This window comes from Halomonas ventosae (assembly GCF_004363555.1).
Classification (GTDB): domain Bacteria; phylum Pseudomonadota; class Gammaproteobacteria; order Pseudomonadales; family Halomonadaceae; genus Halomonas; species Halomonas ventosae.
Window position 1 is genome coordinate 112,674 of record NZ_SNZJ01000002.1, and the last position, 54,612, is coordinate 167,285.

A 54,612-nucleotide genomic window follows, 5' to 3' on the forward strand; every position below is an offset into this window, starting at 1 on the left:
AACAGGAACTTCCCGCCGGCGCCGGCCAGGTGGCCGAGCAGTATCCCGAAATCTGGGAGGCCTATTCCGAGCTGGGTCGGGCCTGTGCCGAGTCCGGCCCGCTGGACGCGCGCACACGGCGCCTGGTCAAGCTGGCGCTGGCCGTGGGCGCGCGCTCCGAGGGCGCCGTGCACTCCCATGTGCGTCGCGGCCTGGAGGAGGGCGAATCCGCCGCGGCCCTCAAGCAGGTGGCCATGCTGGCCATCCCCACCCTGGGCCTGCCCAGCGGCGTTGCGGCCCTGACCTGGATCGAGGACATCACCGACTCCTGACCCCGGCGGCCCCGGGGCCGCTGGGACAAGCGTTTAATCGCCGGCTGGCGACGAGGCTCCGAGGTCTGCTAGTTTCGAGTCTGCTGCATCAGCAACACTCGACATATCAGACCCTGGAGTCTTTTCATGCGGTACAACAACAAGACACTGCTCTCCCTTTCCGCCGCTGCCCTCTGCGTCGGCATGGTCTCGTCCGCCTCGGCGGCCACCCTGGACGAGGTGCAGGAGCGGGGCGAACTGCGCTGTGGCGTCAACGTCGGCCTCTCGGGCTTCTCCTCGCCCGATCAGGATGGCACCTGGCAAGGGCTGGACGTGGAGACCTGCCGCGGTATCGCCGCCGCCATCTTCGATGATCCCGAGGCGGTCTCCTTCACGCCGCTGACCGCCAAGGAGCGATTCACCGCCCTGCAGTCCGGCGAGATCGACGTCCTCTCGCGCAACACCACCTGGACCGCGACCCGCGACAACTCGCTGGGCCTGAACTTCACCGCCACCACCTTCTACGATGGCCAGGGCTTCATGGTCGCCAAGGACCTGGGCATCGAGGGCCCCGACCAGTTCGACGGCGCCTCGATCTGCATCCAGTCCGGCACCACCCACGAGCTCAACCTGGCCGACTACTTCCCCTCCCGCGGCATCGAGATCCAGACCGTCACCTTCGACACCCCCGACCAGACCGCCCAGGGCTTCGCCAGCGGCCGCTGCGACATCCTGACCTCCGACACTTCCCAGCTCAGCGCCCTGCGCCTGCAGCTGCCGGAGCCGGACAGCGTCGAGATCCTCGAGACGCTGATCTCCAAGGAGCCGCTCGGGCCCGTGGTGCGCCAGGGCGATGACCAGTGGCTGGACATCGTCCAGTGGTCGATCTTCGCCATGGTCAATGCCGAAGAGCTCGGGGTGAACAGCGACAACGTCGACGAGATGAAGGCCGATCCGCCCAATCCCCAAGTGGCCCGCCTGCTGGGCGTGGATGGCGACTACGGCGAGCAGCTGGGCCTCGATAACGATTGGGCCTACAACCTGATCAGCCATGTCGGCAACTACGGCGAGGTGTTCGCCAGCACCGTGGGTGAGGACTCCCCCATGCAGATCAGCCGTGGCGTGAACGCGCTGTGGAATGAGGGCGGCATCCTCTACGCACCGCCTATCCGCTGACCCATCCTGAACGTCCAATGACCGGGCACCACGCATGGCGACATGCGTGGTGCCGTTTCGGGTACGTCTGCGAGGCTCGTTATGCTGCGTTCTTCCTCACGGGAGCGGGGGCCGCTGTGGCGTGACCCCACATTCCGCGCCCTGCTGGTGCAGGGCATCCTGCTGCTGGCGCTGGGGGCATTCATCGCCATGGTGGTGTCCAACACCCTGGCCAACCTCGAGGCCCGGGGGATCACCACCGGCTTCGGCTTCCTCCAGGAGCGTGCCGGCTTCTCCATTCCCCAGACGCTGATCGAGTACTCCGGCGACAGCACCTATGCCCGCACTTTCGTGGTGGGGCTGCTCAATACCCTGCTGGTCTCCGCCATGGGCATCGTGGCGGCGACCCTGATCGGCTTCGCCGTGGGCATCGCCCGGCTGTCGCCCAACTGGCTGCTGGCCCGGCTGGCCAGCGCCTACGTGGAGATCTTCCGCAACATCCCGCTGCTGGTGCAGATCCTGTTCTGGTACTTCGCCGTGCTGCAGGCCCTGCCCAGCCCGCGCAACAGCCACTCGCTGTTCGAGGCGATCTTCCTCAACGTGCGCGGCGTGGTCCTGCCCGACCCCCAGGCGCTTCCGGGCTTCGCCGCCACCCCCTGGGCGCTGCTGGTGGCGGTGGTCGCCACCTGGTGGCTGGTGCGCTTCGCGAGGCGCCGCCAGGCAGAAACCGGCCGGCCGCTGCCGGTGTTCAAGCTGGGCGCCCTGCTGCTGGTCGGCCTGCCGCTCGCCACCTTCCTTGCCACCGGCATGCCCCTGGAGTGGTCCATCCCGGCGCTCAAGGGCTTCAACTTCCAGGGCGGCGTGACGATCCTGCCCGAGCTGATGGCGCTGTGGCTTGCGCTCTCCATCTACACCGCCTCCTTCATCGCCGAGATCGTGCGCTCGGGCATCCAGTCGGTGCCCCAGGGGCAGGTGGAGGCGGCCAAGGCGCTGAGCCTGCCCGCCGGCATCATCCTGCGCAAGGTGGTGATTCCCCAGGCGATGCGGGTGATCGTGCCGCAGCTGACCAGCCAGCACCTCAACCTGATCAAGAACTCCTCGCTGGCCACGGCGATCGGCTACCCGGACCTGGTGGCGGTGTTCTCCGGCACGGCGCTGAACCAGACCGGGCAGGCCATCGAGATCGTCGCCATGACCATGGCCGTCTACCTGCTGATCAACCTGGTGGTGTCCGCGCTGATGAACCTCTACAACGCGCGCACCCTGCTCAAGGAGCGGTGACATGGAAGCGACCTCGACCCGAACCGAGATGATTCCCGAGCGCCGAGCACCCGACATGCGCCGGGGGGCGATGGGCTGGCTGAGGGCCAATCTCTTCAATACGCCGCTCAACGGGGCGGTGACCCTGGTCACCGCCGCCCTGCTGGCCTGGCTGCTGTGGCCGGCGCTGCAGTGGGCGGTATTCCAGGCCGACTGGCTCGGCGACTCCCGGGAGGCGTGCAGCGGCGAGGGGGCCTGCTGGGTCTTCATCAGCGCCCGCTTCGAATCCCTCGTCTATGGCTTCTACCCCGCGGCCGAGCGCTGGCGGGTGGACCTGGTCTTCCTGCTGATGGCCGCGCTGGTGGCCTGGCTGGCCATCCCGCGCCTGCCCGCCAAGCGCTGGGTGGGGCTGTTCGCGCTGGTGGGCTTCCCCGTGGTGGCCTTCTTCCTGCTGGTGGGCGGTAGCTTCGGCCTCGAACACGTACCGACCCGCGACTGGGGCGGGCTGATGCTGACCCTGACCATCGCCACCGTGGGGATCGTCGGCTCGCTGCCCATCGGCGTGGTGCTGGCACTGGGACGCCGTTCGCAGATGCCGCTGGTGCGTGGCTTCTGCGTGGTGTTCATCGAGTTCTGGCGCGGCGTGCCGCTGATCACCGTGCTGTTCATGGCCTCGGTGATGCTGCCGCTCTTCGTGCCGACCCAGGTGGAGTTCGACAAGCTGCTGCGCGCCCTGGTGGGCATCATGCTGTTCTGGAGCGCCTACATGGCCGAGGTGGTGCGCGGGGGGCTCCAGGCCATTCCCGGCGGGCAGGAAGAGGCCGCCAAGGCGCTGGGCATGGGCTACTGGCAGCGCATGGCGCTGATCGTGCTGCCCCAGGCGCTCAAGCTGGTCATCCCCGGCATCGTCAACACCTTCATCGCGCTGTTCAAGGACACCTCCCTGGTGCTGATCATCGGGCTCTTCGACCTGCTGGCGATCATCCGCGCAGGGCTGACCGACAGCGACTGGCTGGGGTTCGCCACCGAGGGCTATGTCTTCGCGGCCCTGGTGTTCTGGGTGTTCTGCTTCAGCATGTCGCGCTACAGCCAGTACATCGAACGGCGCCTGCACACCGGCCACCGCAACTGACAACCACGAACGGGACTCTCTCATGAACCAGGCAAACGCCGCCCGCGCCGACTCGCCGATGATCGAGATCGCCGGGCTCAACAAGTGGTACGGCGACTTCCATGTGCTGCGCGACATCGACCTGACGGTGGCGCGGGGCGAGCGCATCGTCATCTGCGGCCCCTCGGGCTCGGGCAAGTCGACCCTGATCCGCTGCATCAACCACCTCGAGGAACACCAGGAGGGGCGCATCGTGGTCAATGGCATGCCCATGACCCGCGACGTGAAGCGCATCGAGCAGATCCGCCGCAATGTCGGCATGGTGTTCCAGCACTTCAACCTCTTTCCCCACCTGAGCGTGCTGGATAACTGCTGCATCTCCCAGACCTGGGTGCAGAAGAAGCCGCGCGCCGAGGCCGAGCGCACGGCGATGGAGATCCTCGAGCGGGTGCAGATCGCCGACCAGGCCCGAAAGTACCCGGGCCAGCTCTCCGGTGGCCAGCAGCAGCGGGTGGCCATCGCCCGGGCGCTGTGCATGCAGCCGGAGGTGATGCTCTTCGACGAGCCGACCTCGGCGCTGGACCCCGAGATGATCAAGGAGGTGCTCGATGTCATGGTCGAGCTGGCCCGCGACGGCATGACCATGCTCTGCGTGACCCACGAGATGGGCTTCGCCAAGACCGTGGCCGACCGGGTGATCTTCATGGACCAGGGACAGATCATCGAAGAGGCGCCTCCCGAGACCTTCTTCAACCACCCGAAGTCCGAGCGCACCCAGCTGTTCCTCGGCCAGATCCTCGGTCACTGAGCCCCTCCCGGGCGGCACCCCGTTCGGCTGTCGCCCACCTTCCTTCCCCGGAAATTGACCGGCGTCAAAGCCCCACCCCGTGCTCTGCTGCTACGCTTAACATGTATCTGCGATACATCTTAAAAGGGGCGCAGGGCTGCATGCCGCAAAGGGCGGCGGCACTGCCACACGAGCAAGGGGGTATGGTCCATGGCCGACGGTCTCACCAAGTCGGCGGCCCGCAACATCTTCTACGGCGGGTCGCTGTTCTTCTTTCTGCTGTTTGCCGCACTGACGGCTCACAGCCACTGGTACATGGTCAACACGTCCACCGACAGCGAGGGGCTCACCGAGTCCGTCAAGCACGGCAAGGAAGTGTGGGAAAAGAACATGTGCATCAACTGCCACAGCATCATGGGCGAGGGCGCCTACTTCGCGCCGGAGCTGGGCAACGTCTGGGAGCGCTACGGAGGACACCAGAACCCGGAGGCGGCCCGCGCGGGTCTCGCCGCCTGGATCCGGGCCCAGCCGCTGGGGGCCGAGGGGCGCCGCCAGATGCCGGCCTACGACTTCAGCGAGGAGGAGATGCAGGCGCTGATCGACTTCCTGGAGTGGACCGACGGTATCGACGACCAGGACTGGCCGCCGCATCCCGCCGGCTGAGCCGCCTGAACGCCGGATCGCCGGATCGCGGATAAATCAAGGAGAACGATACCGATGAAATACGAAACCCAGAAGGTGGCGCTGCCATTCTTCATGGTGGCCATGGCGCTCTTCGCGCTGCAGGTCGTCTTCGGGCTGCTGGCCGCCACCGTCTATGCCTGGCCCAACTTCATGGCCGAGCTGATGCCCTTCAACATCATGCGCGTCAGCCATACCAACCTGCTGATCGTCTGGCTGCTGCTCGGCTTCATGGGCTGCACCTACTACCTGATGCCGGAAGAGGCCGAGCAGGAGATCCACAGCCCCACCATCGCCTACATCCAGCTGGCGATCTTCGCCTTCGCCGGGGCCGCGGCGCTGGTCGGCTACCAGTTCGGGATCCACGAGGGGCGCGAGTTCCTGGAGCAGCCGTTCTGGGTCAAGGTGCTGATCACCATCTCCTTCCTGATGTTCCTGTTCAACACCAGCATGACCCTGCTCAAGGGCCGCCGAACCGCCATCAACCTGGTGCTGATGCTGGGCCTGTGGCTGGCCGCGGTGTTCTGGCTGTTCGCCTTCTACAACCCCACCAACCTCGCCGTGGACAAGCTCTACTGGTGGTGGGTGGTGCACCTCTGGGTCGAGGGGGTCTGGGAGCTGATCATGGCGGCGCTGCTGGGCTACCTGCTGATCAAGATGACCGGCGTCGACCGCGAGGTGATCGAGAAGTGGCTCTACATCATCGTCGGCCTGTCGCTCTTCTCGGGCCTGCTGGGCACCGGCCACCACTACTACTGGATCGGCGCGCCGAGCTACTGGCAGCCCATCGGCAGCATCTTCTCCACCCTGGAGGTGATCCCCTTCTTCGCCATGGTGGTGTTCGCCTTCACCATGTTCTGGAAGGGCAGCCGTAACCACCCCAACAAGGCCGCCATGCTGTGGGCCCTGGGGTGCCCGACCGTGGCCTTCTTCGGCGCCGGCGTGTGGGGCTTCATGCACACCCTGCACTGGATCAACTACTACAGCCATGGTACCCAGGTCACCGCCGCCCACGGCCACCTGGCCTTCTACGGGGCCTACGTGATGCTGATCCTCGGCGTCATCACCTTCGCCATGCCGCAGCTGCGCCGCGTCCAGCCCTACAATCAGGTGCTGAACATGTGGGGCTTCTGGGTCATGACCGGTGCCATGTGCTTCATGACCTTCACGCTGACCTTCGCCGGTGTCGTCCAGACCCACCTGCAGCGCGTGCTGGGCATGAACTACATGGAGGTGCAGGACCAGCTCGGCCTCTTCTACATGATGCGCCTGGGCGCCGGTATCGCGGTGGCCGTGGGGGCGGTGATGCTGATCTACGCCTTCTTCGGCCCGGCCCGCGAGCAGGTGCCGGCCGGTGGCACCCAGCTGACCGCAGGCCCCGAGCGCGCCTGACACCCGAGGGCCCCGCTCGGGGCCCTCTTTCGTTCACCCTGACGGGAGTGACCCCATGCCCCTTTCCCCCGTGGCCGCCAACGCCAGCGAGCAAGAGATTCCCTACTACCAGAGCGTCGGCAACGAGTGCGCCATGTTCGAGCAGGCGTTCCAGCAGCGCCTGCCGCTGCTGCTCAAGGGGCCGACCGGCTGTGGCAAGACCCGCTTCGTCAGCCACATGGCGGCCAAGCTCGGCAAGCCGCTGTTCACCGTCTCCTGCCACGATGATCTGACCGCCGCCGACCTCACCGGGCGCTACCTGCTGCAGGGCGGCGAGACCCGCTGGGTCGACGGCCCCCTGACGCGCGCCGTGCGTGAGGGCGGCATCTGCTATCTCGACGAGGTGGTGGAAGCCCGCAAGGACGTCACCGTGGTGATGCACCCCCTGACCGACGACCGGCGGCTGCTGCCGCTGGAGCGCACCGGCGAGCTGCTCGAGGCGCCGGAAGACTTCATGCTGGTGGTCTCCTACAACCCCGGCTACCAGCACATCCTCAAGTCCCTGAAACCGAGCACCCGCCAGCGCTTCGTGGCGATGTCCTTCGACTTCCCGCCCCCCCAGGTGGAGCGTGACATCGTCGCCCGCGAGAGCGGCCTCGCGCCGGAGCGCTGTGCGGCACTCGTCAACCTGGCGGCCAGCCTGCGCGACATGAAGGGCCAGGACCTGGAGGAGGGCGTCTCCACGCGCCTGCTGGTCTACTGCGCGACCCTGATCCAGGCCGGCATGCCGATCCTCGCTGCCGCCCGCGCCACCCTGGTGGAGCCGCTCTCCGACGATGCGGACGTCCAGGAGGGGCTCATGGAAGCCATTCACGCCACCTTTGGCTGAACGACGGCAAGGCGGCAGGCTCTCTTCACATGTGGGAGCGGTGCTCGCACCGCGAAGGGTGGAGGGTAAACATCGCCGTGCAATTCGAGGCGTCGAACCGACTGCTCCCGCAATAGCCACCATTACCATCCAGGAGCGCATACATGCTGGACTTTCTTGAGGTCGAGGAGACCGTCGGCCGCTTCTGGCACCGCTGGGCCTCCGGCGCGGCGAGCTATCCGGACCATCCCGAGGCGGCGGTCAGCCTCGAGAGCCTGCGTCCCATGCTCGGCGTCTTCTTCCGTGCCGGCGGCGGCGAGGCCGGGGTCGAGGTGGCCGCCATCGCCCGTCGCGGTTCCGCCCACCGGCTAAGCCTGCGCCAGCGGCTGGGGCTCGACGAGGAGGCCCTCGACCAGGCCCGTCGCGACGAGGAGAACCTGCTGCTGCCGCCGCGCCTGGCGCTCTTCCCCGAGGCCGCCCTCAATCGCGACCTCTACCTGTGGCTGACCGCCTACCTGGCCGAGGCACGGCCACTGACGTATCCCGCGGATCCCCTGCAGGCTGACCTGGCGCGCCTGCGCGAGGCGCGTCGTACCGCCCGTGCCGCCCTGGCGCGCTTCCCCGGGCTGACGGATCGCTACGTGCGCCTTTGTGGCGAGCTGCTGGCCATCCGCCCACAGCGCAGGCGCCTGCCGCCCATGGAGGCGGCACTGGAGGCTGCAATATGCGCCGAGCTGGGTGCTCCCGACCCCGAGGAAGGCTGGGCCCTGGCCATGCAGCGCGCCATCCGTGAGCCGGACTTCCCGCTGGAGGAGTTCCGCGCGCCGCGCGGCTACCGCCCGCCGCTGCCGGTGCCGCTGTGGGGCCAGGCGGTCACCCTGGGCACCCGCGACGGCGCTCGCGAGCAGAGCGTGGACGACGACGAGGAACTGGCCAGCGCCGCCGCCTCGCCCGACGATGACCACGGCAAGCGCAAGGCCGACCGCCGCGAGCAGGACCAGGCCGACCGTGACGACCCGCTGATGCTCAACAACATGGAGAAGATGCTCTCCTGGGCGGAGATGGTGAACCTCAATCGCCACGTGGAGGACGAGGAGGAGGACGAGGCGCGCCAGGCGGCCGACCAGATGGACGAGATCGTGCTCAGCTCCAACCGCAAGAAGGCGGCCTCCCGGCTCAAGCTTGACCTCGACCTGGCCCCCGACGAGGTCGCTGGCGGCCGTCTCAAGGGAAGGCACCTCTATCCCGAATGGAACCACCGCAAGCAGGCCTACCTACCCGACCACTGCGTGGTACTCAGCGACATGCAGAGCGAGGAGGGAGAGGCGTGGGAGCCCGACGAGGCGACCCGCCGTCGCATCCGCCGGGTGCGTCGCGAGTTCGAGGCGCTGCGCCCGCGGCGCGAGATCCTGCGCGGCCAGCTGGATGGCAGCGAGCTCGACATGGACGCGGTGATCCGCTCACGCTGCGACCTGGCCGCCACCGGCGAGGCCAGCGACCGCCTCTACCTGGCCAGCCGCACCCAGGCCCGTGACCTGGCGGTATCGATCCTGGTGGATGTCTCGCTCTCCACCGAGGCCTGGCTGCAGGACCGCCGCGTACTCGATGTGGCCAAGGAGGCGCTGCTGGTGCTTGGCCATGGCCTGGCCGGCTGTGGCGACGACTACTCGATCCACAGCTTCACCTCCCAGCGCCGCCACAAGGTGTGGGTCAACACCCTGAAGGAGTTCGACGAGCCCATGGGGGAGCGGGTGTCGCGGCGCATCTCGGCGCTCAAGCCTGGCTCTTATACCCGCATGGGGCCCGCCATTCGTCACCTGACCAGGCAGTTGAGCGAGCGCCCCAACCGGCATCGGCTGCTGCTGATGCTCACCGACGGCAAGCCCAACGACAACGACTACTACGAGGGGCGCTACGGCATCGAGGACACCCGCAAGGCGGTGCTCGAGGCGCGGCGCCAGGAGGTGCGGGTGTTCGGGGTGACCATCGACCGCGAGGCGGGGCAGTATATCCCCCACCTGTTCGGTCGCGGCGGCTACGCCATCGTGCAGCGCCCGGAGCACCTGTCGCTGGCCCTGCCGGGCATCTACCGCCAGATCATCGCCACCTGAGCCTATTGTCCGTCGAACCATCGCCGAGGAGCGCACCATGACCGTTCAAACCCGACTGATCCTTGCCGTGGCGGCCTGGTGCCTGGTCGCCGTGGCGGTGGTGTTGCCGCTGGTATGGTTGATCAACAACCGCGACTGGGGCATCGGCCTGATGCTGCTGACGCCGTTCCTGGTCTATGCCCTGATGCGCCTGGGTCGCGCCCTGGAAGGCTGGGCAAGGGCGACGCCGCCGCCGAGGGGCGCTCGGGACTGAGGCGCCCGCGGCGCTACGGCGAGTCGTCCCTGGAATGGACGCGATTCCCTGCCACGAAGGTCTGCTGCGGCTGGAGATCGTCGTCGAGCAGGGTCACGTCGGCGTCGAAACCTTCGGCCAGGCGACCCTTCTGGCCATCGAGTCCCAGCACCCGCGCCACGTTTCCCGAGATCAGGCCCAGGGCCTGGTCGAGTGGCAGCACCTCCTCGCGCACCAGGCGCTGCCAGTCCGCGATCAGGGCGGTGTTGCGCGCCACCCGCATGCCGATGTAGTTACCCTGAGCATCGAACTCGGGCAGGCTGCCGTTGCAGTCCGAGCTCATGGTGATGTGCTCGACCGGCACGCCGCGCGCGAGCAGCCGGGAGACGGCATCGAAGCCGGAGAGGCCCTCCTCGCCGGGGTCCTCGAAGGCGGTCACATCCACGCTGGCGGCAAAGGCCAGCGCATAGTCGGCGGCCTCCTCTAGCAGCACGCGGTGGCGGTTGACGTGGGTGGGGATCAGCTGCTCGGCGGGAATCTCGGTCTCCGCGAGCAGCCGGCGCAGCGGCTCGAGCCCCCGTTGGCCGTCCCCGACATGGAAGTGGCAGATGCCGAGCTTGCCGGCCAGCATGGCACCGACGCGCACCTCGCTGACCAGCCGCGCGATCTCGTCCTGGCGGGGCTGGCTGGAGCGGTGGTCCGAGATCGCCAGTTCGCCCAGGCCGATGACCTCGGGGATCCAGGCCAGGTCGCGCTGCAGGTCGCCGGTGAGGGTCGGTGGCGGCACGCGATACGACCCCGTGTACATGTAGGCCGCGATGCCCTCGGCCCTGAGTCCCCGGACCTTGGCCAGCAGGTCCGCCGGGGAACGGCTGATGCCGTCGGTGCCCAGCACCCCCACCACGGTGCCGATGCCCATGGCGGCGATCTCCCGGGCGGTGATCTCCGGGCAGCGGGTGCCGCAGCCGCCTTCGCCGCCGCCACCGGTCACATGCACATGCTGGTCGATGAAGGCGGGAACGGCGACGAGGTCGCGAGCCTCCACCAGGCGCACGGGCCAACCTTCCGGCACGGCGAGATCTCGCCCCAGCGCGGCGATCCGGCCGTCGGCGATCAGCAGGTCGGTCGCCTCGAGGGGTTGTGGCGCGAAGATGCCACCGACGCGCAGCAGGGTCAGCAGGGGGGCGTCCCGCTCATCCAGGGGCATCATGGTGACTCACCGCTGGGGTCAGTCGCCGCCGGCGGCGAGAAGCGACGACCCTTCAGGCGCTCGATGGCGCCCTCGACATCGTCGATCAGCAGCACCAGCAGGTCACCTTCGCAGGCCTCGTCGAAGGCCCGATCGACGGCCTGGTGCTCCTCCAGGACGATCTCGACCCGGCAGCCCCCCATCGCTTCGGCACCGTCGCGCAGCAGGCCGGCGGCTTCACCGACGGCGCGACCGCGGGCGTCGGTCTCGTAGATGACGACGACGTCGTGCATCCGGGCGAGCAGGGTGCCTAGGCTGACGAGGTCCTCGTCACGGCGATTCCCCGGGGCGCTGGCCACGCTGATGCGTCGTCGGGCCGGAATGCAGCCGACCAGTTCGCTCAAGGCCTCGAGCGCCGGCACGTTGTGCCCGTAGTCGATCAGCACCTTCATGCCGTTGGCGTCGATGAGGTTGGTGCGTCCGGGATTCTGTCCGGGGGTGGGGTGGAAGGTCTGCAGGCCCATCTGGATATCGGCGATGGAGAGCCCCAGGGCATAGGCGGCCGCGCTGGCGGCCAGGGCATTGGCGACATTGAAGCGGGCATGGCCCTCGAAGGTGATCGGCACGTCCACCACCGGGATCACCTCGGCCTCGACCTGGCCCTGACGCATCACGATGCGTTCCTGGTGGACCGTGAAGGCCACCCCGTGATCGCGGACATGCTGGCGGATGGAGGCAGCCTCCGGGTCCAGGGTGAAGAAGGTGACATCGCCCCGCGCCCACTCCCGGCCGGCCATCACCCGCGGGTCATCGGCATTGAGCACGGCCGTCCCGCCCTGGCGCACGGCATCGATGACCACGGTCTTGCAGCGTGCCAGCTCGTCGAGGGTGTGGATGTCATGCTCCCCCAGGTGGTCGCTGGCGATGTTGAGCAGCACCCCCACGTCGCACTCGTCGAACCCGAGGCCGCGGCGCATGATGCCGCCACGGGCCACTTCGAGCACGGCGTATTCGACCGTGGGTTCGCGCAGCACGATGGCCGCCGCCTGAGGGCCACTGTAGTCGCCGCGCATGATGACATGGTTGTCGATCTCGATGGCGCCGGTACAGGCCATGCCGACGTTGCGTCCCGCCTGGCGGAGCAGGTGCGAGAGCAGGCGTACCGTGGTCGTCTTGCCGTTGGTCCCGGTCACCGCCACGATGGGAAGGCGGGCGTCGGTCTCGCTGTCCGGGAACAGCATGTCGATCACAGGCTGGCCGACATCGCGTCCCTCGCCGTGAGTGGGCGACAGGTGCATGCGAAAGCCGGGCCCGGCATTGACCTCGACCACCGCGGCGGCCTGCTCCTCCAGGGGCCGGGTCAGGGTCTCGGTCAGCAGGTCGATGCCGATGATGTCGAGCCCGACCAGCCGCGCGATCCGCTCCGCCGCGTAGCGTACTTCCGGGTGGACGTCGTCGGTCACGTCCGTGGCCGTGCCGCCGGTGCTGAGATTTGCCGTGGGCTTCAGGTAGACGAGCACGCCGGCCGGGATGACGCTCTGCAGGCTCAGGTCCTGCTGGCCGATCAGCCTCAGCGACTGCTCGTCGAGCTGGATCTGGGTGAGCAGGTTCTCGTGGCCGACGCCGCGACGCGGGTCCCGGTTCTCCCTGTCGACCAGGGCCTGCAGGGTGGCGACGCCATCGCCGATCACATGTGCCGGGCGGCGCCTGGCCGTGGCCACCAGCTTGCTGTCGATGACCAGCAGGCGATGGTCCTCGCCCTCGATGTACTGCTCGACGATCACCGAGGGGTTGTGGCGGGAGGCGATGCCGAAGGCCTCGCGCAGGGCCTTGTCATCGTCGACGTTGGTGCTCACGCCGCGGCCATGGTTGCCGATCAGCGGCTTCACCGCGACGGGGTAGCCGATGGCGTGCGCGGCCTCGAGGGCGTCATCGAGGCAGTCGCAGACACGGCCCTCGGGAACCGGAATGCCGGCATCGCCGAGCACCTGCTTCGTCCAGGCCTTGTCGCCGGCGATGCCGTAGCCGATCAGGTCCGTATGGCCGGTCACCGTCGCCTGGATCCGCTGCTGGCGGTGGCCGTGACCCAGCTGGATGTAGCTGTTTTCCTCGCTCAGGCGGATGTGGGGAATGCCACGACGCTCGGCGGCCGCAATGATCGAGGCGGTGGAGGGCCCCAGCATGTGGGCGTCGCGCACCTGCTTGAGGCGGTCGATGATCGCCGGCATGTCGATCGCCTCGCCGGCGAAAAGTCGCTCGACGAGATCGACGGCCTCGATCCCGGCCGCCAGGCCGCAGGCCTCGTCACGGTAGCGGTAGACGACGTTGTAGATACCGCGCTCGTAGCTGTCGACGGTCTTGCCGTAGCCCACCGAGAAGCCGATCCGGTTCTGCAGCTCGATCGCCACATGCTCGACGACATGGCCGGCCCAGGTGCCACGCTCCAGTCGCTCCAGGAAGCCGCCGGGCCGGCCCACCGAGCAGCGGTGCTCCTGCAGGGTCGGCAGCAGGGCGGTAAGCCGCTCGACGATACCGGGGACGAGATCGCTTGGCTTCTCCTCGAGGTCGCCGATGTCCAGGCGCATGAAGATCGCCGGGTAGCGGCTGTAGTAGTTCGGGCCGCGCAGTGCCCGGTGCTCGAGAATGTTCATCGACGCTCCGCGAGAATGGCGCCGAGTTCGTGGGGGACGAGATAGCGCCACGCCTCGATGTCGAACCCGTGGCCGCTGACCATCGCATGGAGGATCATGTGCTCGACGGCCACCGGTTCGCCCATGGAGAGGTCGGCGATGTTCGAGCTCGCCAGGTCCCGGCTGTCGATGAGGATGACATGGCCCGGCCCGATGGCCTCGAGGATGCCGTTGGGGTGGATGATCACGCCGGCATCCTCGCCCAGGCCCACCCCGAGGTGCTCGGGATTGCTCGCGCCGACCTCCATCAGGCGCGTGAAGCGCCCGCGCTCGAGGAAGTGGCTGTCGATGATGAGGCCATCGACGAAGCCGAGGCCGAAGGTCATGTTGACGGCGCCCTTGCGCAGGGCATCGGCGGCGGCGCCGTTGTAGATCATGGTGCCCGGCATGGCCGCCGCACCGGCACTGGTCCCGGCCACCACTGCGCCGCTGTCGAGGCGTTCGCGGATGGCACTCAGCACCGGGGATCCCCCCAGGACATTGGTCAGGCGCAGCTGATCACCGCCGGTGAAGAAGATGACGCCGCTCTGTTCGATCAGGCGAACGGTGTCATCCTCGGCCGCCTGCTGGCGGTCCCGGATCCCCAGCAGATGGACGCGGCTGGCGCCCAGGCGAGAGAAGGCCGCCTCGTAGTCGGGCAGCACCTCGTCGGGAATGCCGCTCGCGGTGGCGATGACGGCGACCTCGTCATGACCCTCGGGGGCCAGGGCAAAGACCTGTCGCAGGATCTCGAGATCGGAGGTCCTGTCCTCGGCGCCGCCGATGGCCACGATGCGGCCGGGTGCCACGGGGTGTTGGGAAGCCATACGCTGTTCGTCACCGAGCGACGCTCTTGAGCCAACGCAGCAGCCACGTTCGCGTGAGTCACTTGCCGGATGGCAGGATGCTTGCCGCCTGCACTTTCACTTATAACAGGCATCCCGGCGCGGGGCACGTTCTCGCTGGTCGGGAGTCACGGCAAGCGGCGACGCTATCCCGCGGCCTGCCAAGCAGGCCGGGGGGACTCTCGCCTTCGAACCTCGGGAGGGGAGGCGGCCGGAGTCGGCGTCAGCTGGTCAGCCGTGCCGCCAGGTAGCCGCCGGCGATCAGCGCCAGCGTCAGCACCACCAGGCCCACGAAGGTGCCCTTCCAGGCCGGCGTGGCGGCGCGCAGGTTGAGGTAGACCATCAGCAGCCGCTGGGCCTTGAAGCCGGTGGCGGCGACCACCAGACCTGCCGACCACAGCGGCAGTGCCTGCCAGCTGTCCTGGTCCAGCTGCGCCGAGACCATCGAGAGCAGCGTCAGGGCCATCAGCGTGGCCCAGGTAATGAGCAGGCGGCGGGTGCCGGGCAGGGCGGTCATGGTCACCTCAGCAGATAGAGCAGCGGGTAGAGCAGGATCCAGATCAGGTCGACCATGTGCCAGAAGGCGGCGGCGGTCTCCACGTTCTCGGTGGAGGTGCGCCAGGTCACCAGCGCCAGCAGCGCCAGGCCGAACAGCACATGGGCGAAGTGGAAGGCGGTGAGTCCGTAGTAGAAGCCGAAGAAGGCGTTGGTCTCCGGGGTGATGCCGGCGGCGAACTTGCCGGCATACTCGACCCCCTTGATCACCCCGAACAGCACCCCCAGCGCCATGGCGGCGCCCAGCCACTGGCGAGCCCGGCGGATCCGTTCGCCGCTCACGGCCTCCACGGCCAGCGCCACGCAGAGTCCGCTGGTCAGCAGCACCAGGGTGTTGAGCCCGCCCATCAGCGGGTCGAGCTCCTGCTGGGAGGCGTCGAAGAGGGCCGTCGCCGCCACCCGTTCCGCGGCATAGAGGGCGAAGAAGGCGCTGAAGACCAGCATCTCGCTGAGGATCAGCACCCACATCAGCGGGTTGCCGGGCAGTGCCGAGAGCGGCCCCCAGCCGGGGTTGGGAAGCGCCCGCTCCTTCATCTGTCCGCCAGGGTCACCCGGGCGCTGCCGAAGGCCAGGCTGCGCGGGTTGGCCACCGGCTGGTTGGAGGTCAGGCGGCTGATGCCCACGCCGCAGCGCGCCACCATCCAGATCAGGCAGGCGGTGAAATAGATATAGCCCAGCGCCCAGGGGGCCACGGCAGGGGCACCCACCAGCCCCAGCAGCTGCCAGGTGGTGACGAAGAGCCCACCCCCCAGCATGCCCAGCCAGAAGGTGCGGATCTGGAACTGCAGGTGGCTCTGCACCCAGGGCTCGGCGCGACGGCGCTTGAGGTGGGCGACCAGCACGCCGATGGGCGCAGTGACCACGGCGAGCACGCTGCCCAGGAAGAGCATGTAGACGACGATGGCCGCTCCGCGGCCTCGGGCGGCCTTCTCGGGGTTGATGGAATCGTCGTGGGCCAGGGTGTGGGACATGGGGACACCTCGTATCCGGTAGCCGGCCGGGGCCCGTAGCGGGGTTCCGGCCAATTGATGTATTTCAGATACCACTATAGCGCGAGGCGCGGCAGATTTTCCTGGCCTGGATCAAGTCTCGACCGGCTTGCCCGGGTGCTTTTCGTCACGGGTGAGCATCGGCGCGCGGCGCTCGGTCCACCACATCCAGATGATCGAGACCAGGGTCACGCCGAAGCAGAGCATCCACACGGTGGTGGCCACGCCGGTGATATCCACCAGGGCGCCGAACATGATCGGCAGCAGGAAGCCTCCCACCCCGCCGGCCAGGCCGACGATCCCGGAGACGAGGCCCAGATTCTCGTGGTACTCGTTGGAGAGGTACTTGAACACCGAGGCCTTGCCGATGCCCCAGGCGATGCCGACCACGAACAGCGCGGAGGTGAACAGCCATACCGGGATGCCGAAGCCGAACTCCACCACCCCTTCGCCGCCGGCGCCGGCCACGCGGTACTGGGTCTCGGGGTAGGACATGATGAAGAGGGCGACCAGGCTGGCCCACATGCAGGCCCAGGTGACGGTGTGGGCGCCGAAGCGGTCGGAGAGCCAGCCGCCGAAGGCGCGGATCACCCCGGAGGGCAGCACGAAGATGGTGGCGATCAGCGCCGCGACCTGGATGCCCAGACCGTACTCGCCCATGTAGTAGCGGGTCAGCCACAGGGAGACGCCGACATAGCCGCCGAATACCACGGAGTAGTACTGGCAGTACTTCCACACCTTGGGGTCGTTGAGCACCTTGAGCTGGTCGCGCAGCGAGACGCTGCTGGCGCTGCGGTGGGCCGGGTTGGAGTAGGTGAAGAACCAGAACAGCACCGCGGTGACCAGCATGATGCCCGCGTAGATGTTGGGCACGGCCTGCCAGCCCAGCACCACGATCACCGTGGGAGCGATGAACTTGGTCACCGCGGCGCCGGCATTGCCGGCGCCGAAGATGCCCATGGCCAGGCCCTGGCGATCCTTCTCGAACCACTTGGCGGTATAGGTGATGCCTACCGAGAAGGAGCCGCCGGCCAGGCCGACGAAGGCGCCCAGCACCAGCAGCTGCCAGTATTCGGTGGCGAACTGCACCAGCCAGATGGCCGGGACGATGAACAGCAGGATGATGAAGAACACCGGCCGGCCGCCGTAACGGTCGGTCAGCGAGCCCAGCGGCAGCCGCGACAGGGCGCCGGTGAGGATGGGCACCGCCGTGAGGATGCCGAACTGGGTGCCGTTGAGGTCGAGCTGCTCGGCAATCGGCACGCCGATCTCGCCGAACATCGTCCACACCATGAAGCACATGGTGAAGGCGAAGGTGTTGGCGATCAGTACCGAATACTGCTTGAAGCGTTGCGAGGCCATAGTGCGTCTCCCCTCCTGACTTCCTGCGGCTTTCGGGTGGCCCGGGCGGCTGTCTTGCCGCCCGGGTTGGGTGTGGGCTTCAGCGAGCGGCCTGTCCGGCCTTCAGCGCCGCCTGCTGCTCGATCATGCGATCCACCGAGGAGACGTGATACTCCTCGTCGAAGGCGCCCTCGGGCTCCTTCAGCCAGATGAGGCAGATCAGCCAGCTGAGGAAGGCCCCGGTGGCAATGATGTAGAAGAACTGGGTCGGCGTGACGAAGGTGAAGAGGGTCAGGTAGACCACCGCCCCCACGTTGCCGTAGGCGCCGGCCATGCCGGAGATCTGGCCGGTGATGCGGCGCTTGATCGACGGGATGATGCCGAAGGTGGCGCCCTCCGCCCCCTGCACGAAGAAGGAGGTGAAGATGGTGATGGCGATGGCCACGATCAGCGGCCAGCTGGCGTCGAGCATGGCCATCAGCACGAAGCCGATGCCGATGCCGAACATGTAGCTGAGCATCACGAAGCGTCGGTTGCCCATGCGGTCGGAGACCAGCCCGCCCATGGGGCGTGCCACCAGGTTGACGAAGGCGAAGGAGGCCGCGATCAGGCCGGCGGTGGCCGCGTTCAGCCCCCAGGTCTCCTCGAAGAACATCGGCAGCATGGAGACCACTGCCAGCTCGGCGCCGAAGTTGGCGAAGTAGGTACTGTTCAGCGCCGCCACGCTGCTGAAGGGATACTTGTCGTCCTCGGGGACCCCCTGCTTGAGGATCGGCACGTTGACGCGCAGGATCTGCACGATCTGGTAGATGACCACCGCCACGATCGCCAGGTAGGCGATGACGGCACCGGTGGTGGAGAGGTAGCCCATGTTCTGGATGCGCCACACCAGGATGCCCAGCACGCCGACCAGCGGGATGGTCCAGAGGATCAGCTTGATCATGTCGGCCCAGCTGCTGACCTCCATGGCGGCGGCCTTGCGCGGCTTGCGGTGGGCCTTGGCGTCCGGGCCATCGGTGATGGCGAACCAGTAGTAGACGCCGTAGGCGGCCATCACGATGGCGCTCTGGGCGATGGCCCAGCGCCAGCCGTCGGCGCCCCCGTACATGGTGATGGCGATGGTCGGCAGCGACATGGCGGCGGCCGCGGAGCCGAAGTTGCCCCAGCCGGCATAGAAGCCCTCGGCGAAGCCGATGTCCCTGGGCTTGAACCACAGCGCGGTCATGTGGATCCCGACCACGAAGCTGGCGCCGATGGAGCTGAGCACCAGTCGCGAGACCAGCAGCTGGGTCATGGTATCGCCGAAGGCGAAGGCCAGCGCCGGTACCGACATGGTGACCATCAGTACCGAGAACACCCGCCGCGGGCCGAAGCGATCCAAGGCCATGCCGACGATGATGCGGGCCGGAATGGTCAGGGCCACGTTGCAGATGGCGAACAGCTTGAGGTCGTCCGGGGTCAGCCAGTCGACGCTCTTGAGCATGCTCGAGGCCAGCGGCGCCATGTTGAACCAGACGTAGAAGGTGATGAAGAAGGCGATCCAGGTCAGGTGCAGGGCCCGGATCTCGGGGCTCTTCACCTTGAAGACGGAGGAGACTTTCATGGTCGTTTATTCCTGTGCTGCCGAATCCCCGGTGGGGAGAATCAGCAAGGGGCACTCGGCCCGGCGGGTCAGGAAGGAGCTGACGCTGCCGAAGGTCATGTAGTCGAATTCATCAAAGAGGGCATTCAGCGACTTGGCGATGAAGCTGGGATCGGGCTGGTGGCTGTGACGGGCAATCACCAGCAGGTCGGGCTTCTCCTTGTGCGTGGCCTGGAGCAGCAGCTTGCGGGCATCGCCTTCGGCGATCAGGAGTTCCGCATCGAAGCCCCCCTTCACCGCGATCTCGACGCCCTCCTGCAACTGCGCCTTGAGCTCCCGATACTCCTCCTGGAAAAGGTCCTCGTTGGCATCCGTGGCATCCCGCGGATTCTCGGCGACCCCGACCAGCACCAGGGTAGGCGCGTTGTTGTGGAACATCTGCATGGTCTGTTCCAGGGCCAGCCTGGCATTCCGCGAACCATCGTAGGCAAGCATGATCTTCATGGCGGATCTCGATATCTCGGGTAGGGGCGCCCGAGGTCTTCCCGGGCGCTACCGGCTTGATGGATCAGGGGTTCTTCACGTAGGCGTTCTTGCGCAGGTAGAACCACCAGTTGACGACCAGGCAGATGGCGTAGAAGACCGCGAAGCCGTACATGGCCATCTCCGGGGTGCCGGCCTTGATCTGCTCGCCCATCACCCGCGGGGCGATGAAGGCGCCGTAGGCCGCCACGGCGGATGTCCAGCCCAGCACCGGGCCCTTCTGCTGCAGATCGAAGATGAAGCCGATACTGCGGAAGGTGGAGCCGTTGCCGATGCCGCTGGCGGCGAACAGCACGATGAACAGCAGCAGGAACATCCAGAAGTACTGGTTGGGATCGGTGGCGTTGTAGGCCAGCATCATCACGTAGCCCACGGCGGCGGAGGCCAGGACCATCACCACGGAGATCGCCTGGGTGACGATGGCACCGCCCACCTTGTCGGAGATCCAGCCGCCCACCGGGCGGATCAGCGCGCCGACGAAGGGACCCATCCAGGCCCAGGTGAGGGCGCTGGGGGCATCCGGGTTGGCGATGCGAGAGACGCTGCCGTCGGCGGCCACCTCCATCATGTTGCCGAAGATGACGCTGATGGAGAGCGGCAGCGCCGCGGAGAAGCCGATGAAGGAGCCGAAGGTGGCGATGTAGAGCACCGTCATCGCCCAGGTGTGCTTGTTGGAGAAGATCGCGAACTGCTTCTGGATGTTCGGTTTGATATCACCCGGGATCAGGCGCAGCAGGAACAGGGTCAGCACGATGGTCAGCGGCAGGGCGAGCCACATGTTGAGCCAGCCCAGCGCCACCACGCCGATGATCGAGGTCAGGATGCCCACCGCATAGAGGCCCAGGATCTTGCCGAAGGCCTGCACGGGCGAGCCGGGATTGGGCGTGATGGCACGAATGTTGTTCATGCCGAACCAGCCGGCGAAGGCCAGCGGGATCAGGAACACCAGCCAGATGAAGCCGGCGTTCTGGATCCAGGTATCGGTGCCCGCCTCGATGCGCCCGATCAGGGTGCCGCTGGCCTTCTGCAGCTCCATGGCATCGCCGCCCAGCGCGCCGAAGATGCCCACGGTCATCACCAGCGGGATCAGGATCTGCATGGTGGTGACGCCGAAGTTGCCGAGGCCGGCGTTCATGCCCAGGGCGTAGCCCTGCTGCTTCTTGGGGAAGAAGCTGGAGATGTTGCTCATCGAGTTGGCGAAGTTGCCGCCGCCGATGCCGGAGAGCAGCGCCAGCGCCTGGAACACCCAGAAGGGCGTGCCCGGGTTCATCAGCGCGATGCCGGTGCCCAGGGCGGGTACCATCAGCAGGGCGGTGGTCAGGAAGATGGTGTTGCGCCCGCCGGCGATGCGGATCATGAACGAGGCCGGGATGCGCAGGGTGGCGCCGGCGAGGCCGGCAATGGCGGTCAGGGTGAACAGCTGGTCCACCGTGAACGGGAAGCCGAGGTTGCGCATCTGGGTGGTGATCATGCCCCACATCAGCCAGACGGCGAAGCCCATCAGCAGGCTGGGAATGGAGATCCAGAGGTTGCGGCTGGCAACCTTCTTGCCCTCCTTCTCCCAGAACTCCTCGTTCTCGACATCCCAGTGTTCGATGTCGGCATTCTTTCTGGTCATGGCATTTCCCCTCAGAGCGCTTGCGTGGGCCCCCGGCCCGCGGTCACGGTTGACCGATATCAAGGCCTTGGGCTTTGCCGCGAAAGATACGCCTCGTCGAGAAGCGGCGAAACGGGGGGAAAATGCCGGAAGATCCGCAGGATACCTCCAGGGAGGTAGGAGGTATCCGGCTATAGTTCATTGATCTTTAAGGATTTAATTGTGGCGGACGGGGTGGTGGGAGCGGCGGCGGACGCCTCGGGAGTCTTTGGAGGTATCCACACAGGATCTACTTGTCCACACCCTCCTGGACGGCCCATACCGCGGCCTCCACCCGCGAACGCAGGTTGAGCTTCTTGAGCAGGTGCTTGACGTGCACCTTCACCGTGCCTTCGGTGATGTCGAGCTTGCGGGCGATCAGCTTGTTGGAGAGGCCGGCGGCCAGCTCGCGCAGGATCTCGCGCTCGCGCTGGGTCAGGCTGTGGATATCCGGGGCCGACGGCTGGTTGCGCTGACTGCGCAGGGCCTCGGCCAGCAGGGCGGTGAGGCTCTCGCTGATCACCATGCGCCCCAGGGCCGCCTGGCGCAGCTGGCGCACCATCTCGTCGGGGTCCATGTCCTTGAGCAGGTAGCCGTCGGCGCCGCTGCGCAGGGCGGCGACCACGTCCTCCTCGTGATCCGAGACGGTGAACATCACGATGCGTCCGGCATAGCCCTGTTCGCGCAGCGCCTTCAGGGTGGCGATGCCGTCCATGCCGGGCATGTTGAGGTCGAGCAGGATCATGTCGGGGTCGAGTTCGCCGGCGAGCCGGAGTCCGACCTCCGGTTCGCCCGCCTCGCCGGCCAGGTCCAGGTCGTCTTCCAGCTCGAGCAGCTGCGCCACGCCGCGGCGCAGCAGCGGATGGTCGTCGATGAGCAGGATCGTGGCAGGGGTGTCGTGATCGGTCCGGGTCATCCTGGCTAGTCCCTGTGTCCGTGTTGAAAGGCGGTGGTCTCGGGCCCGCTGGCCGGCTGCTGGGCGATCAGCCGCGCGGTCTGGGGAGAGAAAGCGAGCTCGACCAGGGTGCCGCCGGCCTGGCGGTTGCGTACCTCGAACTCGCCGCCCAGGGTATCGGCACGGTCGCGCATGATCACCAGGCCGTAGTGCATGGGCGGCGAGCCGTCCGCCGGCAGGCCGATGCCGTCATCCTCGACCATGACATGCAGCCGGGCCTGCTGGAAGCGCACCGTGACCGCCGCCCAGTGGGCCTGGGCATGCTTGTGGATGTTGGCCAGCGCCTCGCGGACCACCTGCAGCACATGGATCTCCTCGTTGGGATTGAGCAGGTGGGGCGGCACGTCGAAGAACAGCTCGACCTTGAAGCCCAGCCGCTCGGCGAACTCCTCGGTGGTCTGGCGCATGGCGCTCTGCAGGCCGGGGCCCTCTAGCTTGAGGCGGAAGGTGGTGAGCAGCTCGCGCAGCTGACGATAGGCACTGTCGAGCCCGGTGCGCAGCTCGCCGAAGACCGCGGTCTGGGCCTCGCGGGGCATCTCCCGGGCCTGCATGCGCTCGAGCCTGGCGACCTGCATCTTGAGGTAGGAGAGCGACTGGGCCAGGGAGTCGTGGAGCTCCCGGGCGATGATGGTGCGCTCGTTCATCAGCGTCACCTGCTGCTGCTCCTCGATGCGCCGCTGAAGGTAGACCGCCGTGGCCAGCTGGTCGGTGAGGGCATTGAGCAGCCGGCGGGTGCTGTCGGTGAGTTCGCTTCCCTCGGCATACCAGACCTCCAGGGTGCCGAGCAGGGTCGCGCCGACGCTCACCGGGAGCAGCAGGCACTCCGCATCGCCGTGCTCCGAGAGCTCCAGGGGCTCCGGGTCGAGCAGGCAGGCGTGGCAGTCGTGGTCGCGGCAGTAGGTCGGGCGGCTGCGCGAATGGGTCGCGAGGATCGGCACCTCGCGGTCGTCGAAGGGGTCATGCAGCGAGAGCCGGATCGGGCCGATCTCGAGCAGTTCCTCGATGCGGCGCAGCATCGGAGCGGCGCTGGTGCAGAGGTCGTTGCCGCCGCCATAGAGGGCCCGGCTGCCGTCGTGGAGCACCTGCATGACCCGGTTGCTGCGCTCGAGCTCCTGCTTCTTGCGTGAGACGCGCGCCTCCAGCTCGGCGTAGCTGGTGGCAAGCTCGCCGGACATGGTATCCAGGGTCCGCCCCAGCAGGGCCAGCTCGTCGCTGCCCTTGAGCCGGGTGCGATAGTGGAAGTTGCGGCGGCCGGCCTCCCGGGCGAGTACCACCAGCTGGTGCAGCGGGGCCACCAGGTTGTGGCGGATGTCGTAGAGGGCGATTGCCACCACCACGGCTGTGAGTACCAGGAAGAGGATCTGCAGCACGCTGAGCAGGTGGATCTTGGCCTCGCTGTTCTTCTCCAGCCGGGTGACCAGCTGATCGATGTCGCCCACCAGGCCGTCCAGGGTCTGGCGCAGGGCGTCGACCTCCAGGCCGCCGCCGGCAATGGAGCGGGTCACCTGGGGCGCCAGCGCCTCGTCCCAGCGCGCCTGCAGCAGCCGGTACTGCTCCCGCAGGGGGTGGTCCTCGGCCTCGGGCAGGGCCTGGGTCAGCCGGGGGCTGGCCAGGCGCTCTCGGAAGCGCTCGGCCAGTGCCTGGACCCGTTCGCGCTGCGCCGCCTCGGGCTGGCGTTCGTAGCGCTGCAGGGCCGCGACGATCTGGTAGGTGTTCATGCGCAGCGAGCCGGCCACGTTGATGGCGGCGGCATCGCCGCGGCTGCCGTTGGCCACCACCATGGTCACCACGATGCTGACCAGTGCCAGGGCGCTGATCGCCAGCAGCGAGGCGCTGATGCGGGCCACCAGGGAGCGTTGCAGCAGTTTCATCGGCGGCAGGGCCCTCCGCACGCGTCACACGTGTATGGATTCAGGGTGCCACTATACCCTAGTGGGTAGTGGTTGCTCCCTCAAAGGTGTACCTCCCTTGCCCTTTTGACCCGGCCCCCGGGGCTTCCGAGAATTCAGCCATACCTCTCGAGCCCCGGCCCATGTCCCGCGACCCCGATGTCCTCAAGAACGAGCCCCGCGATGTGCCGGTCGATGGCGAATCGGCGCCCCCGGGCTATCGCTCGCTGGTGGTGGTCGTGCTCTCGCCGCTGGCCTTCGCCCTGGTCTTCGCCTGCTGGACCCTGTTCGCCGTGCTCGGCGTGGAGCTACGCCGGGACCTGGCCCTGGGCAGCGTCGGCTTCGCGGTGCTGCTGGCCATGCCGATGCTCGCCGGGGCCCTGGCCAGCCTGCCCATGGCGCTGTTGGCCCGTCGCCTCGGCGGGCGTCGGGTGATGCTCGGCTGCCTGCTGCTGACCTGTCCCTTCCTGTGGTGGGTGAGCCAGGCGCATCACTACCTGGAGTTCCTGCTGGCCGGCCTGGGGCTGGGGCTGGGCGCCGGGGCACTGGCCGCCGGCCTGGTCTATGTGGCGGAACTGGGGCCACCGCGGCATGCCGGCCTGGCGCTGGGCCTCTACGGGGCCGGCATGCTGGGGGCGGGGCTGAGCTACCTGCTGCTGCCGCTGGTCAGCCAGGCCTACGGCTGGCGCATGGCACCGCTGCTCTACCTGCTGCCGGTGCTGCTGGTGGCGGCGCTGCTGTGGTTGTTCGCCGATGACGCCGATGCGCCTGCGCCCGTGGGCGAGACGGAGGAGGACGAGGCGCCGCCGGCGCGGGTTTCGCCAAGGACGCGCGTCGTCCGCTTCGCCTGCCTCCTCGCCGACTGGCAGCTGTGGCGGTTGGCGATCACCTACAGCTTCTTCTTCGGCGCCTTCGTGGCCCTGGCGCTGTGGCTGCCCGGCCACCTGGCGGTGCGCTATGGCCTCTCGCTGCAGGCCGCGGCCCTCTGGGCCCTGCCCTTCACGCTCGCCGTCGGGGCGGGCCAGGTGATCGGCGGCGCGCTGGCCGATTGGCGCGACTTCCGCAGCCTGCGCTGGTGGGTCAGCGCCTTCGTGCTGGCCTGCCTCTTCCTGCTCTCCTATCCCCCCTTCTCGATGCGCATCGAGGGCGTGCATGGCGAACTGACGCTGCACTATGCGGCTCCGCTGTGGGGCTTCATGGGGCTGCTGGTGGCCATGGGCGTCGCCATGGGCATGGGGCAGGGCAGCCTGATGCGGCTGATCCACCGCGATCATGGCGGCGACATGGCCCTGGTGGGCGGACTGGCGCTGACCCTGGGCGGGCTCTTCGCCGCCCTGCTGCCGCCGGTCTTCGTGCTGGGCGGCGAGTGGCTCGGGGTAGGCACCGCAGGCTTCATGTTCCTCTATGCCGCCCTGGTGGCGTGCATGCTGGTGATGCTCGCCGACCATGCGCGAGGCCGGGGGCGTGCCCGCTGAATGCTCCGTCTAACCCTTCCTTCACCGCCGCCTATCCCCTTGGAGGTAGGGGGCATGTATATGGAGGTAACCGGGCAGTATTCCGCCTGCCAATCCCCCAGAATTCCCCCCATGGAAGCTGCCTGAGCCCTGCGAGGGAGCGGCAGTCCGAGTGGCCCGGGGTGGCCACGCATCTTTTCAGGAGCCTGGAGAGCGACCATGAGTCACTTCATCGATCGGCTGAACTTCTTCCGCAAGGCCCGCGAACCCTTCGCCAACGAGCACGGCGAGGTGCGCCAGGAGTCCCGCGAGTGGGAGAACGGCTACCGGCAGCGCTGGCAGCACGACAAGGTGGTGCGGTCCACCCACGGGGTGAACTGCACCGGTTCGTGCAGCTGGAAGATCTACGTCAAGAATGGCCTGGTCACCTGGGAGACCCAGCAGACCGACTACCCGCGCACCCGGCCCGACCTGCCCAACCACGAGCCGCGGGGCTGCCCGCGTGGCGCCAGCTACTCCTGGTACATCTACAGCGCCAATCGCCTCAAGCACCCGCTGATCAGGAAGCCGCTGCTCAAGCTGTGGCGCGAGGCCCTCGAGGCGAAGCGCGACCCGGTGGACGCCTGGGCCTCCATCGTCGAGGACCCGGCCCGGGCCAAGCAGTACAAGCGTGCCCGCGGCATGGGCGGCTTCGTGCGCGCCGACTGGGACGAGCTCAACGAGCTGATCGCCGCCTCCAACGTCTACACCGCCAAGCAGTTCGGCCCGGACCGCATCATCGGCTTCTCGCCGATCCCTGCCATGTCCATGGTCAGCTATGCCGCGGGCAGCCGCTACCTGTCGCTGATCGGCGGCGTCTGCATGAGCTTCTATGACTGGTACTGCGACCTGCCGCCGGCCTCGCCGATGACCTGGGGCGAGCAGACCGACGTGCCCGAGTCCGCCGACTGGTACAACTCCGGCTACATCATCGCCTGGGGCTCCAACGTCCCGCAGACCCGTACCCCGGATGCCCACTTCTTCACCGAGGTGCGCTACAAGGGCACCAAGACCGTCTCGGTCACCCCGGACTACGCCGAGGTCTCCAAGCTCACCGACGAGTGGCTCTCCGCCACGCAGGGCACCGATGCCGCCCTGGCCATGGCCATGGGGCACGTCATCCTCAAGGAGTTCCACCTCGACAAGCCCAGCGCCTACTTCACCGACTACGTGAGGCGCTACAGCGACATGCCCTTCCTGGTCGAGCTCGAAGCCCGCGAGGACGGCAGCTATGCGCCGGGCCGCCAGATGCGCGCCAGCGACTTCGAGGCGAGCCTGGACCAGGCCAACAACCCTGAGTGGAAAACCGTCGCCTGGGACGAGACCCGTGACCAGCTGGTGGTGCCGCGCGGCTCCATCGGCTTCCGCTGGGGCGAGACCGGCGACGAGGTGGGCAAGTGGAACCTCGAGCCGCTGGATGCCGAAGGCACCGAGATCAAGCCGCTGCTGACCCTGGCCGACAAGCATGACGAGGTGGCGAAGGTCGCCTTCCCCTACTTCGGTGGCATCGCCCACGAGCACTTCGACCACGTCAAGAGCGGCGGCGCCAGCGACGAGCTGCTGTTCCACAGCCTGCCCGCCAAGCGCCTCAAGCGGGCCGATGGCTCGGACGTGCTGGCGGTGACCGTGTTCGACCTGATGTGCGCCAACTACGGCATCGACCGCGGCTTCGGCGAGGACGACGGCGCCACCTCCTACGACCAGGTCAAGCCCTACACCCCGGCCTGGCAGGAGAAGATCACCGGCGTGCCGGCCGAGCAGGCCACCCGCATCGCCCGCGAGTTCGCCGACAACGCCGACAAGACCCAGGGGCGCAGCATGATCATCGTCGGTGCCGGCATGAACCACTGGTACCACATGGACATGAACTACCGCGGCCTGATCAACATGCTGGTCATGTGCGGCTGCATCGGCCAGAGCGGCGGCGGCTGGTCCCACTACGTGGGCCAGGAGAAGCTGCGCCCGCAGACCGGCTGGACCCCGCTGGCCTTCGGCCTCGACTGGCAGCGCCCGCCGCGCCACATGAACTCCACCTCCTTCTTCTACAACCACTCCTCCCAGTGGCGCTACGAGAAGCTGGAGATCAAGGAGATCCTCTCGCCGCTGGCCAAGGCCGAGGACTACCCCGGCAGCCTGATCGACTTCAACGTGCGATCAGAGCGCATGGGCTGGCTACCCTCCGCGCCCCAGCTTGGCACCAACCCGCTGCGCCTGGCCGAGGCCGCCAAGGCCGCGGGCCTCTCCACCGCCGACTACGCCGTGGACCAGCTGAAGAGCGGCAAGCTCGCCTTCGCCGCGGAGGATCCGGACAACCCCCAGAACTTCCCGCGCAACATGTTCATCTGGCGCTCCAACCTGCTGGGCAGCTCCGGCAAGGGCCACGAGTACATGCTCAAGTACCTGCTGGGCACCCGCCACGGCATCCAGGGCAAGGACCTGGGCGAGTTCGGCGGCCAGAAGCCCGAGGAGGTCAAGTGGCATGACGAGGCGCCCGAGGGCAAGCTCGACCTGCTGGTGACCCTGGACTTCCGCATGTCCACCACCTGCCTCTACTCGGACGTCGTGCTGCCCACGGCGACCTGGTACGAGAAGGACGACCTCAACACCTCCGACATGCATCCCTTCATCCACCCGCTCACCGCGGCGACGGACCCGGCCTGGGAGTCGCGCAGCGACTGGGACATCTACAAGGGCATCGCCAAGGCCTTCTCGAAGGTCTGCGTGGGGCACCTGGGCGAGGAGACCGACCTGGTCACCCTGCCGCACCAGCACGACTCCCCCGCCGAGCTGGCCCAGGTCGAGGTCAGGGACTGGAAGAAGGGCGAGTGCGAGCCGATCCCCGGCAAGACCATGCCGGCGCTGATCGAGGTCAAGCGCAACTACCCCGAGACCTACGAGCGCTTCACCTCCATCGGCCCGCTGCTGGAGAGCATCGGCAACGGCGGCAAGGGCATCAGCTGGAACACCGAGAAGGAGGTGGACCTGCTCGGCAAGCTCAACCACCGCAAGCTGGACGGGCCCCACAAGGGGCGCCCGCAGATCGACAGCGCGGTGGACGCGGCCGAGATGATCCTGACCCTGGCGCCGGAGACCAACGGCCAGGTGGCCGTCAAGGCCTGGGGCGCGCTCTCCAAGATCACCGGGCGGGACCATACCCACCTGGCGCATCCCAAGGAGGAGGAGAAGATCCGCTTCCGCGACATCGTCGCCCAGCCGCGCAAGATCATCTCCAGCCCGACCTGGTCCGGCCTCGAGGACGAGCACGTCTCCTACAACGCCGGCTACACCAACGTCCACGAGCTGATCCCGTGGCGCACCGTCAGCGGCCGCCAGCAGTTCTACCAGGACCACCCCTGGATGCGCGCCTTCGGCGAGAGCCTGCTGGTCTACCGTCCGCCCATCGACACCAAGGCGGCGGTCAGCCTGGCCGAGACCAAGGGCAACGGCAACCCGGAGATCGCTCTGAACTGGATCACCCCGCACCAGAAGTGGGGCATCCACTCCACCTACAGCGACAACCTGCTGATGCAGACCCTGTCGCGGGGCGGCCCGATCGTCTGGATGTCCGAGGATGATGCCAGGTCCATCGGCGTCGAGGACAACGACTGGATCGAGCTGTACAACGCCAACGGCGCCATCGCGGCCCGCGCGGTGGTCAGCCAGCGGGTCAAGAACGGCATGGCGATGATGTACCACGCCCAGGAGCGGATCCTGAACATGCCGGGCTCCGAGATCACCGGCACCCGGGGCGGCATCCACAACTCGGTGACCCGCGTGTGCCCCAAGCCGACCCACATGATCGGCGGCTACGCCCAGCTGTCCTACAGCTTCAACTACTACGGCACCGTCGGCTCCAACCGCGACGAGTTCGTCATCGTGCGCAAGATGAAGAATATCGACTGGCTGGATGGCGAAGGCAATGACTACGAGCAGGAGGCCGTGAAATGAAGATTCGTTCCCAGGTAGGCATGGTCCTCAACCTCGACAAGTGCATCGGCTGCCACACCTGCTCGGTGACCTGCAAGAACGTCTGGACCAGCCGCGAGGGCGTCGAGTACGCCTGGTTCAACAACGTCGAGACCAAGCCCGGCATCGGCTATCCCAAGGAGTGGGAGAACCAGCACAAGTGGAAGGGCGGCTGGCTGCGCCGCAAGGACGGCCGCATCGAGCCGCGCATCGGCGGCAAGTGGCGGGTGCTGGCGAACATCTTCGCCAATCCCGACCTGCCGGAGATCGACGACTACTACGAGCCGTTCACCTTCGACTACCAGCACCTGCACACCGCCAAGCAGGGCGAGCACCAGCCCACCGCGCGGCCGCGTTCGCTGATCTCCGGCGAGCGCCTGAACAAGATCGAGTGGGGCCCGAACTGGGAGGAGATCCTCGGCACGGAGTTCGCCAAGCGACGCAAGGACGCGAACTTCGAGAAGATCCAGGCCGACATCTACGGCCAGTTCGAGAACACCTTCATGATGTACCTGCCGAGGCTGTGCGAGCACTGCCTGAACCCGACCTGCGTGGCGTCGTGCCCCTCCGGCGCGATCTACAAGCGCGAGGAGGACGGCATCGTCCTGATCGACCAGGACAAGTGCCGCGGCTGGCGGATGTGCATCTCCGGCTGCCCCTACAAGAAGATCTACTACAACTGGAAGACCGGGAAGTCCGAGAAGTGCATCTTCTGCTATCCGCGCATCGAGGCCGGGCAGCCGACCGTCTGCTCAGAGACCTGCGTGGGCCGGATCCGCTACCTCGGCGTGCTGCTCTACGATGCCGACCGCATCGAGGAAGTGGCGAGCTCGCCAGACGAGCGTGACCTCTACCATCGCCAGTGCGAGATCTTCCTGGATCCCAACGACCCGGAGGTGATCGCCCAGGCGAAGAAGGACGGCATCACCGACAACGTGATCGCCGCCGCCCAGGCCTCGCCGGTCTACAAGCTGGCCATGGACTGGGGACTGGCGCTGCCGCTGCACCCGGAGTATCGCACCCTGCCGATGGTCTGGTACGTGCCGCCGCTGTCGCCGATCCAGTCCGCCGCCGAGGCCGGCAACGTCGAGTTCGACGGCGTGATGCCGAAGATCGAGTCGCTGCGCATCCCGGTGAAGTACCTGGCCAACATGCTCACCGCCGGCGAGGAGGAGCCCGTGGTGCTGGCGCTCAAGCGCCTGATGGCGATGCGCCTCTACATGCGCGGCAAGCACGTCGAGGGCAAGGCCGAGACCGAGGTGCTGGAGAGCGTGGGGCTTACCGAGGCCCAGGTGGAATCCATGTACCGCTACCTGGCCATCGCCAACTACGAGGATCGCTTCGTGATCCCCACCAGCCACCGCGAGATGGCCACCGAGGCCTTCCCGGAACGCGGCGGCTGCGGCTTCACCTTCGGTGACGGCTGCCACGGTGACAGCAGTCAGAGCCTGTTCGGTGGACGCAAGACCACCACCACCCTGGTCCAGCCGGTCGAGACCTTCGACCCCGCTGCACAGGACAAGACCCGGAGCGAGGAGGTGCGTCATGGCTGAGGCCGCAATGCAACACCCCGTGGCGGAGCCGGACATGCTGAGCCTGCGCGTGCTGGCCCGGCTGCTCGACTACCCCTCCGCGGAGCTCCAGGCCGCCGCGCCGGAGATGATCGAGCTCCTCGACGCCGAGCGCCGCTGGGAGGCGGCGCTGCGCACCCGCCTGATGGACTGGTGCCAGCGCCTGCTGGAGGCCGACCTGATGGAGCTGCAGGCCGAGTACGTGGCGCTGTTCGACAGGGGGCGCAGCACCTCGCTGCTGCTCTTCGAGCACGTCCACGGCGAGTCCCGCGATCGCGGCCAGGCGATGGTCGACCTGATGGCCGAATACAGCGCCGCAGGCTTCGAGCTCGATGCCCGTGAACTGCCCGACTACCTGCCGCTGTTCCTGGAGTACCTCTCGACCCGCCCGGAGGCCGACATCGGCCGCTGGCTGGGCGAGATTCGCCATATCCTGGCGCTGCTCGCCGCCCGACTGGAGGAGCGCGACGCCGACCATGCCCTGGTGCCGCTGGCGCTGCTGGCGCTGATCGGCGCCGAAGGGGACGTCGACGCCCACCGCGAGACGGTGAAGGAGGAGGCGCCCGATGACACCCCGGAAGCGCTGGACGAGGTGTGGGAGGAGGAAGCGGTGCGTTTCAGTGCCGCCTCGGACGAGGACTGCGCCCTGCAGTCCGCCGAGGGCCGTCGGCTCGCCGAGCGCAAGCAGGCCGTGCCCAGCGACCCCGTCAGGATCATGCCCAGCAGCGGGTCGACCGACCGCGCCGTGACCGATCGCTAAAGGAGAACCGTCATGTTTAGCGAATACCTGCAACACCTGATCTATGGCTACTACCCGTATCTGGCCGGCACGGTGTTCCTGGTCGGCAGCCTGCTGCGTTTCGACCATGGCCAGTACACCTGGAAGACCGGCTCCAGCCAGATGCTCTCGTCGAAGAACATGCGCCTGGCCAGCAACCTCTTCCATATCGGCATCATCGTGATCTTCTTCGGCCACCTGTTCGGCATGCTGACGCCGCACTGGGTCTATGCGCCCTTCCTGAGCGCCGGAACCAAGCAGGTGCTGGCGATCGTCATCGGCGGTATCGCCGGGGTGCTGTGCTTGGCCGGCGGTGCCATGCTGCTCTACCGTCGCCTGACCAACCCGCGTGTCAAGGCTTCGTCGAGCATGATGGATACCGCTATCCTCGGCTTGATCGTCTTGCAGGCCGGCTTGGGCGTGATCACCGTGTTCTTCTCGCTGGGCCACCTGGACGGCGCGATGATGCTGACCCTGGCGGGCTGGGCCCAGTCCATCGTCTTCTTCAGCGGCGGGGCGGCCGACTACATGGCCGAGGTCTCCTGGATCTACAAGGTGCATGTCTTCCTCGGCCTGACCATCATCCTGCTGTTTCCCTTCACCCGCCTGGTGCACGTCTGGAGCGTGCCCTTCGGCTACGTCACCCGCCGCTACCAGATCGTTCGCAAGCGGGGCTGAGGAGTTATCACCATGCAGAAGATCGATATCGAGATGATCCCGGGGGGCGCCGCCACGCCCCCGCCCATCCGGGTCGGCGAGGCCACCATCGCGGAGGCCGCCATCGCCGAGGAGATGCAGTACCATCCGGCGGACAGCGCCGGCACGGCCCAGCTCAAGGCGGCCCGCGCCCTGGTGGTGCGCGAGCTGCTGCGCCAGCGGGCGGCGGCCCTGTGCGTGGCCGAGGCCGCCGGCGAGGCGGTCGATGAGGCGGATGCCGCCATTGCCGAGCTGCTGGAGCGGGAGCTGGAGGTACCCGAGCCCGCCGAGGCGGACTGCCGCCGCTTCCACGCCGCCCATCCCGAGCGTTTCAGCGAGCCGACGCGGCTGCAGGTGCGCCACGTGCTGCTGGCCGCGGCGCCCGACGACGCCCCGGCCCGCGACGCCGGCTATCGCCTGGGCGAGAAGCTGATCCGTGAGCTGCAGGCAGTGCCCGAGCGCTTCACCGAGTTCGCCCAGCGCCACTCCGCCTGCCCCTCGAAGGAGGAGGGCGGCGCGCTGGGCTGGCTGGCCCCCGGCCAGACCGTGGCCGAGCTGGACCGTGCCCTGCAGCACCTGCCCGAGGGGCTCCACGATCGCCCGCTGGCCTCGCGCTACGGCTGGCACGTCGTCACCATCGATCAGCGCGTCGAGGGTCGCGAGCTGCCCTACGAGCAGGTCGCCGAACACGTCCGCCACAGCCTGCGCGAGCAGGCCACCCGCCGGGCCCTCCGCCACTACCTGCTGGCGCTGGAGGCCGAGATCGGGGTCGAGGGCATCGCGCTCGACGACGACAGCGCCAGTGCCCTGATGCAGTAGCCACATGAAGTAGACACATGAAAGGGGGCCGGCCTGGCCCCCTCGACGTATCCGACTCTCCTTTTCATGACGCCGCTCGCGCCGCGGGCGGCGAGGAGGACCCCATGGCCCACGTTCATGCCAATACTCCCTTCGCCCCGCTGGGCATCGCCGTGCTCACCGTCTCCGACACCCGCGGCTTCGACGAGGATGGCAGCGGCGACCTGCTCGCCGAGCGCCTCACCGAGGCCGGCCACGCCCTGGTGGAGCGGCGCATCGTACCCGACGACGTCTACCGCATCCGCGCAGTGGTCTCGGCCTGGGTGGTGCGCGAGGACATCCAGGTGATCCTGGTCAACGGCGGCACCGGCTTCACCGCCCGCGATACCACCCCCGAGGCGCTCTCGCCGCTGTTCGACAAGGCGGTCGACGGCTACGGCGAGCTGTTCCGCCAGCTCTCGCTGGAGACCATCGGCACCTCCACCATTCAGTCCCGGGCGGTGGCCGGGCTGATCGACCGCACCCTGGTGTTCGCCATGCCGGGCTCGCCCAAGGCGTGCGCCACCGCCTGGGACGGCATCCTGGCCGCCCAGCTCGATGCCCGCACCCGGCCCTGCAACTTCGTCGCCATGGTGCTGCCCGAGGCGAGCTGCTGTGCCTCCCGGCAGGAGAACGCCGACGAGGAGATGGCGGAAGGGGCCGGGGCATGAACTGCGGCTGCGCGGAGGTCGTCACGCCCGGCCTGCTGGACCTCTTCGATGCCCGCGCCCTGATGATGGCGTCCGGCGTGGCGGTGGCCGGCCGCGAGCGGGTCGCCCTGGCCGATGCCGCCGGCCGGGTGCTGGCCGAGGATGCCCGGGCCGCCCTCGACCTGCCCGGGGTCGACAACAGCGCCATGGACGGCTATGCCCTGCGTCGCGGTGAACTCGCCGCGAGCCCGGCCGGCCTGCCGGTGATGCTGCGCGTACCGGCCGGTGCCGGCGTGCTCAGGCTGCCCGAAGGGGGGTGTGCGCGCATCTTCACCGGCGCCCCGTTGCCGCTGGGCGCCGATGCCGTGGTGCCCCAGGAGCGGGTGAGCCTGGACGCCGCGGGGCGGGTGCATGTCGCGGGGGAACTGGCCGAGGGCGCCAATATCCGCCGCCGCGGCGAGGAGAGCCGCGCCGGTGACGTGGTGCTGGTCGCGGGCACCCGGCTGAACGCCGCGGCCATCGCCCTGCTGGCCAGCCAGGGCATCGATGCCGTAACGGTGCGCCGGCGGGTCCGCGTGGCTCTGGTCAGCACCGGTGACGAGCTGATCGAGCCCGGCCAGGCCTGGGTGCCCGGCCAGGTCTACAACAGCAACGGCGCCATGCTGCGTGCCCTGCTCGCCCAGCAGGGCTGCGAGATCCTCGATCTGGGCGTGGTTGCCGACACCGCAGCTGACCTGGGTCAATGTCTTGCCCGGGCGGGCGAACAGGCCGATCTGGTAGTGTGTACGGGTGGGGTCTCGGTGGGGGAGGAGGACCATGTGCGTCCGGTGCTGGAGCGCCTGGGTGGCGTTGCCTTCCATGGCGTGGCGATCAAGCCCGGCAAGCCCTTCGCCCTCGGCTGGCTCGGCCCCTCGCTGCGCGACGGCACCCCGCTGATCGGCCTGCCCGGCAACCCGGTGGCCTCGCTGGTAGGCTGGCAGTGGCTGGCACTGCCCTTCGTGCAGGGGCGCCAGGGGCGCACCCCGCCCGCGTTGCAGCGCTTCCCGGTCACCGCCGGCTTCTCCCGTCGGGCGCCGAAGGGCCGGCGAGAGCTGCTGCGGGTGGTGCTGGACTGGACCGGCGGCGCCCCCGTGGCACGCCTGGCCGGCGGGCAGGGCTCTCACATGCTTGGGGCCGCCAGCCAGGCCCATGGCTACCTGATCATCGATGCCGATACCCCTGTGGAGGAAGGCCATGTCTACGGATACTGCCCCGGTACCCAGTTCCTCGACTGAGCTGCTGTTCCGGCCCCGACAGCTGCGCGAGCTGGTGCGCGGGGTGCCCTGGCTGGGCGACCTCGACGACGACCAGCTCGAGGCCCTGCTGGAAGACACCGAGGTACGCACCCTCAAGACCCGCGAGTGGCTGTTCCGCCAGGATGCCCCGGCCGAGTGGCTCTACGTGGTGATCAGCGGGGCGGTGCGCCTGGTGCGCAGCGCCGGCGACGGTCGCCTGGCGACCATCCGCTGCGTGGAGCGCGGCGGCACCCTGGGCGAGCTGAGCATGGTGTCCAGCGCCGGGGTCTACCTCTACTCCGCCGAGGCCCTGCGCCGCACCCATGTGCTGACCATCCCCGCGGCGCGCTGTCGCGAGATCATGGACCGCCAGCCGGCCTGCCGGGCAGAGTTCATGAGCCGCCTGGCCCTGGAGCTCACCGAGCGCCTCGAGGACATGGCGCTGCTGACCCAGGCCGACGCCATGGCACGCCTGGTCAGCTACATCCTGCGCCAGCTGCCGGCGGGGCGCGCCAGGGGCCCCCGGGTGGTACGGCTGACCATTCCCAAGCGCTGGCTGGCCGCCCAGCTGGCCATGACCCCGGAGACCCTGTCGCGCCTGCTGGCCAGGCTGCGCGAGGAGGGGGTCATCAACATCGACCGCCAGCGCCTGGTGGTGCTCGACGAGCAGAAGCTGCGCGATTTCATGCTGAGCGACGACTGACCCCTGTGTCGCCATTCCTGGGAGGCCCCATGTCCCGACCCCGCAATACCCCCCGTCCCCTGGTCTACTCCTGTTCGGGCTGCTCCGACGTGGCCCAGCTCGCCAACCAGGTCGCCCTGCGCCTTGACCATGGCGGCGAGGCGGAGATGTCCTGCATCGCCGGGGTGGGCGGTGGCGTGCCCGGCCTGGTGCGCACCGCCCGCTCCGGGCGGCCCATCGTGGCCATCGACGGCTGCCAGATGCACTGTGCCCATCACTGCCTGGCCAATGCCGGCGTGGCGCCCACCGAGCATGTCAGGCTCTACGAGCAGGGCCTGAAGAAGCGCAAGGGGCGCCTCTACGACGAGCACACCGTGGCGAGCGTGACCGTTGGGGTGAGCGCGTTGATCGCGCGGTTGCCGATGGACTCCGCCGCCGGGGGCGAACCAGCCTGAGCCGTACCCGTCTGCGGCCTCCTACAGCGACTGACTGGAGCGTCTCGACGCCCCGGATCCCCGGCCCGGGGCTACCGCCGGGTGCTCTACCATGCCATGCGCGGCGCGGGCTTCAGCAACCTGCCCAGCGAGTGGTGGCACTACGACTTCGGCAACCAGCTGTGGGCCCACTACGGGGGGCACCCGCAGGCGCACTTCGGCCCGGCGCAGCTCGATACCATCGAGGAGCGCTGGAAGCGGCAGCTTGGCGACGGCTGAGGGGCGGCCCGGCTCTCCCGGGCCAGCAGGGGCGGGCTCGGGTATAGTGGCCCCCTCTCGTGACCCTGGAGACGTCGATGCTGCTGGAGAGCCTGTCGCCGCTGTCGGGCGGCATCAACCTGGTGCTGGTGCTGCTGTCGGTGTTCACCTCGGCCTTCACCGCCGCGGTGGGCGTCGGGGGTGGGGTGCTGATGATCATGGCGCTGGCCCAGGTGATGCCGGCGGCGGCGCTGATCCCTGTCCACGGCATGGTGCAGTTCGGCTCCAACGTCGGCCGCACGGCGCTGACCTGGCGCCATGTCGACCTCGCCATGCTCGCCGCCTTCCTGCCCGGCGTGGTGCTGGGGGCGCTGGCCGCCGCCTGGCTGCTGGTGCGCCTGCCGGCCGGGGTGCTGGAGCTCTGCATCGCCGCCTTCGTGCTCTTCACCTGCTGGGGGCCGGGGCTGCCGAAACGGGCGCTGGGGCGGGGAGGCGTGCTGGTCGCCGGCGCCGTCACCACCCTGCTCTCCAGCCTGGTGGGCGCCAGCGGCCCCATGGTGGCCGCCTTCATCAAGCAGAGCCAGTCCGGTCGGCTGGCCAAGGTGGCCACCTTCTCCGCCTGCATGCTGCTGCAGCACCTGACCAAGGCCTTCGTGTTCGGCGTGGCCGGCTTCGTCTTCCGGGACTGGCTGCCGCTGATGCTGGTGATGGTGGCGGCGGGCTTTATCGGCACCTGGCTGGGCCTGCGCCTGCTGCATCGCCTCTCTGAGCACCGCTTCGACACCCTCTTCAAGTGGGCCTTGACGCTGCTGGCGCTGCGCCTGGTGTGGCTCGGCGGGCAGCGGCTAGTGGCGGGGGGGTGACCGGGTGCAAGGTCGCGGATCAGGCGGCAAGGCGGGCCCGACGCCGCTGAACGGCCTCCCAGGCCTTCTCGTGGAAGAAGTAGGCGACGGTGTTGGCGGCGGGTTCGAGCAGCGCGATCATGCCGCCGAGTACCCAGCTGCCGGTGATCAGGTAGGTCACGCCGAAGGCCACGCAGAAGTGCACGACGGCGAAGGTGGCGGTCTTCTTCATGGCGAGGCTCCATGCCGTGGGCGGTTCATGCCTGCCAGACTAGGGGAGCCTTGCCCATCGAGTAACCTGATTTACCGTATGGTTACGATAGATTCGCGCAATCGAACGGGAGGGTCACCGCCGGGGCGAGGGGACGGGACGAGGTAATATGGCGAAAAATCGGCGGAAAGTCCGGCCCCTGCCCTGTACAGCGCGTCATAGACGGCCATAATGGCTAGGTGTATCGGTAACAAACCTCGAGGGAACGCGACATGGTGCCTATCACAATAATCAACCGGCGCCGGAGAGGGGGCATCTTCGTGCTGCTGGCCTGCCTGCTGCTGGCGACCACGGCCGTTCAGGCCAATCCCCGCTATGCCGGTATCGTCATCGATGCCGATAGCCAGGAGATCCTCTACGCCGAGAATGCCGACAAGCTGCGCTATCCGGCCTCGCTCACCAAGATGATGACACTCTACCTGATGTTCGAGGCCCTGGAGGAGGGCAGGCTGAGCCTGAGCCAGCCGCTACCGGTCTCCTCCTATGCCGCCTCCAAGCCGGCCTCCAAGCTCTATGTGAAGGCCGGCTCGACGATTCCCGTCGAGAAGGCCATCGAGGCGCTGGTTATCAAGTCGGCCAACGATGTGGCCGTGGTGGTGGCCGAGGCCCTGGGCGGCAGCGAGACGCACTTTGCCCGCATGATGACCGAGAAGGCGCGCGACCTGGGCATGCAGGACACCGTCTTCCGTAATCCCAACGGCCTGCCCGATGCCGGCCAGGTTACCACAGCACGTGACATGGTGGTGCTCTCCCGGCACCTGATGCTCGACTTTCCCCAGTACTACCCCTACTTCTCGCGGTCGAGCTTCAGCTGGAAGGGCAAGACCATCACGGGGCACAACCGCCTGCTCAATAAGTATCCCGGTGCCGACGGCCTCAAGACCGGCTTCATCCGCGCCTCGGGCTTCAACGTCGCCACCTCGGCGGTGCGTGACGGCCGTCGCCTGCTCACCGTGGTGATGGGGGGCTTCACCGCCGCCTCGCGAGATGCGCACACCGCCGACCTGCTGGATCGTGGCTTCGTGCGTGCCTCGCTGGCCGATGGCCGCGGCTGGCTGGCCAGTGCCGATATCTCCGGTGGCCGGCTGATGCCGGGTGAGCCCCAGGCGCCGGGCCAGCCGGTCGGCGATCGGGTCCGCCTGGCCAGCCTCGGCGCACCTTCTCCCGGCGCCGCCTCGCCGCCCGAGGCCTCGGCCTTCCCGCCGGCCCCGGTGGAGACGCCGACGGCCACCGTGGAGGCCCCGCGGCCGGCGGTGGCTTCGCGGGTCGCCACCGTCGAGACACCGGCCGAAACCACGACGGCGAGCCTGGCGCAGGGCTCGGCCGACGACCCGATCCGCGAGCTGATGGCCAGCACCTCTGCATCGGCGGATCCCGGCCCGGACGTCTCCGTGCGGCGAGGGGGCTGGGGCGTTCAGGTCGGGGCCTTCAGCGATGCCGTCCATGCCCGCACCCTGGCCTCCCGCGCCGCCGACCAGCTGGCCAGTGAGCTGGCCGATGCCCGGGTCGCGGTGGCCGATGCCGACAAGGCCGGCGTCTATCGTGCACGCCTGGTGGACATGAACGAGGGCCAGGCCCATACCGCCTGCCGTCGCCTGGTGGCCCAGGGCATGGAGTGCATGGTGGTCCAGGCCAGCCTCTGAGGGCTTGCCCTCCGGCACGTCACCGACTAGCGTAGTGATCTCCACCCACCCCGCCGGCCCCAGGCCGGCGGGGTGGCTTTTTGGGTCTCGGCCAGGGGAGGGCAGTCGGCATGTCACCGTCGTTCAAGGGCATCGGCTTCATGTGCCTGGGCGTGCTCTGCCTGGCCATCGGCGACGCCATCGCCAAGTGGCTGGGCGAGGTGCACTCGCCGCTGCAGATCATCTTCTTCCGTACCCTGGTCTCGCTGCCGCTGATCGCGGCGCTGGCCCACTTCGGCGGCGGCCTGCGCAAGCTGCGCACGCGTCGCCCCGGAATCCACCTGCTGCGCGGGCTGATCTACACCGGCACCATGTTCTGCTTCGTGCTGGGCCTGACCCTGCTGCCGCTGGCCGAGGCCACCGCCATCGCCTTCGTGGCGCCGCTGTTCGTCACCCTGCTCTCGGTGCCGCTGCTGGGCGAGCGCATCGAGGGACCGGTGCTGGCGGCCTCGCTGGTGGGCTTCGCCGGGGTGCTGATCGTGGTGCGTCCCGGCGGAGAGGCCTTCGACCCCGGCGCCCTGGCGCTGATCGGGGCGGCGATCTTCTATGCGCTGATGATGATCACCGCACGGCGCTGGGGCGGCACCGAGCACCTCTGGGCGATGGTCTTCTACATGACCCTGGTGCCCTTCGTGGTGACCGCCATGGCGCTGCCTTGGGTGTGGCAGACGCCCCACCCCTGGCACTGGCTGGCCTTCGCGGGATCGGGCCTCTTCGGGGTGGGCGCCACGGCCTTCATCACCATGGCCTTCCGCCATGCCCCCGCGGCCATCGCCGCTCCCTTCGACTACACCGCCATGCTCTGGGCGGTGCTGCTGGGCTGGTGGTTCTGGGGCGAGATGCCGGACCTCTGGGTGTTCGTCGGCAGCGCCCTGATCATCGGCAGCGGCCTGGCGATCGCCTACCACGAGCGGCGCACCACCCTGAAGCGCCGGCCGACCTCCTGACGCATCAGTCCCGGGAGAGGAAGGCCCGCGCGGCGGCCTCGGGGTCGAGGGTGCCGCAGATCGCCGAGATCACCGCCAGCCCCTCGGCGCCGGCCTGGCGTGTCGCGGCCACGTGCTCGGCCTTGAGGCCGCCGATGGCCACGCTGGGCAGGGGGCTGGCGGCCACCAGGGCGGCCAGCCCCTCGAAGCCCAGCGGTGTGGCATGGTCGTGCTTGCTGGGGGTGGCGAACACCGGGCCCAGCCCCAGGTAGTCCAGCGCCTTGGGGTCGAGGCGGGCGAGCTGGTCATGGGTCTGGACCGAGAGCCCGAGGATCGCCTCCGGGCCGAGCGCCGCGCGGGCCCGGGCCACGTCGCCGTCGTCCTGGCCGATGTGCAGGCCGTCGGCGCCGGCGGCGAGCGCCACCTCCAGACGGTCATTGATGATCAGCGGCACGCCGCTGCCGGACAACGCGGCCTTGAGGTGGCGCGCCTGGTCGACCATCTCGGCATCAGAGGCGTGCTTGTCGCGCAGCTGCACCACCGTCACCCCGCCGCGCACCGCCGCCATCACGGTCTCCACCAGACCATCCGCAGCGCAGAGTCCGCGGTCGGTGACGAGATACAGGGAGAGGTCAAGGCGCATGGTCCACCTCCAGGCGGGCCCGTGCGGCCAGCGCCTCGCCATCCAGGTGATAGAGGGCATCGAGGAAGGCCACCGCGAAGCTGCCGGGGCCAACCGCCGCCTCGCCGGCCAGTTCCCCGGCCACGGCGTAGCAGGCCAGCGCCGCCACCGTCGCCTCGAAGGGGTCCTCGGCGCCGGCCAGGAAGGCCGCCACGACACCGGTCAGCGCGCAGCCGAGGGTGGTGACCCGCGGCATCAGCGGGTGGCCGCCCTCGAGGCGGGCGAGGCGCCGGCCATCGGTGACCAGGTCCACCTCGCCGGTCACCGCGACCACCCCATCCGTCTGGCGGGCCAGCCGGGTGGCGGCGTCGCGGGCCGCTTCGGCCGGGTCGGTGCTGTCCACGCCGCGTCCGCCGCCGGCCTGCCCCGCCAGGGCGATGATCTCCGAGGCGTTGCCACGGACCACGTCCGGGGCGAGCGCCAGCAGTCGCGCGCCGGTCTCGCGGCGATAGCGCGTGGCGCCCACCGCCACCGGGTCCAGCACCCAGGGCCGCCCCGTCTCCCCGGCGGCCAGGGCGGAGGCCTCCATGGCCTCGACCCAGTGGGGCGAGAGGGTGCCGATGTTGATCGTCAGGGCGCCGGCCAGCGCGGTGAACTCGGCGGCCTCCTCTCGGGCGTGGACCATGGCCGGCGAGGCGCCGATGGCGAGCAGCACGTTGGCCATGCTGTTCATGGCCACATGGTTGGTGATGTTGTGGACCAGCGGGCTGGTCTCGCGCACTCGGGCCAGGTGCGCGGCGGGATCGATGGCTAGCATGAGGCCTCCCCGGCGCGGGAGGTGCGGCGGCAGGGCCGGGGCCGCACGACTCCCTACGCCGGCATTATCCGGGTCAGGTTCCGAGGGTGCGTCTCAGCCGTGGCGATGTCGCCACGGCGCCCCTGTCGTCAGGCGTTCCACTATCCACGCCGGCCATGGCCCTGTAAAGCCAACGGGGTCAAGCGATATCCTCTCCGACCACGGCCGAGTGTTTCTGCTCCTGGTTCCATTTACCCTGTGGCTTGTCGAGGTATTGGAAGTGCTCGTTGGTGAAGCTGCCCTGGATACAGGCGTAGCGATAGAGCACCGTGTCCAGGCGGTGGACATCCAGCACCCGGTTGAAGACGCCGGGGCCTGTCATGTCGAAGACGCCCTTGATCGTATTTTCCTCGATATTGGTGCCGATCGCCTGGATGACCGCCTTCAGGTGCGGGCTGTTCGGGGCACTGGCGATGAAAAAGTTGTTGAGGGTGTCGCGCTTGGTGCGGATGAACAGTGACGATCGGTCGGGCCCGAGCAGGCGGCCTAACGGCCAGGTCAGGTGGGCGTCGATATCCAGATAGACACCGCCATGAGCCTGCAGTACCAGGACACGCCAGAAGTCTGCCTGGGCCGCACCGATTCGCAGTCGCGAGTAGTTCCTGAAGGTTTGTTCGGAATAGTGCTGCCTGATGAAGTCGGCTCGAGCTTCGGTGATCATGAAGCGATACTCGAAGCCGGGTGCCATGCAACGGTTGAACAGGTAGTTCAGGTAGACCGGCAGGGTCACGCGGTCGGTGAAGTTGGTCTGCCAGAGGATCCGGGGAATGGCGGCCGGGTGCCGGCTACGAATCCAGGGGCCGTCGCGGGTCGGTAGGGTAAAACGCTTGTCGGGAAAGGCGAAATGAAAGGCGTAACACGCAAGCTTGAGCAGGTTGGCAGCAAGCTTGATCAGACGGCTCGCCAACAATCTATGCAGTGGCTTCATGGGTGTGCCTGTAGTGTTGCGTTCGAGAGCGAAGTCCAGAGGCGTTCCACCGCGTGCCGCCACTGCCGCCACCGTCACCCGGATGAGGCGGCGATCCGGTGTCACTGGAGTATCTTGCTGCCTGGCCGTATGGCCATGGTATGCCGTGTCCTGTCGGGGCGCTTTCCCGCGCGGGCCGTCTACCGTGACACGGTACTGGTCGGTCTCAGGCCAGCAGATGCAGGCCTACCAAGGTAATCAGGCTGGCCAGCAGCAGGCTGTCGAGGCTCTCGCGGGCTTCCTCCTGCCGCCAGCGATCGGGGCGTAGCAGGGCCAGGGCTGCCAGGCCCATGGCAGCCAGTCCCAGCGGCAGCTCGATGGGCTCCCAGCCGGCGGCCAGCACGCCCAGCGCCAGTAGCGCCAGGGCTGCGAGCATCAGCGGCAGGATGGCACGGCTCTCGGTGGCGGGCGTGGTATCGAGTACTATCGTCGCGCTCCGGGTCATGGTGTTGCCTCGAGTTGTGGCGGTATCGACAGACACACATGACTGTGGCGTCCCTTCCTTAAGGAGTGCTTAAGGTTACATGACCAGAGTGTGACGGTGTCGGCAGCTTTCCCCCGCCCGACGGGCTGATCGTCGCGATTTCGCGTCGGCCCGTGCAGGACCGTGACCTTCGCATGCTCGCAACCCTTCTTCACCGCTGGCGCTGGCTGGGCGCCTGGACGCTGGCCATCGGCGGCGTGCTCGAGGGGCGCGAGGATGAATGCCGCATGAACGCGGCGTTAAGGCTGCTGAAAGCCGCACTGGCGTAAAACGGTTGTCGTCCATCGACCGAGGAGGAGGACGACATGAACTGGCTGGATTCCGATCACCGTTACGGGGCCGTCTCGCGGGCCATTCACTGGAGCATGGCCACGCTGCTGATCCTGATGCTGGGCACGGAGTGGCTGGCGGAGCTCGTCGGCATGAGCGAGCGTGAGGCGATGGCGCTGCACAAGAGCGTCGGGCTGCTGCTGCTGGGCCTGCTGGTCTTCCGGCTGGCTTGGCGCCGGGTCAACCGTGGGCGCCTGGAGGCTCCCGAACACTGGAAAGTGGCTTCCCGCCTGGGGCATTGGGCGCTCTACGGCATGATGGTGCTGATCCCCGCCACCGGTCTGCTGGCGGCCATGGGCAGCGGGCACGGCGTGGAGTTCTTCGGCCTGCCACTGATCTCGCCGGGAGCGGAGATCGAGTGGCTGGAGGATGCCACCGAGGAGACCCATGAGGTGACGGCCAACCTGCTGTGGCTGCTGATCGCCGGACACGTGGTTGCCGTACTGGCCCATCAGCTCTGGCTACACGACAGGACATTGAAGCGCATGGCCTGAGCAGCGGGACGAGGAGAACCCCGAACCCGGCGAACCCGATATCCACAGGGCGCGCCGGGGCCGCTGCCGATGGGCTCAGTCACGGGCCGCACTCGTATCCGATTTGCGCCCGTCGAGCCAGCGCAGGGCCACCTTCCGGGCATGCATCAGCTCCCGGCACCAGGTCAGCCGTCCGGCCGTGCGGCGGATCCCCGCGCGGCGCAGCGTGACGAGGATCCGTGCCGGCAGGCCGACCAGCACCAGGGCGACCCCCTGGTGGTGCATCTCGTCGATCAGGGTCTTGAGGGCCACGATGGCGGTGCCATCCATGCTCGGCACGTCATGCATGTCGAGGATGACGACCCGCACCTTCGGGTCCACCAGGTGCAGCGAGACGAGCGCCTTCTCCGCGGCGCCGAAGAACAGCGGCCCATTGATGTCGTAGAGGGCGACCTCGCCGGGCAGCGAGTCGAGGCTGGCATGGGACCCGTTGTCGACGCGCTGGGTCTGGGTCAGCAGCGACATGCGCCGGATGAACAGCGCGGCGGCCAGCCCCATGCCCACCGCCACCGCCAGCACCATGTCGAAGAGCACGGTCAGGACGAAGCAGGTCACCAGGATGGCCACGTCCCCCGCCGGGGCCGAGCGCAGGGTGTGCAGGAGGTGGCGGGCCTCGCTCATGTTCCAGGCGACGATGAACAGCAGCGCCGCCAGCGCGGCCATCGGTACCAGCCCCAGCAGGCCCGCCAGGGCCACCACCGCCAGCAGCACCACCAGCGCATGCACCACCGCCGCGATCGGCGAACGGGCACCGCTGCGGATGTTGGTGGCGGTCCGGGCAATGGCGGCCGTGGCGGTGATGCCGCCGAACAGCGGCGCGACGATATTGCCCAGCCCCTGGCCGATCAGCTCGGCGTTGGGGTCGTGCCGGGTCCGGGTCAAGCCGTCGGAGACCACCGCGCAGAGCAGCGACTCGATCGCCCCCAGCATGGCGATGGCGAAGGCGGGACCCAGCAGGGCACGAAACAGGGCGAAATCCACCACCAGCGGCTCGCCATCCGCGCCGGGCAGTCGCCAGGGCGCCACGAAGCTCGGCGCGATGGGGGGAATGCCGCTGCCCGTCTCGCCCTGCGCCTCCCAGGTGAAGCGCGAGGCGATGGTCTCCACCAGGTTCCCCGTGCTCGGGTCCCCGATCCCGTGGTTGACCGCATAGGCCGCCAGCGCGCCGACCACCAGCCCGACCAGGGGCGCCGGAATCGGCAGATGCAGGCGTGGCCAGAGCAGCATGATGCCCAGGGTGAAGGCCCCTATCCCCAGCTCCAGCGGCTCCAGGCTCGGCAGCGAGACGGCGATCCGTCCCAGGTTCTCGACGAAGTGCTCGCCCAGCTGGCCGACCTCGAGTCCCAGAAAGTCGGGCACCTGGAGGACCGCGATCACCACCGCGATCCCCGCCGTGAAGCCGAGCACCACCGGATAGGGCACGTACTGGATGAGGCGCCCCATGCCGGTGAGGCCCAGCGCCACCAGGATCAGGCCGGCCATCATCGAGGCGATCAGCAGGCCGCCCAAGCCGTACTGCTGGACGATGGGGAAGAGGATGACGACGAAGGCCGCCGTCGGCCCCGAGACATTGAAGCGCGAGCCGCCGGTCAGCGCGATGATGGCGCCGGCAACGATCGCCGTGTAGAGCCCGTGCTGCGGAGGCACGCCCGTGGCGATGGCCAGGGCCATGGAGAGCGGCACGGCCACGGTGCCGATGGTCAGGCCGGCCAGCACGTCGCGGCGCAGGTCGTCCAGCCCATAGCCGTCTCGCCAGGCCGCGCGAAGGCCGGTGGCGATGCCGGGAAGTCGCGGGGACGGTCGGTGGCGTGCCATTGCGCGGGGGCTCCTTGTTGCGGGGTCTCCCGCCGCCGGGATGGGCCGCTGGCCGCATCCACTCTGGGCGGTGATCCGGTTGTTTATGTGAATGACATTAACATGCCGTTAGTATTGTCGACAAATGGGCCCCCGCCATTGCCTCGGGTGACGGCGAGAATTAACATTTGATGATAATGTTTTCGGAGAATCACGATGGAGAAGAAGACGGCACGCCTGACCCTGCTGATCGACCCGCACAAGAAGCGGGCCTTCGAGCAGCTCTGTGCGGCCCAGGACCTGACCCCCTCCCAGGTGGTGCGACAGCTGATTCGCGACTACCTGCGCGACCATGACGTGGAGTACGAGACTCGCCCCGACCTGGCCAGCCGGGACGCGCCGGGGCGGGAGTGAGGTCCCATCCCGGTCGAGAGGGTGGCAGCGGCGGTGGGGGGCCGGCAGGACTGACGCCGCCTGGCGGGGGGCGGTCAGCCCGAAGGGTGCGTGCGCGGCAGCACGACCTCCACCCTGAGCCCGCCGCCCGGGGCCTCGTCGAACCGCAGATGGCCGCTGTGGCGCTGCAGCAGCCGGTCGACGATGGAGAGCCCCAGGCCGGCGCCGGCCCCCGGGCCGGCTCGGTGGAAGCGCTCGAGGACCTGGGGGCGTTGCGCCGGTGGGATGCCGGGGCCCTGGTCGTCGATCGTCAGGGTCAGGGCGTCGGTTCCGGCCGCCAGCCCGACGGTGACGGTGCCGCCCTCGGGGGAGTGCTGCAGGGCATTGCCGGCCAGGTTCTGGATCAGGGTGTCGAGGGTCCCGGGTTCGACCGCGAGCGCCCAGTCGGCGCCCTCGTCGGCCTCCAGCTGCAGCTCGATGCCGCGTTCGGCGGCCAGGGGCGAGAGCTTGGCCAGCGCCTCGCGCACCTCGGCCAGCAGGTCGGCGGGCTGGCCGGCCAGCGGTGTCTCCTCCTCCGGGTCCAGGCGGGCCAGGGCGAGCAGCTGGGTGACCAGGCGAGTACTCCGAGCCACGCCGTCACGCAGCTTGTCCAGCGCCTCGCGGCGGTCCGCCGGGTCCTCCGCGGCCAGCGCGTTCTGGGCATGCAGGTCGAGCACCGCCAGCGGCGTGCGCAACTCGTGGGCGGCGTCGGCGATGAAGCGCTTCTCGCGGACCCGCAGCGCACGGATGCGCTCGAGCAGGCGGTTCAGGGCGCCGGCGATGGTCTCCAGCTCCCGCGGCAGCGGGTGGAGGATCAAGGGCTGCAGGGTGTGGGGGTCGCGTCGGCGGATCTGCTCGGCCATCCGCGACAGCGGCCTCAGCCCCCAGCCGATTGCCCACCACAGCAGCAGGGCCAGCACTGGGAGTCCCAGCAGGTCGGGCATCAGGGTGCGCAGGGCGATCAGGGTCACCAGCTCCCCGCGCACGTCCTCGCGCTCGCCCACCATCACGCGCCGCCCCTCGCCGGGCGTGCTCAGCGCATAGACCCGCCAGTCATGATCCTCCAGGCGGGTGTCCTCGTAGCCCTCCCTGAGCGCGGTCAGCGGCTTCTGCGGCGCGCTGGCCGAGCGCAGCAGCAGCCGGTCGCCCTCCCACAGCTGGAAGGCGAGCTTGCTCTCGTAGCGGTGGCCGGCGATGCGCTGGTCGGCCTGCTCGGCGCGCTGCAGGGAGGCCTCCAGGCTGGCCAGCAGCGCCTCGCGCTGCTCGGCGGCCAGCGGGGCGCGCATCAGCCCCTCCAGCAGCCGGGCGTTCTGGGCCAGGTTGGCATCGAACAGCTCCTCCACCTCGTGGGCGGCGTCGCGGTAGCTGGTCAGGCCGATCACCAGCATGCTCAGGCCGAAGACCAGCAGCACCACGCCGAGGGTGCGTCGACGGATCGACATCAGCCTCTTCCGTCCGGCACGGGGCTGTCCAGCACATAGCCGATGCCGCGCAGGGTGCGGATCAGCTCGGGGAAGAACTTGCGGCGCAGGTGGTGCACGTGCACCTCGATGGCATTGCTCTCCACCTCCTCGTCCCAGCCGTAGACCAGCCGGGTCAGGGTGTCGCGGGTGAACACCCGGCCCGGATGGGCGAGGAACTCCTGGAGCAGGGTGAACTCGCGTCGCGAGAGCGACACCGGCTCGCCGCGAAAGCTGACGCTGTGGGTGGCGGGATCGAGGCGGATGCCGCGGGCCTCCAGCACGCTGCTGGCCTGCCCCTGGCTGCGGCGCAGCAGGGCCCTCAGCCGGGCCTTGAGCTCCGCGACCTGGAAGGGCTTGACCAGGTAGTCGTCGGCGCCGGCGTCCAGGCCGGCGATGCGGTCGTCGATGCCGTCCCGGGCGGTCAGCACCAGCACCGGCACGCGGTTGCCGCGGCGGCGTGTCGCCTCCAGCACCCGCATGCCGTCGAGCCCGGGGAGGCCGAGGTCGAGGATCACCGCATCGAAGGGCTCGTTGCCCTTGAGGGCAGCCAGGGCCTGCCGGCCATCGGCCAGCAGGTCCACGGTGTAGTGCTCGGGCTTGAGCGCCAGGCGGATGCCCGCCGCCAGGCTGGGGTCGTCCTCTACCAGCAGGATGCGCATGGGGGGCGGGTCACTCCTTCAGTTGGGCCAGCAGGCGGCGCACCTCCTCGCGGCGCCCGGCATCGGCGAGCTCCCGGCCGGGGCGGGGCGGTGCCTGCAGCGCCTTCTCCAGGGCCTGGCGCGCCTCGCCGTCGCGGCCCTGCTCGTGCAGATAGTCGCCCCAGAAGTAGAGACTGTCGAGCCCGTCGGGGTTGATCGAGAGGGCCCGCTGCAGATGCCACTCCGCCTTGTCGTCGTCGCCGAAGGCCACCGGCCAGCCGGGAACCTGGTAGTAGAGGGCGCCGAGGCTGGTGTAGGCCGAGCCGTCCAGGGCCAGGGGGTCGAGCGCCAGGGCGGTCTCCAGCTCGGCACGGGCCTGCTTGACCAGCTTCAGGGCACCCAGTCCCCCGCTGGCGCCGGCCTGGGTGGAGCGCACGATGCCGGCCCAGAGGTGCAGCTCGGCCGCATCGGGGTGGGCCTCGACCAGCCGGTCGGCCTCGGCGGCCAGGGCGGCATAGGCATCCGCCTGCTGTTTCTCGGGCAGTTCGTAGCGGATCTCGGCCCAGCGCTGCTGCAGCCGGGCGAGCGGCTCGGCGATCCCGGCCTCCATGGCCAGCAGCCCGGTTGCCGGCAGGCAGACCAGGGCGGTGGCCAGCAGGGCCGCGGCAAGGCGACCTCGCCTGGTCGGCTTCTTGCTGTGGTGTCGTGTCATGGCGGGATTCCTCTTGTCGGGAAGCGTCAGGGCGTGTCGTGGGGGGCGGCGTCGCCGGGGGTGGCGACGAAGCGGCGGATGATGGGCAGCTGGCGTGCCAGGGCCCGGTCGACCAGCCTCGGTAGCAGGCTGTTGAGCCGGGTAAAGAGCCGCTCCGGGCGGCCCAGCTGGGTCTCCTCGCGGCCACGCTCGATGGCGCGGCGCACCGACGAGGCGACCCGGGCGGGGGTGTCCATGGCGTTGCCGAGCGCCTGGTTCATTGCCTCCACCTCGGGGGCATTCATGGCGGTGCGGGTGGCCCGGGGGGCGACGTGCAGCACTCGCACGCGGGTATCGGCGAGCTCCCGGCGCAGGGCCTGGCTGAAGCCGCGCAGGGCAAACTTGGTCGCGCAGTAGCCGACCTGGCCGGGGTAGCCGATGGTGCCGAAGGTCGAGCCCATGTTGACCACCCAGCCATGCCGTGTCGCCAGCAGCATCGGCATCAGTGCCCGGGTCAGCTGCAGGGTGGCGGTGAGGTTGAGAGTGACCAGGCGCTCGAGTTCCTCGTCGCTGCAGGACTCGAACAGCCCCACCCGGTTCACCCCGGCGGCATTGACCAGCATGTTGCAGCCTGCCGCGGCGGCGGCCTCGGCCAGCGCGGCTCGGTCCCCGGGGCGGGTCAGGTCGGCGGCCAGGGCCGTCACCTGGCCCGGGTGGCGGGCGACGAGGGCCTCGAGGGCCTCGTTGCGACGCCCCGTGACCAGCAGTGTCGCGCCCGCGGCGGCGAACTCGTCCACCAGGGCCTGGCCGATGCCGCCGCTGGCGCCGGTCAGCAGGATCCGCTGTGCGGGCCAGCCCCCCTCCGGCAGGGTGGGGCCGCGAGACCAGCCGTCAGGCCAGCGCATCGGAGAGCTCCCGGGTGGCGCTGCCACCGGCACAGCGGGCCTCGACGCCGCGGAACATGGCGCCGTAGAGGCGATAGACCGTCTTCGCGGTGTCGATCACCGCCGCCAGGTCGTCGGCCTCCAGCCGGTTCACCAGTCCCTCGAAGAAGGCCAGATGGCCGATGTCCAGGCTGCCGTGGGAGGTCAGGTAGCGCACCGCCTCGTCGGGCAGGCCGAGGCTCGCCTGCATCCGCTCGGCGGCCTGGGTGGCCAGCGCCGTGCTGGTGCCCTCGAGTACCTGGACCATGCCGAAGAAGGCCACCGGGTTGCCGTGGGTGATCTCGTCGCGCACCGCCGCCACCATCAGCCGGGTGGCGGGGTCCGCCGGCCGTGCGGCGGCCGCCTCGGGGTCGCCGGCGGCGGCGCGGATGTCATCGAGGATCCACTGCTCGTGACCATGCTCCTCCTCGATGTACTCCACCAGGGCGTCGCGCAGCCAGCCCAGCCGGTCCGGCAGGCGGGCGCCGCAGGCCATCATCAGCGGCACCGTGAAGCGCACGTGGTGATAGGCCTGGCCGAGAAAGGCCAGGTACTCGCGGTGGCTCACCTCGCCGGCCAGGGCGCGGGTCAGCAGCGGCGTGGAAAGCAGCCAGTCGCGCTCGGCGCGGGTGGCGGCCTGGAGGTGCTGGTAGGGGGTCATGGGGTCACTCCTTGCGCGGGATGGGGCCGGCTGGCGAGGAGCCAGTCGCGGTAGCGGCCATGGATGGCGTCGCGTCGCAGGCGGCCGTTGGCCGTCAGCTGGTGGTTCTGCGGGGTGAAGGGCGCGCAGCGGCGCCACTCCTGAACCCGGGCATAGTCGGGCAGGTCGGCATTGGCCTCGGCCACCGCGGCGGCCAGTCGGGCATCGTCGAGGTCGGACGAGGCGGGCACGATCAGTGCCCGGTTGGCGGACAGCGCCTCGCCATGAACCAGTGCCTGGGCGATGGCCGGCCGGGCGCAGAGCTCGCCCTCCACCCACTGGGGGTCGACGTTGCGGCCGTAGGCGGTGATGAAGACTTCGCGGCGGCGGCCGTCGAGCGCCAGGGCCTCGCCGGCCCAGTGGCCCAGGTCGCCGCTGGGGTACCAGTCGCCGGCGGCTGGTTCGCCCAGGTAGCCGAGCATGGTCGCCCCCCGGACCTGCACCTCGCCGTCGGTGGCCAGGCGGACCCGGGCATGGGGCAGCGGCCGGCCCACGCCACGGGCGGGCTCGCCGGGCCGGTTGAGGCACACCACCGAGGCGCACTCCGAGAGCCCGTAGCCCTCGAAGACCGGCCAGCCGCCGGCCCATGCACTCTCGAGCAGCGTGGCAGCCACCCGGGCGCCGCCCACGGCGACGAAGCGCAAGCTCTCCGGGGCCTCGGGGCTCGCCGTTACCAGGGCCTGGAGCAGCTGGGGCACCAGGATCAGGCTGTGGGGGCGGAAGGCCTCGATGGCCGCCAGGGCCCGGCGAGGGTCGAAGCCGCTCGCCCCCTGCCAGCCCAGCTCGGCGGCCGCCGGCAGGCAGGCGGTGGCGCCCAGCCACAGCGGGACGTAGAGGCCGCCGATGTTCTCGAGCAGGGTGGCCAGCGGCAGCATCGCCAGGTGGCGTTCGATACCGAGCGGTTCGACCACCGTGGCGAGGCTCTCGGCCACCGTCAGCGGGGCGAGGCTGTCGAGGCAGACGCCCTGGGGGGTGCCGCTGGTCCCGGAGGTGAAGGTGATGCGGGTGGTGCCGGCATGCAGCACCGGAGGCGAGGCCACCCGCCGGGTGGCGATGGCCGGGTCCCGCTTGGCCGAGAAGCCGAGCGCCTCGGCGCCGGGGCCGATCCAGGCGTCCAGGCCGGCGCTTGCCACCAGGTGGCGGCGCTGGGCGTCGCTGAAGAAGGCGGGCACCGGCACCGCGACCCGTCCGTCCCGCAGCAGCGCCAGGTCCCACAGCGCCCAGTCGATGCCGTTGTCCAGGGCCAGGGCGACCCGCTCTGCGCCGGCCGCGGCCAGGCGTTGCCGTCGGGCCTCGACCTCAGCTGGCAGCGCGGCGAAGGTGACTCGGCGGTGGCCGTCGTCCAGGGCCGGGCGCCCGGGGCCGTCGGCGGCGTGGCGGGCCAGCCGCGCGAGGAGGGCCTCAGGCGAGCCGGTCATCGGTCACCTCCGCGGGCTGTGCCAGCGGCAGCAGGCCGCGGTCGATGAGGTCCCGATGGGCCCGGCGCAGGTCGCCGGCCATCACCCAGGGGTGGCGGTCGTAGTAGCGCCCCCACTCGGCCTGGCCGGCCCCCAGGCGGGCCGGGTCGGCGGGCATAAGGGGGTGGAGCTGGAGCCCCAGCCGGCGGATGCCGTTGTGGACCTCGGGCGTGGCGGTGAATAGCAGCCAGGCGATGCCCTCCGCCGCCAGCTGCTCCACCAGGTGGAGGTAGAGCGGACGCTGCAGGCCCGGCCGCCGGCTCGCCAGGTTGCCGATCTCGGCGATTTCGTCGCGGGACGTCGCTCGGCCGAGGCGGCGGGAGAGGAAGGCCTCGGCGCTGTCGTCCAGGTAGTGCTCCTGGAACAGCGGCCCCCCGGTGGCGGCGCGCATGCCCACCGCCGCCACGGAAGTGTCGGCCTGCCAGAGCCCGAACAGGCGCGGCAGGAAGTGGCTGATGCGGGCACCGTGCTCGGCAGCGAAGCGGCGGCGCACGAGCTGTTCCAGGCGGCGTCGCTCACGCCAGTGGTGGGCCTCGCGCCAGGCCAGCGGTGACGGGCACAGGCCCATCGGCGGCTGCCGGCAAGGCGTGGGGGAGGGCAGGGGGTCTGAGCATCGCATCGGGGCGTCTCCATGACGTTTCACCGATACTCTGGCCCTTGCAACTTAACGCCCGCTTAAGGCAGCAACAGAGGCGTCGTCCCCGCCGGGTCAGGCGCGGATATAGGCCCAGCCCTCGGCCTGCCGCTCGGCCAGGGTGACCACCGCCGCCTCCACCTCGGCCAGTCCCCGGGGGTTTTCGAGCCCCTGGCCGGCCAGGGAATTGCGGCACAGTCGCAGCAGGGGGTCGGTCTCGTCGGGGGTCGCCAGGGCCGCGGCCACCGCCCCCGCGTTGGCCACTATCAGCACCTCGGCATCGGGCCGGGCCTTGCTCAGGTTGTGGGCGTTGCGGCGGGCCCGGGCGAGGGCCTCGGCGGTGGGAGCGTGCAGCAGGACGCGTAGCGTGGCCATGTGACCTCCGGGGTCTCGATGGTGAGGGAAAGACGCGTCAGTGGGCGGCGCCGATATGGCGCTCCACGGCCTGCAGGCAGTCGGCGAAGCCCGGGTGGTCGCGGCGGTCGTCCAGCGGCAGCGGGATGTCCAGGGTCTCCACCACCCCCGCCGGCTGGCCTGCTGCCTGGCCGCCCAGCACCATCACCCGGTCGGCGAGCAGCACGGCCTCCTCGATGTCGTGGGTGACGAAGACGATGGCGGCCTCGGTACGCCGGCGCAGGTCGACCAGCTCCTGCTGGAGGCGGCGCCGGGTGATGGCGTCCAGCGCCGAGAAGGGCTCGTCCATGAACAGCACCCGCGGGCGCACGGCCAGGGCCCGGGCGATGCCCACCCGCTGCTGCTGGCCACCCGAGAGTGTATGCGGCCAGCGCTCGGCGAGCTCCTCCAGCCCCACCAGCGCCAGGGGCTCCAGGGCCCGCCGTCGTCGCTCGGCCCGTGAGAGGGCCAGCCCCTCCAGGCCCAGTTCCACGTTGGCACGCACGCGACGCCAGGGGAAGAGGCGCGGCGCCTGGAAGACCATCGACCAGGCCCGGGTGTCGCGGGCCCTGCCCTCGGGAATCTCGACCGTGCCCTCCTGGGGGGCGAGCAGGCCGGCCAGGGCGCGCAGCAGGGTCGACTTGCCGACCCCCGAGGCGCCCACCACGGCGACGAACTCCCGGGGGTGGAGGTCGAGGTCGACGCCGGCGAGCACCGGCGTGCCGCCGAAGCCCAGCCGGATGCCGCGCGCGCTCAGCACCGGGGGCAGGGTCGTCTGGGAGGCGGTCATGGCTGCCACCTGAGCAGTCGGCGCTGCAGGGTCATGAACAAGAAGTCGAAGGCGGCATAGAGTCCGGCGATGGTCAGCATGTAGACCACCACGATGTCGGTGGCGAGCAGGCTGGAGGCCTCCATCATGCGCTGGCCGATGCCCGGGATACCGAACAGCTCGGCGGCCACCACCGTCATCCAGCCCTGGCCCAGGCCAGCGCGCAGCCCGCCGAGGATGCCCGGGGCCGCCGCCGGCAGGCTCACCTTGGCCAGCCGCGCCAGGAAGCCGCCCTGGCCGAAGGCCCGGGCGACCTCGTCATAGCCCGGGTCCACCGAGCGCACCGCGCTGTAGCTGGCGAAGTAGTTGATCCAGAACACACCGATGCTGATGATGAAGGCCGCCGCCGAGGGGTTGATGCCGAACCAGATGATGGCAAAGGGGATCCAAGCTAGCGGCGGAATGGGGCGCAGCAGCCGGGCCAGCCAGGCGTGCAGGGCGTCGACG

Annotated in this window: 55 protein-coding genes and 1 riboswitch (2 of these 56 running past the window's edge); of the genes, 27 read left to right on the top strand and 28 right to left on the bottom strand. The window is 69.0% G+C overall.

From position 1 onward, the window contains the following. The 10 genes from DFP85_RS02020 to DFP85_RS02065 form a co-directional block, all read left to right on the top strand. Positions 1–311, top strand: partial view of a carboxymuconolactone decarboxylase family protein gene (locus DFP85_RS02020; protein WP_133634449.1) — the 3' portion only. It extends 7 nt beyond the left edge of the window; 311 of the gene's 318 nt are visible here — the last part of the coding sequence; its start codon lies off the left edge, out of view; its stop codon occupies positions 309–311. A gap of 126 nt (positions 312–437) precedes the next feature. Beyond that, complete coding sequence (locus tag DFP85_RS02025; RefSeq protein ID WP_133634451.1) at positions 438–1,466, top strand: amino acid ABC transporter substrate-binding protein; 1,029 nt, start codon at positions 438–440, stop codon at positions 1,464–1,466. 81 nt (positions 1,467–1,547) lie between these two features. Continuing rightward, positions 1,548–2,726, top strand: coding sequence for an amino acid ABC transporter permease (locus DFP85_RS02030; RefSeq protein ID WP_133634453.1), 1,179 nt, complete (start codon positions 1,548–1,550; stop codon positions 2,724–2,726). Position 2,727: 1 nt separating this feature from the next. Then, positions 2,728–3,837, top strand: coding sequence for an amino acid ABC transporter permease (locus DFP85_RS02035; RefSeq protein ID WP_133634454.1), 1,110 nt, complete (start codon positions 2,728–2,730; stop codon positions 3,835–3,837). A gap of 58 nt (positions 3,838–3,895) precedes the next feature. Continuing rightward, the gene (locus DFP85_RS02040; RefSeq protein ID WP_133634759.1) at positions 3,896–4,624 is read left to right on the top strand and encodes an amino acid ABC transporter ATP-binding protein; all 729 of its coding nucleotides are present in this window, start codon (positions 3,896–3,898) and stop codon (positions 4,622–4,624) included. 189 nt (positions 4,625–4,813) lie between these two features. Then, positions 4,814–5,266: a c-type cytochrome gene (locus DFP85_RS02045; protein ID WP_133634456.1), complete on the top strand. Its 453-nt coding sequence runs from the start codon at positions 4,814–4,816 to the stop codon at positions 5,264–5,266. 54 nt (positions 5,267–5,320) lie between these two features. Continuing rightward, a complete protein-coding gene (locus DFP85_RS02050) occupies positions 5,321–6,676 on the top strand; it encodes a cbb3-type cytochrome c oxidase subunit I (protein WP_133634458.1) in 1,356 nt (451 codons plus the stop codon). 55 nt (positions 6,677–6,731) lie between these two features. Beyond that, positions 6,732–7,544, top strand: coding sequence for a CbbQ/NirQ/NorQ/GpvN family protein (locus DFP85_RS02055; RefSeq protein WP_133634460.1), 813 nt, complete (start codon positions 6,732–6,734; stop codon positions 7,542–7,544). 143 nt (positions 7,545–7,687) lie between these two features. After that, positions 7,688–9,634, top strand: coding sequence for a nitric oxide reductase activation protein NorD (locus DFP85_RS02060; RefSeq protein WP_133634462.1), 1,947 nt, complete (start codon positions 7,688–7,690; stop codon positions 9,632–9,634). A 37-nt stretch (positions 9,635–9,671) separates the two neighbouring features. After that, a complete protein-coding gene (locus tag DFP85_RS02065; RefSeq protein WP_133634464.1) occupies positions 9,672–9,887 on the top strand; it encodes a hypothetical protein in 216 nt (71 codons plus the stop codon). 13 nt (positions 9,888–9,900) lie between these two features. On the opposite strand, the gene iadA is transcribed toward DFP85_RS02065, so the two are convergent. The 12 genes from iadA to DFP85_RS02125 form a co-directional block, all read right to left on the bottom strand. Continuing rightward, positions 9,901–11,076 (bottom strand): beta-aspartyl-peptidase, encoded by a 1,176-nt coding sequence (iadA, locus tag DFP85_RS02070; protein ID WP_133634466.1) that lies wholly within the window; start codon positions 11,074–11,076, stop codon positions 9,901–9,903. Further along, positions 11,073–13,706 (bottom strand): cyanophycin synthetase, encoded by a 2,634-nt coding sequence (gene cphA / locus DFP85_RS02075; protein WP_133634468.1) that lies wholly within the window; start codon positions 13,704–13,706, stop codon positions 11,073–11,075. The genes iadA and cphA overlap by 4 nt, the downstream gene beginning before the upstream one ends. Next, on the bottom strand, positions 13,703–14,551 hold the full coding sequence (locus DFP85_RS02080) for a cyanophycinase (protein WP_133634470.1): 849 nt from the start codon (positions 14,549–14,551) through the stop codon (positions 13,703–13,705). Before DFP85_RS02080 ends, cphA begins: the two co-directional genes overlap by 4 nt. Positions 14,552–14,792: 241 nt before the next feature. Further along, positions 14,793–15,086 carry a hypothetical protein gene (locus DFP85_RS02085; protein WP_133634472.1) on the bottom strand — a complete coding sequence of 98 codons (294 nt, stop codon included), beginning with the start codon at positions 15,084–15,086 and terminating at the stop codon, positions 14,793–14,795. Between the two features lie 2 nt (positions 15,087–15,088). Beyond that, on the bottom strand, positions 15,089–15,658 hold the full coding sequence (locus DFP85_RS02090) for a cytochrome c oxidase subunit 3 family protein (protein ID WP_133634474.1): 570 nt from the start codon (positions 15,656–15,658) through the stop codon (positions 15,089–15,091). Further along, complete coding sequence (locus DFP85_RS02095; protein ID WP_133634476.1) at positions 15,655–16,095, bottom strand: DUF4870 family protein; 441 nt, start codon at positions 16,093–16,095, stop codon at positions 15,655–15,657. The genes DFP85_RS02090 and DFP85_RS02095 overlap by 4 nt, the downstream gene beginning before the upstream one ends. 111 nt (positions 16,096–16,206) lie before the next feature. Then, positions 16,207–17,475, bottom strand: coding sequence for an MFS transporter (locus tag DFP85_RS02100; protein WP_133634478.1), 1,269 nt, complete (start codon positions 17,473–17,475; stop codon positions 16,207–16,209). Between the two features lie 79 nt (positions 17,476–17,554). Next, a complete protein-coding gene (locus DFP85_RS02105) occupies positions 17,555–19,057 on the bottom strand; it encodes an MFS transporter (RefSeq protein ID WP_133634480.1) in 1,503 nt (500 codons plus the stop codon). Between the two features lie 6 nt (positions 19,058–19,063). Continuing rightward, positions 19,064–19,540, bottom strand: a complete 477-nt coding sequence (locus tag DFP85_RS02110; protein WP_133634483.1) for a universal stress protein — start codon at positions 19,538–19,540, stop codon at positions 19,064–19,066. A 64-nt stretch (positions 19,541–19,604) separates the two neighbouring features. Continuing rightward, a complete protein-coding gene (locus tag DFP85_RS02115; RefSeq protein WP_133634485.1) occupies positions 19,605–21,197 on the bottom strand; it encodes an MFS transporter in 1,593 nt (530 codons plus the stop codon). 268 nt (positions 21,198–21,465) lie between these two features. Beyond that, positions 21,466–22,131 (bottom strand): two-component system response regulator NarL, encoded by a 666-nt coding sequence (narL, locus tag DFP85_RS02120; RefSeq protein WP_133634487.1) that lies wholly within the window; start codon positions 22,129–22,131, stop codon positions 21,466–21,468. Between the two features lie 5 nt (positions 22,132–22,136). Continuing rightward, complete coding sequence (locus tag DFP85_RS02125; RefSeq protein ID WP_133634490.1) at positions 22,137–24,041, bottom strand: type IV pili methyl-accepting chemotaxis transducer N-terminal domain-containing protein; 1,905 nt, start codon at positions 24,039–24,041, stop codon at positions 22,137–22,139. Between the two features lie 161 nt (positions 24,042–24,202). Here DFP85_RS02125 and DFP85_RS02130 point away from each other — a divergent pair, with 161 nt between their 5' ends. From DFP85_RS02130 to DFP85_RS02185, 12 genes are all read left to right on the top strand, one after another. After that, complete coding sequence (locus tag DFP85_RS02130) at positions 24,203–25,534, top strand: MFS transporter (protein WP_133634492.1); 1,332 nt, start codon at positions 24,203–24,205, stop codon at positions 25,532–25,534. Positions 25,535–25,732: 198 nt separating this feature from the next. Beyond that, on the top strand, positions 25,733–29,500 hold the full coding sequence (locus DFP85_RS02135) for a nitrate reductase subunit alpha (RefSeq protein ID WP_133634494.1): 3,768 nt from the start codon (positions 25,733–25,735) through the stop codon (positions 29,498–29,500). After that, positions 29,497–31,071 (top strand): nitrate reductase subunit beta, encoded by a 1,575-nt coding sequence (gene narH / locus DFP85_RS02140; RefSeq protein WP_133634496.1) that lies wholly within the window; start codon positions 29,497–29,499, stop codon positions 31,069–31,071. Before DFP85_RS02135 ends, narH begins: the two co-directional genes overlap by 4 nt. Further along, entirely contained in the window at positions 31,064–31,849 is a 786-nt protein-coding gene (gene narJ / locus DFP85_RS02145) for a nitrate reductase molybdenum cofactor assembly chaperone (RefSeq protein WP_133634497.1), read from the top strand. Before narH ends, narJ begins: the two co-directional genes overlap by 8 nt. Before the next feature lie 12 nt (positions 31,850–31,861). Then, a complete protein-coding gene (gene narI / locus DFP85_RS02150) occupies positions 31,862–32,545 on the top strand; it encodes a respiratory nitrate reductase subunit gamma (RefSeq protein ID WP_133634499.1) in 684 nt (227 codons plus the stop codon). A 12-nt stretch (positions 32,546–32,557) separates the two neighbouring features. Then, entirely contained in the window at positions 32,558–33,382 is an 825-nt protein-coding gene (locus DFP85_RS02155) for a peptidylprolyl isomerase (protein WP_133634501.1), read from the top strand. Positions 33,383–33,486: 104 nt separating this feature from the next. Beyond that, complete coding sequence (gene moaB, locus DFP85_RS02160; RefSeq protein WP_133634503.1) at positions 33,487–34,071, top strand: molybdenum cofactor biosynthesis protein B; 585 nt, start codon at positions 33,487–33,489, stop codon at positions 34,069–34,071. Beyond that, on the top strand, positions 34,068–35,324 hold the full coding sequence (locus DFP85_RS02165) for a molybdopterin molybdotransferase MoeA (protein ID WP_133634505.1): 1,257 nt from the start codon (positions 34,068–34,070) through the stop codon (positions 35,322–35,324). The genes moaB and DFP85_RS02165 overlap by 4 nt, the downstream gene beginning before the upstream one ends. Next, positions 35,284–36,027, top strand: coding sequence for a Crp/Fnr family transcriptional regulator (locus DFP85_RS02170; RefSeq protein ID WP_133634507.1), 744 nt, complete (start codon positions 35,284–35,286; stop codon positions 36,025–36,027). Before DFP85_RS02165 ends, DFP85_RS02170 begins: the two co-directional genes overlap by 41 nt. A gap of 29 nt (positions 36,028–36,056) precedes the next feature. Next, on the top strand, positions 36,057–36,461 hold the full coding sequence (locus DFP85_RS02175) for a putative zinc-binding protein (protein WP_133634509.1): 405 nt from the start codon (positions 36,057–36,059) through the stop codon (positions 36,459–36,461). An 81-nt stretch (positions 36,462–36,542) separates the two neighbouring features. Beyond that, on the top strand, positions 36,543–36,719 hold the full coding sequence (locus tag DFP85_RS02180) for a M15 family metallopeptidase (protein WP_243737176.1): 177 nt from the start codon (positions 36,543–36,545) through the stop codon (positions 36,717–36,719). Between the two features lie 77 nt (positions 36,720–36,796). Continuing rightward, positions 36,797–37,561, top strand: a complete 765-nt coding sequence (locus DFP85_RS02185) for a sulfite exporter TauE/SafE family protein (protein ID WP_243737177.1) — start codon at positions 36,797–36,799, stop codon at positions 37,559–37,561. Positions 37,562–37,580: 19 nt separating this feature from the next. On the opposite strand, the gene DFP85_RS02190 is transcribed toward DFP85_RS02185, so the two are convergent. Continuing rightward, entirely contained in the window at positions 37,581–37,772 is a 192-nt protein-coding gene (locus DFP85_RS02190; RefSeq protein ID WP_133634511.1) for a DUF2061 domain-containing protein, read from the bottom strand. Between the two features lie 251 nt (positions 37,773–38,023). Between DFP85_RS02190 and DFP85_RS02195 the strand changes: the two genes are divergently transcribed. Next, positions 38,024–39,454, top strand: a complete 1,431-nt coding sequence (locus tag DFP85_RS02195) for a serine hydrolase (RefSeq protein ID WP_133634513.1) — start codon at positions 38,024–38,026, stop codon at positions 39,452–39,454. A 110-nt stretch (positions 39,455–39,564) separates the two neighbouring features. Then, on the top strand, positions 39,565–40,440 hold the full coding sequence (locus tag DFP85_RS02200; protein WP_133634515.1) for a DMT family transporter: 876 nt from the start codon (positions 39,565–39,567) through the stop codon (positions 40,438–40,440). Between the two features lie 4 nt (positions 40,441–40,444). Here the strand turns inward: DFP85_RS02200 and thiE are convergent, their stop codons facing one another. The 4 genes from thiE to DFP85_RS02220 all read right to left on the bottom strand — a co-directional run bounded on the left by thiE (position 40,445) and on the right by DFP85_RS02220 (position 43,309). Beyond that, on the bottom strand, positions 40,445–41,062 hold the full coding sequence (gene thiE, locus DFP85_RS02205) for a thiamine phosphate synthase (RefSeq protein ID WP_133634517.1): 618 nt from the start codon (positions 41,060–41,062) through the stop codon (positions 40,445–40,447). After that, a complete protein-coding gene (thiM, locus tag DFP85_RS02210) occupies positions 41,052–41,858 on the bottom strand; it encodes a hydroxyethylthiazole kinase (protein ID WP_133634519.1) in 807 nt (268 codons plus the stop codon). Before thiM ends, thiE begins: the two co-directional genes overlap by 11 nt. A gap of 33 nt (positions 41,859–41,891) precedes the next feature. Further along, a riboswitch (TPP riboswitch) is annotated at positions 41,892–41,992 on the bottom strand. A gap of 44 nt (positions 41,993–42,036) precedes the next feature. Continuing rightward, positions 42,037–42,930 (bottom strand): glycosyltransferase family 32 protein, encoded by an 894-nt coding sequence (locus DFP85_RS02215; protein ID WP_243737178.1) that lies wholly within the window; start codon positions 42,928–42,930, stop codon positions 42,037–42,039. Positions 42,931–43,030: 100 nt separating this feature from the next. Then, on the bottom strand, positions 43,031–43,309 hold the full coding sequence (locus DFP85_RS02220) for a hypothetical protein (protein ID WP_133634521.1): 279 nt from the start codon (positions 43,307–43,309) through the stop codon (positions 43,031–43,033). A gap of 173 nt (positions 43,310–43,482) precedes the next feature. Here DFP85_RS02220 and DFP85_RS19180 point away from each other — a divergent pair, with 173 nt between their 5' ends. Both DFP85_RS19180 and DFP85_RS02225 read left to right on the top strand, forming a co-directional pair. Beyond that, on the top strand, positions 43,483–43,617 hold the full coding sequence (locus DFP85_RS19180; RefSeq protein WP_279512914.1) for a hypothetical protein: 135 nt from the start codon (positions 43,483–43,485) through the stop codon (positions 43,615–43,617). Between the two features lie 36 nt (positions 43,618–43,653). Further along, positions 43,654–44,172: a cytochrome b gene (locus DFP85_RS02225; protein ID WP_133634523.1), complete on the top strand. Its 519-nt coding sequence runs from the start codon at positions 43,654–43,656 to the stop codon at positions 44,170–44,172. A 75-nt stretch (positions 44,173–44,247) separates the two neighbouring features. On the opposite strand, the gene dauA is transcribed toward DFP85_RS02225, so the two are convergent. Further along, positions 44,248–46,026: a C4-dicarboxylic acid transporter DauA gene (gene dauA, locus DFP85_RS02230; protein ID WP_133634525.1), complete on the bottom strand. Its 1,779-nt coding sequence runs from the start codon at positions 46,024–46,026 to the stop codon at positions 44,248–44,250. A gap of 195 nt (positions 46,027–46,221) precedes the next feature. Between dauA and DFP85_RS02235 the strand changes: the two genes are divergently transcribed. Further along, on the top strand, positions 46,222–46,419 hold the full coding sequence (locus DFP85_RS02235) for a CopG family transcriptional regulator (RefSeq protein ID WP_133634527.1): 198 nt from the start codon (positions 46,222–46,224) through the stop codon (positions 46,417–46,419). 74 nt (positions 46,420–46,493) lie between these two features. On the opposite strand, the gene DFP85_RS02240 is transcribed toward DFP85_RS02235, so the two are convergent. From DFP85_RS02240 to DFP85_RS02285, 10 genes are all read right to left on the bottom strand, one after another. Next, entirely contained in the window at positions 46,494–47,879 is a 1,386-nt protein-coding gene (locus DFP85_RS02240) for an ATP-binding protein (protein ID WP_341776966.1), read from the bottom strand. After that, complete coding sequence (locus tag DFP85_RS02245) at positions 47,879–48,559, bottom strand: response regulator (RefSeq protein ID WP_133634531.1); 681 nt, start codon at positions 48,557–48,559, stop codon at positions 47,879–47,881. Before DFP85_RS02245 ends, DFP85_RS02240 begins: the two co-directional genes overlap by 1 nt. 10 nt (positions 48,560–48,569) lie before the next feature. Further along, positions 48,570–49,250, bottom strand: a complete 681-nt coding sequence (locus DFP85_RS02250; protein WP_133634533.1) for a tetratricopeptide repeat protein — start codon at positions 49,248–49,250, stop codon at positions 48,570–48,572. 26 nt (positions 49,251–49,276) lie between these two features. Then, positions 49,277–50,134 (bottom strand): SDR family oxidoreductase, encoded by an 858-nt coding sequence (locus tag DFP85_RS02255; protein ID WP_133634535.1) that lies wholly within the window; start codon positions 50,132–50,134, stop codon positions 49,277–49,279. After that, a complete protein-coding gene (locus tag DFP85_RS02260; protein WP_133634537.1) occupies positions 50,121–50,813 on the bottom strand; it encodes an iron-containing redox enzyme family protein in 693 nt (230 codons plus the stop codon). The genes DFP85_RS02255 and DFP85_RS02260 overlap by 14 nt, the downstream gene beginning before the upstream one ends. Next, complete coding sequence (locus DFP85_RS02265) at positions 50,810–52,270, bottom strand: AMP-binding protein (RefSeq protein WP_133634538.1); 1,461 nt, start codon at positions 52,268–52,270, stop codon at positions 50,810–50,812. Before DFP85_RS02265 ends, DFP85_RS02260 begins: the two co-directional genes overlap by 4 nt. Beyond that, positions 52,254–52,928 (bottom strand): thermostable hemolysin, encoded by a 675-nt coding sequence (locus DFP85_RS02270; RefSeq protein ID WP_243737179.1) that lies wholly within the window; start codon positions 52,926–52,928, stop codon positions 52,254–52,256. The genes DFP85_RS02265 and DFP85_RS02270 overlap by 17 nt, the downstream gene beginning before the upstream one ends. 90 nt (positions 52,929–53,018) lie before the next feature. Continuing rightward, entirely contained in the window at positions 53,019–53,318 is a 300-nt protein-coding gene (locus tag DFP85_RS02275) for a DsrE family protein (protein ID WP_133634540.1), read from the bottom strand. A 37-nt stretch (positions 53,319–53,355) separates the two neighbouring features. Next, a complete protein-coding gene (locus tag DFP85_RS02280; RefSeq protein WP_133634542.1) occupies positions 53,356–54,126 on the bottom strand; it encodes an ABC transporter ATP-binding protein in 771 nt (256 codons plus the stop codon). Then, positions 54,123–54,612 carry the 3' portion of an ABC transporter permease gene (locus DFP85_RS02285; RefSeq protein ID WP_133634544.1) on the bottom strand. 275 nt of this gene lie beyond the right edge of the window, so only the last 490 of its 765 coding nucleotides appear in the window; its start codon lies beyond the right edge, outside the window; its stop codon occupies positions 54,123–54,125. Before DFP85_RS02285 ends, DFP85_RS02280 begins: the two co-directional genes overlap by 4 nt.

What these genes read in the sequence shown, in the direction of transcription:
- DFP85_RS02025 (WP_133634451.1), top strand. Translation starts at nt 438, where the DNA reads ATGCGGTACAACAACAAGACACTGCTCTCCCTTTCCGCCGCTGCCCTC.
- DFP85_RS02030 (WP_133634453.1), top strand. Translation starts at nt 1,548, where the DNA reads ATGCTGCGTTCTTCCTCACGGGAGCGGGGGCCGCTGTGGCGTGACCCC.
- DFP85_RS02035 (WP_133634454.1), top strand. Translation starts at nt 2,728, where the DNA reads ATGGAAGCGACCTCGACCCGAACCGAGATGATTCCCGAGCGCCGAGCA.
- DFP85_RS02040 (WP_133634759.1), top strand. Translation starts at nt 3,896, where the DNA reads ATGATCGAGATCGCCGGGCTCAACAAGTGGTACGGCGACTTCCATGTG.
- DFP85_RS02045 (WP_133634456.1), top strand. Translation starts at nt 4,814, where the DNA reads ATGGCCGACGGTCTCACCAAGTCGGCGGCCCGCAACATCTTCTACGGC.
- DFP85_RS02050 (WP_133634458.1), top strand. Translation starts at nt 5,321, where the DNA reads ATGAAATACGAAACCCAGAAGGTGGCGCTGCCATTCTTCATGGTGGCC.
- DFP85_RS02055 (WP_133634460.1), top strand. Translation starts at nt 6,732, where the DNA reads ATGCCCCTTTCCCCCGTGGCCGCCAACGCCAGCGAGCAAGAGATTCCC.
- DFP85_RS02060 (WP_133634462.1), top strand. Translation starts at nt 7,688, where the DNA reads ATGCTGGACTTTCTTGAGGTCGAGGAGACCGTCGGCCGCTTCTGGCAC.
- DFP85_RS02065 (WP_133634464.1), top strand. Translation starts at nt 9,672, where the DNA reads ATGACCGTTCAAACCCGACTGATCCTTGCCGTGGCGGCCTGGTGCCTG.
- iadA (WP_133634466.1), bottom strand. Translation starts at nt 11,076, where the DNA reads ATGATGCCCCTGGATGAGCGGGACGCCCCCCTGCTGACCCTGCTGCGC.
- cphA (WP_133634468.1), bottom strand. Translation starts at nt 13,706, where the DNA reads ATGAACATTCTCGAGCACCGGGCACTGCGCGGCCCGAACTACTACAGC.
- DFP85_RS02080 (WP_133634470.1), bottom strand. Translation starts at nt 14,551, where the DNA reads ATGGCTTCCCAACACCCCGTGGCACCCGGCCGCATCGTGGCCATCGGC.
- DFP85_RS02085 (WP_133634472.1), bottom strand. Translation starts at nt 15,086, where the DNA reads ATGACCGCCCTGCCCGGCACCCGCCGCCTGCTCATTACCTGGGCCACG.
- DFP85_RS02090 (WP_133634474.1), bottom strand. Translation starts at nt 15,658, where the DNA reads ATGAAGGAGCGGGCGCTTCCCAACCCCGGCTGGGGGCCGCTCTCGGCA.
- DFP85_RS02095 (WP_133634476.1), bottom strand. Translation starts at nt 16,095, where the DNA reads ATGTCCCACACCCTGGCCCACGACGATTCCATCAACCCCGAGAAGGCC.
- DFP85_RS02100 (WP_133634478.1), bottom strand. Translation starts at nt 17,475, where the DNA reads ATGGCCTCGCAACGCTTCAAGCAGTATTCGGTACTGATCGCCAACACC.
- DFP85_RS02105 (WP_133634480.1), bottom strand. Translation starts at nt 19,057, where the DNA reads ATGAAAGTCTCCTCCGTCTTCAAGGTGAAGAGCCCCGAGATCCGGGCC.
- DFP85_RS02110 (WP_133634483.1), bottom strand. Translation starts at nt 19,540, where the DNA reads ATGAAGATCATGCTTGCCTACGATGGTTCGCGGAATGCCAGGCTGGCC.
- DFP85_RS02115 (WP_133634485.1), bottom strand. Translation starts at nt 21,197, where the DNA reads ATGACCAGAAAGAATGCCGACATCGAACACTGGGATGTCGAGAACGAG.
- narL (WP_133634487.1), bottom strand. Translation starts at nt 22,131, where the DNA reads ATGACCCGGACCGATCACGACACCCCTGCCACGATCCTGCTCATCGAC.
- DFP85_RS02125 (WP_133634490.1), bottom strand. Translation starts at nt 24,041, where the DNA reads ATGAAACTGCTGCAACGCTCCCTGGTGGCCCGCATCAGCGCCTCGCTG.
- DFP85_RS02130 (WP_133634492.1), top strand. Translation starts at nt 24,203, where the DNA reads ATGTCCCGCGACCCCGATGTCCTCAAGAACGAGCCCCGCGATGTGCCG.
- DFP85_RS02135 (WP_133634494.1), top strand. Translation starts at nt 25,733, where the DNA reads ATGAGTCACTTCATCGATCGGCTGAACTTCTTCCGCAAGGCCCGCGAA.
- narH (WP_133634496.1), top strand. Translation starts at nt 29,497, where the DNA reads ATGAAGATTCGTTCCCAGGTAGGCATGGTCCTCAACCTCGACAAGTGC.
- narJ (WP_133634497.1), top strand. Translation starts at nt 31,064, where the DNA reads ATGGCTGAGGCCGCAATGCAACACCCCGTGGCGGAGCCGGACATGCTG.
- narI (WP_133634499.1), top strand. Translation starts at nt 31,862, where the DNA reads ATGTTTAGCGAATACCTGCAACACCTGATCTATGGCTACTACCCGTAT.
- DFP85_RS02155 (WP_133634501.1), top strand. Translation starts at nt 32,558, where the DNA reads ATGCAGAAGATCGATATCGAGATGATCCCGGGGGGCGCCGCCACGCCC.
- moaB (WP_133634503.1), top strand. Translation starts at nt 33,487, where the DNA reads ATGGCCCACGTTCATGCCAATACTCCCTTCGCCCCGCTGGGCATCGCC.
- DFP85_RS02165 (WP_133634505.1), top strand. Translation starts at nt 34,068, where the DNA reads ATGAACTGCGGCTGCGCGGAGGTCGTCACGCCCGGCCTGCTGGACCTC.
- DFP85_RS02170 (WP_133634507.1), top strand. Translation starts at nt 35,284, where the DNA reads ATGTCTACGGATACTGCCCCGGTACCCAGTTCCTCGACTGAGCTGCTG.
- DFP85_RS02175 (WP_133634509.1), top strand. Translation starts at nt 36,057, where the DNA reads ATGTCCCGACCCCGCAATACCCCCCGTCCCCTGGTCTACTCCTGTTCG.
- DFP85_RS02185 (WP_243737177.1), top strand. Translation starts at nt 36,797, where the DNA reads ATGCTGCTGGAGAGCCTGTCGCCGCTGTCGGGCGGCATCAACCTGGTG.
- DFP85_RS02190 (WP_133634511.1), bottom strand. Translation starts at nt 37,772, where the DNA reads ATGAAGAAGACCGCCACCTTCGCCGTCGTGCACTTCTGCGTGGCCTTC.
- DFP85_RS02195 (WP_133634513.1), top strand. Translation starts at nt 38,024, where the DNA reads ATGGTGCCTATCACAATAATCAACCGGCGCCGGAGAGGGGGCATCTTC.
- DFP85_RS02200 (WP_133634515.1), top strand. Translation starts at nt 39,565, where the DNA reads ATGTCACCGTCGTTCAAGGGCATCGGCTTCATGTGCCTGGGCGTGCTC.
- thiE (WP_133634517.1), bottom strand. Translation starts at nt 41,062, where the DNA reads ATGCGCCTTGACCTCTCCCTGTATCTCGTCACCGACCGCGGACTCTGC.
- thiM (WP_133634519.1), bottom strand. Translation starts at nt 41,858, where the DNA reads ATGCTAGCCATCGATCCCGCCGCGCACCTGGCCCGAGTGCGCGAGACC.
- DFP85_RS02220 (WP_133634521.1), bottom strand. Translation starts at nt 43,309, where the DNA reads ATGACCCGGAGCGCGACGATAGTACTCGATACCACGCCCGCCACCGAG.
- DFP85_RS19180 (WP_279512914.1), top strand. Translation starts at nt 43,483, where the DNA reads ATGCTCGCAACCCTTCTTCACCGCTGGCGCTGGCTGGGCGCCTGGACG.
- DFP85_RS02225 (WP_133634523.1), top strand. Translation starts at nt 43,654, where the DNA reads ATGAACTGGCTGGATTCCGATCACCGTTACGGGGCCGTCTCGCGGGCC.
- dauA (WP_133634525.1), bottom strand. Translation starts at nt 46,026, where the DNA reads ATGGCACGCCACCGACCGTCCCCGCGACTTCCCGGCATCGCCACCGGC.
- DFP85_RS02235 (WP_133634527.1), top strand. Translation starts at nt 46,222, where the DNA reads ATGGAGAAGAAGACGGCACGCCTGACCCTGCTGATCGACCCGCACAAG.
- DFP85_RS02240 (WP_341776966.1), bottom strand. Translation starts at nt 47,879, where the DNA reads ATGTCGATCCGTCGACGCACCCTCGGCGTGGTGCTGCTGGTCTTCGGC.
- DFP85_RS02245 (WP_133634531.1), bottom strand. Translation starts at nt 48,559, where the DNA reads ATGCGCATCCTGCTGGTAGAGGACGACCCCAGCCTGGCGGCGGGCATC.
- DFP85_RS02250 (WP_133634533.1), bottom strand. Translation starts at nt 49,250, where the DNA reads ATGACACGACACCACAGCAAGAAGCCGACCAGGCGAGGTCGCCTTGCC.
- DFP85_RS02255 (WP_133634535.1), bottom strand. Translation starts at nt 50,134, where the DNA reads ATGCGCTGGCCTGACGGCTGGTCTCGCGGCCCCACCCTGCCGGAGGGG.
- DFP85_RS02260 (WP_133634537.1), bottom strand. Translation starts at nt 50,813, where the DNA reads ATGACCCCCTACCAGCACCTCCAGGCCGCCACCCGCGCCGAGCGCGAC.
- DFP85_RS02265 (WP_133634538.1), bottom strand. Translation starts at nt 52,270, where the DNA reads ATGACCGGCTCGCCTGAGGCCCTCCTCGCGCGGCTGGCCCGCCACGCC.
- DFP85_RS02270 (WP_243737179.1), bottom strand. Translation starts at nt 52,928, where the DNA reads ATGCGATGCTCAGACCCCCTGCCCTCCCCCACGCCTTGCCGGCAGCCG.
- DFP85_RS02275 (WP_133634540.1), bottom strand. Translation starts at nt 53,318, where the DNA reads ATGGCCACGCTACGCGTCCTGCTGCACGCTCCCACCGCCGAGGCCCTC.
- DFP85_RS02280 (WP_133634542.1), bottom strand. Translation starts at nt 54,126, where the DNA reads ATGACCGCCTCCCAGACGACCCTGCCCCCGGTGCTGAGCGCGCGCGGC.